This window comes from Mycobacterium interjectum (assembly GCF_900078675.2).
Classification (GTDB): domain Bacteria; phylum Actinomycetota; class Actinomycetes; order Mycobacteriales; family Mycobacteriaceae; genus Mycobacterium; species Mycobacterium interjectum.
Map to the genome: position 1 here is coordinate 66,803 of NZ_LT546236.1, position 42,376 is coordinate 109,178.

General features: G+C 68.5%; 39 protein-coding genes, 3 tRNA genes and 8 pseudogenes. 25 read left to right on the top strand and 25 right to left on the bottom strand.

All coding sequences use genetic code 11. The annotated features are described in order from the left end of the window. A pseudogene (locus BN4348_RS10125) lies at positions 1-784 on the bottom strand (FUSC family protein); the annotation flags it as partial. A 133-nt stretch (positions 785-917) separates the two neighbouring features. Here BN4348_RS10125 and galT point away from each other — a divergent pair. Together galT and BN4348_RS11090 are read left to right on the top strand one after the other, a co-directional pair. Beyond that, positions 918-2,009 carry a galactose-1-phosphate uridylyltransferase gene (galT, locus tag BN4348_RS10135; RefSeq protein ID WP_066907113.1) on the top strand — a complete coding sequence of 364 codons (1,092 nt, stop codon included), beginning with the start codon at positions 918-920 and terminating at the stop codon, positions 2,007-2,009. Next, positions 2,009-3,097 carry a galactokinase gene (locus tag BN4348_RS11090; protein ID WP_066907116.1) on the top strand — a complete coding sequence of 363 codons (1,089 nt, stop codon included), beginning with the start codon at positions 2,009-2,011 and terminating at the stop codon, positions 3,095-3,097. Before galT ends, BN4348_RS11090 begins: the two co-directional genes overlap by 1 nt. Before the next feature lie 61 nt (positions 3,098-3,158). On the opposite strand, the gene BN4348_RS11235 is transcribed toward BN4348_RS11090, so the two are convergent. Then, positions 3,159-3,644 (bottom strand): hypothetical protein, encoded by a 486-nt coding sequence (locus BN4348_RS11235; protein WP_066907119.1) that lies wholly within the window; start codon positions 3,642-3,644, stop codon positions 3,159-3,161. A 75-nt stretch (positions 3,645-3,719) separates the two neighbouring features. Beyond that, entirely contained in the window at positions 3,720-4,382 is a 663-nt protein-coding gene (locus tag BN4348_RS11540) for an LpqN/LpqT family lipoprotein (protein ID WP_066907122.1), read from the bottom strand. Between the two features lie 155 nt (positions 4,383-4,537). On the opposite strand from BN4348_RS11540, the gene BN4348_RS11955 reads away from it, so the two are divergent. After that, positions 4,538-7,180: a GH92 family glycosyl hydrolase gene (locus BN4348_RS11955; RefSeq protein WP_066907125.1), complete on the top strand. Its 2,643-nt coding sequence runs from the start codon at positions 4,538-4,540 to the stop codon at positions 7,178-7,180. Positions 7,181-7,186: 6 nt separating this feature from the next. Here BN4348_RS11955 and BN4348_RS11960 read toward each other — a convergent pair whose 3' ends face one another. Beyond that, the gene (locus BN4348_RS11960) at positions 7,187-9,574 is read right to left on the bottom strand and encodes a lysylphosphatidylglycerol synthase transmembrane domain-containing protein (RefSeq protein ID WP_066907128.1); all 2,388 of its coding nucleotides are present in this window, start codon (positions 9,572-9,574) and stop codon (positions 7,187-7,189) included. Between the two features lie 119 nt (positions 9,575-9,693). Here BN4348_RS11960 and BN4348_RS12225 point away from each other — a divergent pair, with 119 nt between their 5' ends. After that, a complete protein-coding gene (locus tag BN4348_RS12225) occupies positions 9,694-10,635 on the top strand; it encodes a class I SAM-dependent methyltransferase (RefSeq protein WP_066907130.1) in 942 nt (313 codons plus the stop codon). A 2-nt stretch (positions 10,636-10,637) separates the two neighbouring features. Continuing rightward, positions 10,638-11,585, top strand: a complete 948-nt coding sequence (locus tag BN4348_RS12235; RefSeq protein ID WP_066907234.1) for a class I SAM-dependent methyltransferase — start codon at positions 10,638-10,640, stop codon at positions 11,583-11,585. 82 nt (positions 11,586-11,667) lie between these two features. Here BN4348_RS12235 and BN4348_RS12645 read toward each other — a convergent pair whose 3' ends face one another. Further along, positions 11,668-12,363, bottom strand: coding sequence for a TVP38/TMEM64 family protein (locus tag BN4348_RS12645; protein ID WP_066907133.1), 696 nt, complete (start codon positions 12,361-12,363; stop codon positions 11,668-11,670). Positions 12,364-12,444: 81 nt separating this feature from the next. Here BN4348_RS12645 and BN4348_RS12760 point away from each other — a divergent pair, with 81 nt between their 5' ends. Together BN4348_RS12760 and BN4348_RS12770 are read left to right on the top strand one after the other, a co-directional pair. Continuing rightward, complete coding sequence (locus BN4348_RS12760; protein WP_066907137.1) at positions 12,445-12,672, top strand: antitoxin; 228 nt, start codon at positions 12,445-12,447, stop codon at positions 12,670-12,672. Next, positions 12,669-13,070: a TA system VapC family ribonuclease toxin gene (locus tag BN4348_RS12770; RefSeq protein ID WP_066907140.1), complete on the top strand. Its 402-nt coding sequence runs from the start codon at positions 12,669-12,671 to the stop codon at positions 13,068-13,070. Before BN4348_RS12760 ends, BN4348_RS12770 begins: the two co-directional genes overlap by 4 nt. A gap of 44 nt (positions 13,071-13,114) precedes the next feature. On the opposite strand, the pseudogene BN4348_RS62610 reads toward BN4348_RS12770, so the two are convergent. The 5 genes and pseudogenes from BN4348_RS62610 to BN4348_RS12895 form a co-directional block, all read right to left on the bottom strand. Further along, positions 13,115-13,945: pseudogene (locus BN4348_RS62610) on the bottom strand (ATP-binding domain-containing protein); the annotation flags it as partial. Further along, positions 13,922-14,398: pseudogene (locus tag BN4348_RS62615) on the bottom strand (exodeoxyribonuclease V subunit beta); the annotation flags it as partial. The pseudogenes BN4348_RS62615 and BN4348_RS62610, both read right to left, overlap by 24 nt. Next, positions 14,370-18,131 (bottom strand): exodeoxyribonuclease V subunit beta, encoded by a 3,762-nt coding sequence (gene recB / locus BN4348_RS12810; RefSeq protein ID WP_096866039.1) that lies wholly within the window; start codon positions 18,129-18,131, stop codon positions 14,370-14,372. The gene recB and the pseudogene BN4348_RS62615, both read right to left, overlap by 29 nt. Next, a pseudogene (locus tag BN4348_RS12815) lies at positions 18,132-18,740 on the bottom strand (exodeoxyribonuclease V subunit gamma); the annotation flags it as partial. Between the two features lie 2 nt (positions 18,741-18,742). Continuing rightward, positions 18,743-18,940, bottom strand: a pseudogene (locus BN4348_RS12895) (TVP38/TMEM64 family protein); the annotation flags it as partial. An 81-nt stretch (positions 18,941-19,021) separates the two neighbouring features. Here BN4348_RS12895 and BN4348_RS12935 point away from each other — a divergent pair. Further along, a complete protein-coding gene (locus tag BN4348_RS12935; protein ID WP_066907137.1) occupies positions 19,022-19,249 on the top strand; it encodes an antitoxin in 228 nt (75 codons plus the stop codon). Next, on the top strand, positions 19,246-19,647 hold the full coding sequence (locus BN4348_RS13035) for a TA system VapC family ribonuclease toxin (protein ID WP_066907140.1): 402 nt from the start codon (positions 19,246-19,248) through the stop codon (positions 19,645-19,647). The genes BN4348_RS12935 and BN4348_RS13035 overlap by 4 nt, the downstream gene beginning before the upstream one ends. 44 nt (positions 19,648-19,691) lie before the next feature. Here the strand turns inward: BN4348_RS13035 and BN4348_RS13160 are convergent. Further along, positions 19,692-20,075: pseudogene (locus tag BN4348_RS13160) on the bottom strand (ATP-binding domain-containing protein); the annotation flags it as partial. Between the two features lie 118 nt (positions 20,076-20,193). Between BN4348_RS13160 and BN4348_RS13365 the strand changes: the two are divergent. Next, positions 20,194-20,709: a nitroreductase family protein gene (locus tag BN4348_RS13365; protein ID WP_066907237.1), complete on the top strand. Its 516-nt coding sequence runs from the start codon at positions 20,194-20,196 to the stop codon at positions 20,707-20,709. 165 nt (positions 20,710-20,874) lie between these two features. Here BN4348_RS13365 and recC read toward each other — a convergent pair. Beyond that, positions 20,875-22,524, bottom strand: a pseudogene (gene recC / locus BN4348_RS13885) (exodeoxyribonuclease V subunit gamma); the annotation flags it as partial. Position 22,525: 1 nt separating this feature from the next. Here recC and BN4348_RS13890 point away from each other — a divergent pair. Both BN4348_RS13890 and BN4348_RS14245 read left to right on the top strand, forming a co-directional pair. Further along, positions 22,526-22,927 (top strand): annotated as a pseudogene (locus BN4348_RS13890) (class I SAM-dependent methyltransferase); the annotation flags it as partial. Between the two features lie 46 nt (positions 22,928-22,973). Further along, positions 22,974-23,291, top strand: a complete 318-nt coding sequence (locus tag BN4348_RS14245; RefSeq protein WP_456238192.1) for a cyanase — start codon at positions 22,974-22,976, stop codon at positions 23,289-23,291. A 90-nt stretch (positions 23,292-23,381) separates the two neighbouring features. Here the strand turns inward: BN4348_RS14245 and BN4348_RS14350 are convergent, their stop codons facing one another. From BN4348_RS14350 to BN4348_RS14695, 3 genes are all read right to left on the bottom strand, one after another. Then, entirely contained in the window at positions 23,382-24,077 is a 696-nt protein-coding gene (locus BN4348_RS14350) for a crotonase/enoyl-CoA hydratase family protein (RefSeq protein WP_066907156.1), read from the bottom strand. Positions 24,078-24,098: 21 nt separating this feature from the next. Beyond that, positions 24,099-24,932: a hypothetical protein gene (locus tag BN4348_RS14575; protein ID WP_066907159.1), complete on the bottom strand. Its 834-nt coding sequence runs from the start codon at positions 24,930-24,932 to the stop codon at positions 24,099-24,101. Between the two features lie 100 nt (positions 24,933-25,032). Continuing rightward, positions 25,033-25,746, bottom strand: coding sequence for an MBL fold metallo-hydrolase (locus tag BN4348_RS14695; RefSeq protein ID WP_066907161.1), 714 nt, complete (start codon positions 25,744-25,746; stop codon positions 25,033-25,035). A 118-nt stretch (positions 25,747-25,864) separates the two neighbouring features. Here BN4348_RS14695 and BN4348_RS14915 point away from each other — a divergent pair, with 118 nt between their 5' ends. The 12 genes from BN4348_RS14915 (at position 25,865) to rplA (ending at position 30,877) form a co-directional block, all read left to right on the top strand. Then, a complete protein-coding gene (locus BN4348_RS14915) occupies positions 25,865-26,068 on the top strand; it encodes a type II toxin-antitoxin system VapB family antitoxin (protein WP_066907165.1) in 204 nt (67 codons plus the stop codon). Between the two features lie 98 nt (positions 26,069-26,166). Beyond that, positions 26,167-26,239: transfer RNA gene (locus BN4348_RS15080), tRNA-Thr, on the top strand. A gap of 52 nt (positions 26,240-26,291) precedes the next feature. Further along, positions 26,292-26,365, top strand: a tRNA-Met gene (locus BN4348_RS15100). 43 nt (positions 26,366-26,408) lie between these two features. Then, positions 26,409-26,576 carry a 50S ribosomal protein L33 gene (gene rpmG, locus BN4348_RS15230; RefSeq protein ID WP_066907182.1) on the top strand — a complete coding sequence of 56 codons (168 nt, stop codon included), beginning with the start codon at positions 26,409-26,411 and terminating at the stop codon, positions 26,574-26,576. A gap of 49 nt (positions 26,577-26,625) precedes the next feature. After that, positions 26,626-27,105, top strand: a complete 480-nt coding sequence (gene hadA / locus BN4348_RS15265) for a (3R)-hydroxyacyl-ACP dehydratase subunit HadA (RefSeq protein WP_066907185.1) — start codon at positions 26,626-26,628, stop codon at positions 27,103-27,105. Next, on the top strand, positions 27,092-27,520 hold the full coding sequence (hadB, locus tag BN4348_RS15270; protein ID WP_066907188.1) for a (3R)-hydroxyacyl-ACP dehydratase subunit HadB: 429 nt from the start codon (positions 27,092-27,094) through the stop codon (positions 27,518-27,520). The genes hadA and hadB overlap by 14 nt, the downstream gene beginning before the upstream one ends. A gap of 3 nt (positions 27,521-27,523) precedes the next feature. Continuing rightward, positions 27,524-28,024: a (3R)-hydroxyacyl-ACP dehydratase subunit HadC gene (gene hadC, locus BN4348_RS15275; protein WP_066907190.1), complete on the top strand. Its 501-nt coding sequence runs from the start codon at positions 27,524-27,526 to the stop codon at positions 28,022-28,024. Between the two features lie 144 nt (positions 28,025-28,168). Then, positions 28,169-28,241 (top strand) — tRNA-Trp (locus BN4348_RS15335). Between the two features lie 112 nt (positions 28,242-28,353). Next, entirely contained in the window at positions 28,354-28,824 is a 471-nt protein-coding gene (secE, locus tag BN4348_RS15560; protein ID WP_066907193.1) for a preprotein translocase subunit SecE, read from the top strand. Positions 28,825-28,855: 31 nt separating this feature from the next. Then, on the top strand, positions 28,856-29,644 hold the full coding sequence (gene nusG / locus BN4348_RS15930) for a transcription termination/antitermination protein NusG (RefSeq protein ID WP_066907196.1): 789 nt from the start codon (positions 28,856-28,858) through the stop codon (positions 29,642-29,644). Positions 29,645-29,668: 24 nt separating this feature from the next. Continuing rightward, the gene (gene rplK / locus BN4348_RS16315; RefSeq protein WP_066907205.1) at positions 29,669-30,097 is read left to right on the top strand and encodes a 50S ribosomal protein L11; all 429 of its coding nucleotides are present in this window, start codon (positions 29,669-29,671) and stop codon (positions 30,095-30,097) included. A gap of 72 nt (positions 30,098-30,169) precedes the next feature. Further along, entirely contained in the window at positions 30,170-30,877 is a 708-nt protein-coding gene (rplA, locus tag BN4348_RS16390) for a 50S ribosomal protein L1 (RefSeq protein WP_066907207.1), read from the top strand. Between the two features lie 101 nt (positions 30,878-30,978). Here rplA and BN4348_RS16395 read toward each other — a convergent pair whose 3' ends face one another. The 10 genes from BN4348_RS16395 to BN4348_RS19490 form a co-directional block, all read right to left on the bottom strand. Continuing rightward, positions 30,979-32,196 (bottom strand): RNA polymerase sigma factor, encoded by a 1,218-nt coding sequence (locus BN4348_RS16395; protein ID WP_066907210.1) that lies wholly within the window; start codon positions 32,194-32,196, stop codon positions 30,979-30,981. 3 nt (positions 32,197-32,199) lie between these two features. Continuing rightward, on the bottom strand, positions 32,200-32,898 hold the full coding sequence (locus BN4348_RS16465; protein ID WP_066907213.1) for a YciI family protein: 699 nt from the start codon (positions 32,896-32,898) through the stop codon (positions 32,200-32,202). Positions 32,899-32,979: 81 nt separating this feature from the next. Then, complete coding sequence (gene mmaA4, locus BN4348_RS17170; RefSeq protein WP_066907216.1) at positions 32,980-33,873, bottom strand: hydroxymycolate synthase MmaA4; 894 nt, start codon at positions 33,871-33,873, stop codon at positions 32,980-32,982. A gap of 87 nt (positions 33,874-33,960) precedes the next feature. Then, positions 33,961-34,842, bottom strand: coding sequence for a cyclopropane mycolic acid synthase family methyltransferase (locus tag BN4348_RS17730; protein ID WP_066907239.1), 882 nt, complete (start codon positions 34,840-34,842; stop codon positions 33,961-33,963). Positions 34,843-34,986: 144 nt separating this feature from the next. After that, entirely contained in the window at positions 34,987-35,850 is an 864-nt protein-coding gene (gene mmaA2 / locus BN4348_RS17735; protein ID WP_066907218.1) for a cyclopropane mycolic acid synthase MmaA2, read from the bottom strand. An 8-nt stretch (positions 35,851-35,858) separates the two neighbouring features. Continuing rightward, a complete protein-coding gene (locus tag BN4348_RS18105; RefSeq protein WP_066907221.1) occupies positions 35,859-36,719 on the bottom strand; it encodes a cyclopropane mycolic acid synthase family methyltransferase in 861 nt (286 codons plus the stop codon). A gap of 91 nt (positions 36,720-36,810) precedes the next feature. Next, positions 36,811-37,728 (bottom strand): alpha/beta fold hydrolase, encoded by a 918-nt coding sequence (locus BN4348_RS18150; RefSeq protein WP_066907223.1) that lies wholly within the window; start codon positions 37,726-37,728, stop codon positions 36,811-36,813. 10 nt (positions 37,729-37,738) lie between these two features. Beyond that, entirely contained in the window at positions 37,739-39,085 is a 1,347-nt protein-coding gene (locus BN4348_RS18325) for an ABC1 kinase family protein (RefSeq protein WP_066907226.1), read from the bottom strand. Between the two features lie 52 nt (positions 39,086-39,137). Further along, positions 39,138-40,085: an alpha/beta fold hydrolase gene (locus BN4348_RS18605; protein WP_066907229.1), complete on the bottom strand. Its 948-nt coding sequence runs from the start codon at positions 40,083-40,085 to the stop codon at positions 39,138-39,140. Further along, positions 40,061-40,651, bottom strand: a complete 591-nt coding sequence (locus tag BN4348_RS19490) for a DinB family protein (RefSeq protein WP_066907232.1) — start codon at positions 40,649-40,651, stop codon at positions 40,061-40,063. The genes BN4348_RS18605 and BN4348_RS19490 overlap by 25 nt, the downstream gene beginning before the upstream one ends. Before the next feature lie 58 nt (positions 40,652-40,709). Here BN4348_RS19490 and BN4348_RS19495 point away from each other — a divergent pair. Then, on the top strand, positions 40,710-42,376 hold a 1,667-nt coding region (locus tag BN4348_RS19495), incomplete at its 3' end, for a glycoside hydrolase family 38 N-terminal domain-containing protein (protein WP_456238193.1).

The following is a 42,376-nucleotide window of genomic DNA, read 5'->3' on the forward strand; positions in this document are numbered from 1 at the left end:
GTTCGGCGCGGGTGGCCGGCGGCAAGTCGGCGGACAGCGCGGCCGCGCGCCGGCCCGCGGTGGCGACCCATTCGATGGCCAGCTCGGCGTCGAACAGCCAGGGGGCCAGCTGTTCGCTGCTGACCCCGGCCCACAGCATGGCGGGGTCGGCCTGGTCCTCGATCTGACCCTGCACCATCAGGGCGGTCTCGTTGAGCCGGACGGTGCGGGCACGCATGCGGCGGCGACGCCGTTCGTCGAGGCGGCCGGTACCCACCGCCTCGGCGGTGGTGTCGACGACGATGGCCATCCGGGCCCGCAGCGCCCGAACGGTGGCCCGCAGCACGCGTTCCGGCCGGTCCGGCAAGACGTAGGTACTCATCACGAACGTGCACAGCGTTCCGACCACCACCGCCCCGATCAACCAGGGCAACTCCGAAATCCGCGCTCGCAGATACAAAGTGAAGAAATAGGACATGAACGCGACCATGCCCAGCGCCCTGCCGCGGGCGCCGAAGCGGCGGACGTACACCGCGGTGAAGACGATGGCGACGAAGGCGACGTCGCTGGCGACGGCGTACGGAGCGAGCAGCGCGGCGGCGGTGATGGACAGCGCGGCGGGCAGCGGCAGCAGCGCCATGGTGATGCGCTGCTGGCGGAGGTCCGGCTCGTTGACCGATCGCGACGCGACCATGGTGATGACGACGCCGAGCAGGGCGACCGTCAGGGGCTGCCCCGCCGCCCTGGTCACCAGGTACATGATCAGCAGCGAACAACCCAGCGCGGCCGTCGTCCGCGTCGCCATCCGGAGCCGCAGCAGGCCGGGATCCGACCCGATCCACCAGTTTCGGGCTCTTTCGTAAAGAACGGTGATCTCCTGACCTCTCGTCTGCGGGACACCCCATGGTTACCCGAACCGCGCCGCACCGGCCAAGCTAGTGTTCGACCTCGTGACAGCGCCGACGCGGGCAAAGCTGGCCGACGGCCGTGACCTCCTGTTTTTCGCGCTGCCGGGCCACCGCCCGGCGCCGGTCGAAGACCGCAGGCCGTTGCCGCAGCGTGACCCGGACCAGTCGCAGTTGCGTTTCGACCGGTCGACGGGGCAGTGGGTGATCGTCGCGGCGCTGCGCCAGGACCGCACCTACAAGCCCCCCGCCGACCAGTGCCCCCTGTGTCCCGGCCCGACCGGCCTGACCAGTGAGGTGCCGGCCCCGGATTACGACGTCGTCGTGTTCGAAAACCGGTTCCCCAGCCTCTCGGACGCCGGTCAGCCGGTGTCCGTGCCCGCCGATGCCGGGTTCGTGTCCGCGCCCGCGCGTGGCCGCTGCGAAGTGATCTGTTTTTCCAGCGACCACGCCGGGTCGTTCGCGGCGTTGCAACCGGCGCATGCCCGGCTGGTCGTCGAGGCCTGGCGGCACCGCACCGCCGAGCTGATGGCCACCCCGGGTGTCGAGCAGGTGTTCTGCTTCGAAAACCGCGGCGAGGAGATCGGGGTGACGCTGACCCATCCGCACGGTCAGATCTACGGCTACCCGTTCCTGACGCCGCGCACGGCGACCCTGCTGGCCCGGGCCCGCGAACACCGAATGCGCCACGGCGGCAACCTGTTTGCCGACCTGCTGGCGCGCGAGGTCGCCGACGGCGCTCGCATCGTCGCGCGCACCGAGCTGTTCACGGCGTTCGTGCCGTTCGCCGCCCGCTGGCCGGTCGAGGTGCACATCTACCCGAACAGGTTCGTGCACAACCTCGTTGAACTCGACGACGACGAGCTGGACGGGTTGGTGCGGGTGTACCTCGACGTGCTCGGGCGGTTCGACCGGATGTATTCGGGCCCGCTGCCATACATTTCGGCGCTGCACCAGTTCACCGATACCGAGGGCCAGGACGACGGCTACTTCCACATCGAGTTGATGTCGATCCGGCGCAGCGCGACCAAGCTCAAGTACCTGGCGGCCTCCGAATCGGCGATGGACGCGTTCATCAGCGACGTCACCCCCGAAGCCGTGGCGCAGCGGTTGCGGGAACTGTGATGACGGTCCGCTACGCCGCGCCCGGGCGGGTCAACCTGATCGGTGAGCACACCGACTACAACCTCGGGTTCGCGCTGCCGATCGCGCTGCCGCAGCGCACCGTGGTGACCTTCACCCCCGACGGCGGCGACACCATCACCGTGGCCAGCCAGCGCGCGGACGGCGCGGTGCGGTTTCCACTGGCCACCGTTCCCGGTCAGGTGACCGACTGGGCCGCCTACGTGGCCGGGGTGGTGTGGGCGCTGCGCCAGGCGGGTCACCCGGTGCCGGGCGGCGCGATGTCGATCACCAGCGACGTGGAGATGGGGTCCGGGCTGTCGTCCTCGGCGGCGCTGGAGTGCGCGGTGCTGGGCGCGATCGCCTCGGCCGCCGGCATCGAGATGGGCCGCATCGAGCAGGCACGGCTGGCCCAGCGAGCCGAGAACGAGTATGTCGGCGCCCCAACGGGTTTGCTTGACCAGCTGGCCTCGCTGTTCGGGGAGCCCTCGACCGCGCTGCTGATCGACTTTCGCGACGTCACCGTCGCGCCGGTGGCCTTCGATCCCGACGCGCACGGTGTGGTGCTGCTGTTGGTCGACTCGCGGGCGCGCCACCGCCACGCCGGCGGCGAGTACGCGGCCCGGCGCGCGTCGTGCGAGCGAGCCGCCGCCGCCCTCGGGGCGTCATCGTTGCGTGATGTCTGGGATCGCGGGCGCGCGGAGTTGGACGCGATCCACAACCCGATCGATGCCCGCCGCGCCCGCCATGTCCTGAACGAGAACGGCAGGGTACTGGATTTCGTTGCGGCAATCGGTGATTCGGACTTCGTTGAAGCCGGCCGGATCCTGACCGCCTCCCACGTCTCCATGCGCGACGACTTCGATATCACCACCGAACATATCGACCTGATCGCCGACACCGCGGTACGGGCGGGAGCTTTCGGCGCCCGGATGACCGGCGGCGGATTCGGCGGCTGTGTCATTGCGCTCGTGCCGGACACCCGGGCGGACGCCGTCGCGCAGACGCTGCGACGGACACTGCTGAGCGCGGGGCATCCGCGGCCGGTCATCACCCGAACCCGCGCCGCCGCCGGCGCCGGCCCCGGCTGAGTCGGCAATTTCCCCGGGTCGCCGGCGCGTTGCTCAGCGCACGCGTGCGCGCGCCGAGGCGCTAGCCACCCGGAGTCAGCCGGACCGCCGCAAGGTGCATCCGGTCGACGGCCTCCGCGAACTCCTCGCGGGTCGGTACGCGCGGGTCGCGAAATTTCAATCCGATCATGCGCTGTGCGCGCTGCACTCCATAGGACTCGGCGCAGCGGTGGTATAGGCCGGAGACGGTTTCGCGGTCGCGGATGAGCTCGCCGCGCATGGCCGTCGTCTTGCCGTCGTAGACCACCTGCGCCGGCGCGCCGTTGCGGAAGTTCTGCTTCCACGAGGCGCCCGTCAGCGCATAAAGCTCGCCGTCGATCAGGTGAGCGCTCAAGGGAATCGTGTACGGCCGCCCCGTCTTGCGGCCGGTGAAGCTCAACACCATCAGCTGCTTGCGTGCGGGCCCGGCAAGCGGGGTGCGCAGCAGGAAACCCAGGACGGGGTTGACGAGACGCAGTAGTGCCGACGGGGGGTGCCCGGCGTCTATCGCATGCGACTGTTCTGCCATGTCAACACCGTAAGGCCAACGGGGCGCCGCGGCGCAGCGATTCACAGCCGCGACGCCCCGCAAGGCGGTCGGTGGTCAGGGGGTGATGGTCGTTTGGTCGTCGATGATGTTGGTGGCGTCCATCAACGGACCCTGGTCGCTTTCGAGCGCGTCGGCGTTGAGCTGCAGCACGTACACCGCACCCTGGCTGGGAATCACCACCGTCTTCTGGGCGACGGCTCGCGTTTTGCCGTCCCGTTGGTAGGTGCCGCCGAGCTGCCAGGCCTGGAATCCGGCGAGCGTGGAAGCCTTGCCGTTCCCGCTGCCCTGGTAGCCGGGGAGGCCGAGCAGCTCGTTGGGGGCGTACTGGATGATCTTCGCCGGGTCGACGTCACCGGTGAGTTTCGAGTAGAGCGCCGAGACGGTGGGTGGATCGGATGGGTTCGCCGGCTGCGACAGGACGATGCCGCCGTAGGACGTGCCGGAGTTCTGGTTGACCTGCCAACCCGCGGGCACCGGCAGATCGACGTTGGGGCCGGGATCGCCGTGGTGGATGGGAGTCTCCGTGATGTGGTTGTCGCGGACGTAGTCGGCGATGGTCGGGCCGCCCTGCGCGCTCGGCGTCGCGGAGGTTTTCGAAGTTGTGGTCGAGGTCGACGTGGACGTCGATGTCGAGGTCGACGCCTTGTTGCTAGAGCCGCATGCCACGAGCGCGACACTCAGTGCCACAGTAAAGGTTGCTGCGGTCAACTGTTTCATCGATCAAATCTCCCGATTTTTGGGCCGGCACCAGCGCCAGCCGCGCGGAATGAGACTAGCCGAAGTCGGGGCTAAAAAGTTGCTGGCAAAAATTGGGACCTTCCGGCACGCCCGAAACGCACCGCAGCGAGGCGGTGATGCAGTAAGAGACACCTATGCGGTCACGTGCCCTCCGTAGGGCCCTCATCGCGCTGCTCGCTGCGACTGCCGTCTTGCTGACCTTCATCGCGGCGGCCCCGCCGATTGCCTACGACGGAGAGCCGCAGCTGGTCACCAACCCCGTCGCCCACGTCGACACCCTCATCGGGACCGGCACGGGCGGCGAGACGGTGGGGGAGATCAACAACTTCCCCGGCGCCACGGTGCCGTTCGGGATGGTGCAGTACTCGCCCGACACCGTCGGCAACTACGCCGGCTACAACTACGACAACCCTCGCTCGACCGGCTTCAGCATGACCCACGCCTCGGTGGGCTGCGCCGCGTTCGGCGACATCTCGATGCTGCCGACCACCACGCCGATCGGAGCGCAGCCATGGAACGCCTGGGAAGAGATCGCGCACGACGACAGCGAGCGGGGCGCGCCGGGCTTCTACACCGTGCGGTTTCCGCACACCGGCGTGACCGCGGAACTCACCGCGACCACCCGCACCGGCGTCGGCCGGTTCCGCTACCCGCACAACGGTCGGCCCGCCGTGCTACACGTCCGTTCCGGCGCTTCGCTGGCCGGAAATTCGCGCGCGAGCATCCAGATCGAGGACACCACCACGATCACCGGATGGGCGACCAGCGGCGGATTCTGCGACAAACCGAACACCTACACGGTGTACTTCGCGATGAAGTTCAGCCGGCCGTTCACGTCCTACGGCTCCTGGGACGGCTATTCGGTGTACCCCGGCGCGCGCGGCGCGGCGTCGCCCTACAGCGGGGGGTACGTGGAGTTCCCGGCCGGCTCGGCGGTCGAGGTCCGGACCGCGATCTCCTACGTCGGCATCGACGGGGCGCGCGCGAACCTGGAGGCCGAGGGCGGGATGAGTTTCGACGCCGTGCGCGCCGCCGCGGCAGCCGAGTGGAACGCCACGTTGTCGTGTATCGCGGTGGCGGGCCGCAACGTCGGCAACGTGGATACCTTCTACACGTCGCTGTACCACTCGCTGCTGCACCCCAACACTTTCAACGACGCCGACGGGCGCTACATCGGATTCGATGGCGTGATCCACAGGGTGGAACAGGGGCGCACCCAGTATGCGAACTTCTCGGACTGGGACACCTACCGGAGCCTGGCCGCCCTGCAGGGACTGCTCTTTCCCAAGCGGGCCGGCGACATGGCGCAGTCGCTGGTGAACGACGCCGAGCAGAGCGGTTCGTTTCCCCGGTGGGCGCTGGCCAATTCGGCGACCGGCGAGATGAGCGGCGACAGCGTCGTGCCGCTCATCGTGAACCTCTACGCTTACGGGGGCAAGGACTTTGACGTCCAGACGGCGCTGCGCTACATGATCGACGGGGCGACCAAGGGCGGGGTCGGCCGGGGCGGCTACGTGGAGCGGCCCGGCATCGCCACCTACCTGGCGCTGGGGTACGCGCCGCACACGCCGGACTTCCGCAGCGGCGACAAGATCGTCGACGCGTCGATCACGCTGGAGTGGTCGGTCGACGACTTCGCGATTTCCCGCTTCGCCGACGCGCTCGGCGACGCCGCGACCGCGGCCAGATTCCAGACTCGGGCGCAGTATTGGCAGAACCTGTTCAATCCCAGCACCGATTTCGTCGCGCCGCGCGGCGCGATGGGCTTCTTCCGCGAGGGACCCGGGTTCTTCTTGTCCCCTTCGCTTTTCGGCCAGGACGGATACGACGAGGGAAACGCCGAGCAATACGTGTGGTGGGTGCCGCATAACGTCGCCGGCCTGGTGACCGCGCTCGGCGGCCGCGCAGCAGTGGCCGACCGGCTCGACCGTTTCACCACAAAGCTCAACGTCGGCCCCGACGCGCCCTACCTCTGGGCCGGCAACGAACCGGGATTCGAGGTGCCCTGGCTGTACAACTACATCGGCCAGCCGTGGAAGACCCAGCTCACCGTCGACCGGGTGCGCGGGCTGTTCGGACCGAAGCCCGACGGCGAGCCGGGCAACGACGACCTCGGGGCGATGTCCAGCTGGTACGTCTGGGCCGCCCTGGGTCTGTACCCCAGCACGCCGGGAACGCCGATCCTGACGGTGTCCGCGCCGCTGTTCGATCGGATCGTCATCGGCCTTCCCGGAGGGAAATCCATTCGGATGTCCGCCCCGGGCGCGTCGGGGCCCCGCCACCTGAAGTACGTCGGCGGTCTGAGCGTCGACGGGCGGGCCACCGATCGCACCTGGCTGCCGCAGTCGATCATCCGCACCGGCGGCGAGGTCGCGTTCTCCCTCGCCGCCTACCCCAACAAGGTCTGGGGCACCGCCGAGTCCTCCGCGCCGCCGTCGTTCGGTGCGGGAAGTTCGGCGGTGACCGTCAATGCGCCGCAACCGATCCTCCGGATTCAACCGGGGCACACCGGAACCGTGAGATTCGACGCGCAACGGATGATCGGCGGCGCCGACGGCTACGGCATCACCGGTAGTTCCTCCGATCCCGGGATCACGGTGGCGCCGGCGTCCGGACAATTCGGCACCGACGGATCGGCCTCGGTCGACGTCGCGATCACGGCGGCGCAGTCGGTGCCCGAGGAGTATTACGCGGTGTTCCTCACCACCACCGTCGGTGAAACCGCAAGAAAGTCGGTCGTTTTCGTCGTCGTCAGGGCCGAGCCCGAGGAACCGTGAGCGCGGTCAGATCATCTCGTTCTCGGTCAACCATCGCATCACCGGCCAGCCGACGAACACGGGTAGCCAGCAGGTGAGCACGCGATACAGCAGCACCGACGGCACGCCGGTGGCCGCGGGTATGCCGAAGGCGGCCAGGCCACCGATCAGCGCCGCCTCCACGGCGCCGACACCGCCCGGCGTCGGGGCCGCCGACGCGAGCGTCCCGCCGACCATCGTCACAACGGTGCACGTGACAAACGTCGCGCCTCCGCCGAAGGCTTCCACGCTGGTCCACAGCGCGAGTGCGGCACCGAGAGTCGTTCCGGCGCAACCAAGTACGATCAGCCCCAATCGTTTCGGTTCCCGGGCAACCTCGACCAGGTCGCGGGTGACCTCCGTCAGCCTCGGGCGCAGATCCGTCGCCAGCCAGCGCCGCAGCCTCGGCACCAGCAGGAAGGTACCGACGATGCCCAGCGCCACGCCCGCGATCAGGTACAGCACCGTGGCGCTGGGAACGTAGTGCGAGAGGTCCATCGACGCACCCGCGACCGTGCTGAACAAGATCAGCAACACGAGGTGCATGATCACCTGCACCGCCTGCTGCAGCGCCACCGCGGTGGTGGCGCGCACCGCGGACAGCCCTCCGCCCTTCTGCAAGTACCGCGTGCTGAGCGCGAGTCCTCCGACGCCGGCCGGCGTCGTGGTTGCGGCAAAGGTGTTGGCCACCTGAGCGATTGACAGCTTCCAGAAGACCACGGACTCGTCGGCGCTCGCCCACAACGCGGCCGCCGCGCCCACATATGTCAGCGCCGATATCGCCAAGCCCAGCAACGCCCACCACCAGTTCGCCTTGCTCACTTGGGAAACGAACGTCGGCACGGTGCTGATGAACGGGTAGGCGACATAGACCAGCGCGACGAGCAGCACCAACTGAATGACCTGCCGTCGGGTGAACCGGGTGATCGTTTCGGTCTTGATCTGGTCCGCACCGGTCTGCCGTTTCACCTCCGCACGGGCGCCGGAGATCACGGTGCCGGCATTGGTGACCGACCGCCGGATGTATTTGGGCACCGCCGATTTGGTGAGCCGGCGCGAAGCACCCAGGACGGTGTCCTCGCCAAATGCGTCGATCGCGGCGGCCACCGCGGACTTCGCGTCGTACAGCGCCGACGTCGTCACCAGCAGTTGCGCGATATCGGATTGGAGCTGGGTCTCGGTGGCCCCGTACTCGGCGTTGCCGAACCCGCCGAAGAGCACGGTACCGCCGTCGACCGTGATCTCTCGGGCGCGCAGGTCTCCGTGGGAGATCTGGTGGTCGTTGAGCTCTCGCAGCGACTTCCACGCCCGGTCAACGGGGGTCGTCTTCGCGCATTGGTCGAGCGGAATCCCGCGAACGGGCCTGTGCGCATACATCATCCAGCCCCGGTCGAGGCTGGCGACGGCGATCGTCGACGTGTTGGCGAGACCCACGTCGCCGACGGCGATGGCCAGCAGCGCGCGGTGCTCGACGGCGCGGCGCATGGACGCCACCAGCGGCGCGGTTTCCCTGGCCCGCAGCCGCAGCTTGCGCCACAGCTGAAGCAAGGCGCCGCCGCTGCGCTGATGCGGGCCGTACAACTCGATCAGGGCCGATTCGGAGTCCGCGCCGGAGTCCCCGCACGTGGCCGACAGGACCAGTGGGCCGGGGCCGGCGGGCTGCACCACTTGCAGTCGCGAGACCACGCATCCCCGCTTGGCCAGCGCACGCACCGTGCCTTCCAGCGGCACCTCGAGGGCGGGAGTGCCGACCACCAGGACCACCAGCGCGCCGACGAACCAGCCGACCGCCAGCCCCAGCAGGGAGCGGGCCGGGACGATCGCGCTGACGAAGAGGTGGATCGGCACGAAGGCCAGCAGCAGCGTCCACCACCAGTGCCGCCAGCGCGCGGGCAGCCAGGGACCCGACACGGTGAGGACCGCGGCGAGCATCGCGATCCAGCGTGGGTCGTCGAGGATCTGGGCCAGCGCGGTCTGCGGCCGGTCCGTCAGGTCGAAATGCCAGCGCGGCGCCGAGATGCCGTTGCCGCCGATGGAGAGCGAAAGGACCGCGATGAGCCCGGCGGCCGCGTAGGCGCCGAGCAGCTTCCATTGCCGCCCGGCGACCAGACCGATGAGGATGGCGAACGGCAGCGCCAGGATCGCGATGCCGTAGACCAGGTACACGAGATCCGACTGGGTGGGGGTCAGTACCCCGACGATCTCCGATATCGACCGCTCCAGCGCGAGCCACTGGGGCCGGGTGATGAGCGAACCCGCGATCACGATCGCGAAGAAGGCCACCGACGCGGCGAGTCGCAGGATGTCGTTGGTCCGCCGGGTCAGCGGTTGCAGCAAGTTGCCCGAAACGCTGATGTCGCGCCCGTCAACTCGCATGTCGAGACCTTAACCGGATACTTCCGGGCCAGGGTGGATGAACTCGGCGGACAGCTCGCTCACATCCGGCGCGCGTACGGTCGGGTAGGTAGTCGTGCTAGCGAATTGGAGGACATGAGGTGGCCAGAACCGACAACGACACCTGGGAGATCACCGAGAGCGTGGGCGCCACGGCACTGGGCGTCGCGGCGGCCCGCGCTGCGGAGACCGAGAGCGAAAATCCGCTGATCAGCGATCCTTTCGCGCGGGTCTTCCTGGACGCCGCGGGTGAGGGCATGTGGAACTGGTTCGCGGCGCCGGACCTGCCCGCCGAGATCGCCGAGGCCGAACCCGACCTCAAGCCGCGGATGCAGGGAATGGTCGACTACATGGCCGCCCGGACGTCGTTTTTCGATCGGTTCTTTCTCGACGCGACGCGCGCGGGCGCGGCGCAGGTGGTGATCCTCGCGGCCGGCCTGGACTCGCGGGCGTGGCGGCTGCCCTGGCCCGACGGCACGACGGTGTACGAACTCGACCAGCCTCGGGTGCTGGAATTCAAGTCATCGACGCTGCGGGACAACGGCGCGCTGCCGACGTGCAACCTGGTGCACGTCCCGATCGACCTGCGCCACGACTGGCCGGCCGCGTTGCGCGAGGCCGGTTTTGACGCCTCGCTGCCGAGTGCCTGGTCGGCCGAGGGTCTGCTGCCGTTTCTGCCGGCGGCCGCCCAGGAGTTGCTGTTCGAGCGCGTCGATGCGCTCGGTGCCGCGGGCAGCCGGATCGCGGTGGAGGCCCCCGGCCCCGACTTCCTCGACGAGGCCGCCATCGAAAAGCGGCGTGCGGACATGCAGCGGGTGCGCGACCTGATGGCCAAACTCCAGCCGGATCGCGACATCCCCGACGTCCACGACCTGTGGTACTTCGAGGAGCGCGAGGACGTCGGGGATTGGTTGCGCCGGCACGGGTGGGACGTCGCGGTGACGCCGGCCGAGGAGTTGATGGCCAGTTACGACCGCAGGCCCCCGCAGGGCGTCGAGGACGCCGCCCCCAAGACGCTTTTCGTGGCCGCCGAGAAGGAGTGACCGTGGCCCGAACCGACAACGACACGTGGGAGATCACCGAAAGCGTGGGCGCGACGGCGTTGGGCGTCGCCTCGGCGCGGGCGGCCGAAACCCGCGGCGAGAATCCGTTGATCTCCGACCCGTTCGCCCAGGTCTTCCTCGACGCGGTCGGCGACGGGGTGTGGAACTGGCACTCCGCTCCCGCGCTGCCTCCCGAGCTCATCGAGGCCGAACCCGCGCTGCCGCTGCAGATGCAGGCGATGGTCGGCTACATGGCTTCGCGGACGGCGTTTTTCGACCAGTTCTTCCTCGACGCGGCAAAGGCCGGCATCCGCCAGGCGGTGATTCTGGCCGCGGGGCTGGACGCGCGATCCTGGCGGCTGCCCTGGCCCGACGGCACCACGGTCTACGAACTCGACCAGCCCAGGGTGCTTCAGTTCAAGCTGTCGACGCTGACCGAGCACGGCGCCCAGCCCGCCTGCGACCGGGTCGCCGTCGCGGTCGATCTGCGGCAGGACTGGCCGGAGGCGTTGCGGCGGGCCGGATTTGACCCGGCGGCGCCCAGCGTCTGGTCGGCGGAGGGGCTGATGCCCTACCTGCCCGCCGTGGCCCAGGAGTTGCTGTTCGAACGCGTCCAGCAGCTCACCGCCCCCGGCAGCCGGGTCGCCGTGGAGGCGCTGGGTCCGAAGTTCCTCGACCCCGGGTTTCGCGCCAGGCGGCGCGAGCGGATGGAGCGGATTCGTGCACTGATGGCCAACGTGGACCCCGGCCGCGAGATCCCCCGCACCGACGAGCTGTGGTACTTCGAGGAGCGCGAGGACGTCGGCGCCTGGTTTCGCCGCCACGGCTGGGACGTGACGGTGACGCCGTCCGACGAGCTGATGGCCGGCTACGGCCGCAGGGCGCCGAAAGAAGTCGAGGACCAGGTCCCGGGGAACCTGTTCGTGGCCGCGCAGCGCAGCGGGAGCTAGCCGCGTCTGCACCGAGCGTGCGGCTGCCTGGAGAAACGGCTTGAAAACTCGCAACCGCTAGGCATACGACCGGGCTGAACACTCAGCGCCTGCCGCGGGCGTGCCCGCGCCAATGTCGGTATCCGCGCCGCGCCGCGAACGCGCCGACGATGGCGCTCACGCACCACACCGCGATCGCGGCATACGCCAGCGGCGACGACAGATGCCCGATCGAGGCGCCGAGCGCCGTGTAGGCGAACGCCCGCGGCGCCGAACCGATGAGGGAGCCAATGGCCATCTGCCACAACGGGACTCCGAATGCCCCAAACGTATAGGAGGCCAGCGCATCGGAGATGCCGGGGACGAACCGCTGCCCCACGACCGCCCACAGTCCGCGCTGTTGGACCAGCCCGTCGATGCGGTCGGCGCGTTGCGTCCCCAGCAGGGCCCGCGCGCTGTCCCGGCCGGCCCGGCGCCCGACGCGGCTGGCAACCATCGCGGTGCCGACCGTCGCACCCAGCGTCACGAACACGCCCAGCAGGGGACCGAACAGCATTCCGCTGCCGGCGGCCAGGATCGAGCCGGGCACGAACAGGGCGCCCAGGACGGCCGACACCACGACGTAGGTCAGCGGCGCCGCCGGCCCGGTCGCTGCGACCGCGCGCCGCACAACGTCGATGTCGATGACCCGTGCGACGGCCACCAGGTAGAACATCGCGGCCAGGAAGGCGGCGAACACCGCGAGCCGCGCGATGTGGCGCCGCCGGGAGGTCGGTGCAGAGCCGTCGCCGTCGGTCATGGTGACCGCGATTCTTCCGTACCCGTCGTGGCCGCCACCGGCGCATCAACGCATCATGATGCACCGATGATAGGATGGGGTGTGCGCACCACCATCGATCTCCCCGACGACCTGCATAAACAGGCGTCCGCGATCGCACGGGACACCCACCGGACGCTGAGCGAGACGGTAGCCGACCTCATGCGACGCGGTCTTGGCGCGGGTAGCACCGCCCCGGTCTCCCGAGACCGCAGGACCGGGTTGCCGCTGGTGCGTGTCGGGACGGTCGTCACATCGGAGGACGTCCGATCGTTGGAGGATGAGGAGTGACGGCGCTGCTCGACGCGAACATGCTCATCGCACTGGTCGTCGCCGAGCATGTGCACCATGACTCCGCGGTGGGGTGGCTGTCGACATCGGAGGCCAAATTTGCGACGTGCCCGATCACCCAGGGAAGCCTTGTCCGATTTCTGGTGCGGATGGGGCAATCCGCGGCCTTGGCCCGGGCGGTGGTCAGCGCCGTCGCGGAGGCCGATCGCCACGAGTTTTGGCCCGATAGTGTCTCTTTCGCCGGTGTGGACCTTAATGGCGTGGTCGGTCACCGACAGGTGACGGATGCCTACCTTGCCCAGCTCGCGCGAGGCCACAACGGGCAGTTGGCCACGTTCGACGGCGGCTTGGCGCACCTACACCGCGATGTCGCCATCCTCGTTCCCACGAGAACCTGACGTCCGGTGGCCGCATTGGCCGGTGTGGGATCGGCGTTGCGCACTCACGTTGCGGCCGCTGCGGACTGCAACCGCTGCCGCAGCCCGCTCGCCCGCACCGCCCGCCGCTCGATCGCGGCGCGCACCGACGCCTCCGCGCCGACCACCCGCACCTTCACCTTGGCCCGGGTCACCGCGGTGTAGAACAGCTCGCGGGTCAGCAACCGCGAATCCTCCGGCGGCATAAGGACCGTCACCTCGGCCGCCTGGCTGCCCTGGCTCTTGTGGATCGTCATCGCGTGCATCGTCTCGATATCGCTGAGGCGGCTCGTCGCGAAATCCAGGGTTTCCGTGGCGCCGGCGATCACCGCCCGCAAGGCGTCTTGTGATCCGTCCAGGCCGGCGACGACGACCCCGGTGTCACCGTTGTAGACCTTGAGCCCGTAGTCGTTGGCCGTCACCAGCAGCGGCCGACCGACATACCAATCCGAGAACACCGGCTGACCCGTCTCCTCGGAGAGCCAGCGCTCCACCTGCCGGTTCCACTGCGACACCCCGTACGGCCCCCGCCGGTGCGCGCACAGCAGGCGGTGCTCGTCGAGCGTCGCCAAGGCCACCTCGGCGGCGCCGAGCACCGCGGCCTCCCGCACCCGCAACGCGTGCCCGGTCAACACCCCACGCAGCCGGTCGGTGGGTCCGTCGGAGTCCACCCACTCGATATGCTCACCGCCGGCGCCCAGCAGGGCCAGCACGCGGTCCGCGTCGCCGATGCGGATCGCTTCGGCCAGTGCGCCAATCGATTCGCCGAACCGGTGCGGCGTGCGCAGGGCGGCGACCCGCACGTCGTGACGAGCGGTCAACNCCCTCGGGTCATCGAGCAGGTCCGACAACGCGGCAACCAGCGACGCGGGCGGCCGCCAGCTGAACACCCCCGACGGGTGCCCGTCGATCACCGGTGTACCGGCGCCGCACATCCCGCGCACGAACAGGTAGAGGACACCGCCGAGATGCCGGGCGGGGTCGTAGCCGGGGACCCGCCACCGCAAAAACCGATGCAGCACAACGCTGTACAGCAGCGCCTGCAGCGGATAATCCGAATGCAGCATCGCCTCGGCCAGCCGCGCCCGGTCGTAGTCGGCGGACGTCAGGGGCCGCTCGGGGTCGCCGAGCCAGTTGGTCTTGTAGTCCACCACCAGATAGCGGTGCCCCGCACCGTCGGGGACGCGCAGGACGGCATCGACCGAGCCGGTCAGGTATCCGCGCAACGGCTGCCCCCCGAGCGCGCGGCCCGCCAGCCGATCGGCATACGACGCCAGCGCGTCATCGGCCGGCAGGTGCCGGCGCACCAGCGCNGGCGCCCAGCAGGGCCAGCACGCGGTCCGCGTCGCCGATGCGGATCGCTTCGGCCAGTGCGCCAATCGATTCGCCGAACCGGTGCGGCGTGCGCAGGGCGGCGACCCGCACGTCGTGACGAGCGGTCAACCCTTCCACCAAATCCGCCAGCACGGCGCCGGCTTCCACCGAGGCCAGCTGGTCCGGGTCGCCCACCAGGATCAGCCGGGTGTCCGGCCGCACCGCCTCCAGCAGCCGCGCCATCATCGTCAGCGACACCATCGACGTCTCGTCGACGACGATGACGTCGTGCGGCAGCCGATTGCCGCGATTGTGTCTGAACCGCACGGAGGTATCCGGCCTGGAGCCCAGCAGCCGGTGCAGCGTCGTCGCGTGCAGGCCGGCCAGCCGCTCCCGGTCCACCGCGTCCAGGTTCCCGACCTCGGCGGCGACGGCCTCGGCCAGCCGCGCCGCGGCCTTGCCGGTCGGTGCGGCCAGGGCGATCCGNATCACCGGTGTACCGGCGCCGCACATCCCGCGCACGAACAGGTAGAGGACACCGCCGAGATGCCGGGCGGGGTCGTAGCCGGGGACCCGCCACCGCAAAAACCGATGCAGCACAACGCTGTACAGCAGCGCCTGCAGCGGATAATCCGAATGCAGCATCGCCTCGGCCAGCCGCGCCCGGTCGTAGTCGGCGGACGTCAGGGGCCGCTCGGGGTCGCCGAGCCAGTTGGTCTTGTAGTCCACCACCAGATAGCGGTGCCCCGCACCGTCGGGGACGCGCAGGACGGCATCGACCGAGCCGGTCAGGTATCCGCGCAACGGCTGCCCCCCGAGCGCGCGGCCCGCCAGCCGATCGGCATACGACGCCAGCGCGTCATCGGCCGGCAGGTGCCGGCGCACCAGCGCCCCCACGTCCGCCAGGCCCAGCTCGCGCGCGGCTGAGCGAAGATCGCCGCCGGCCAGGGGGAACTCAAAGTCGAGCTCCCGCAACCGATCCGGCAGCCCGATCCGTCGCAGCGTCAAACCGCCGGCCAGCGGGCCCAGCGGGGTGTCGTGCATCGGCACCATCGCCTCCGCCAGCACCTCCGGCGCCACGGCGACCGGCCACCACGCCGAGTGCTTCCGGATCTGCGCCGCGAGCTCGGCGGCCAGGTCGGACGCCAACGGGTCGGCGGTCTCCAGCACGGCGTGCACCAGCGTGCCGAATTTCGCGCCCATGGGCAGGTCCGCCATCGGTGATGGTAGGTCCGGCCCGGATGGGGCGTGGCTCAACGCGATATCGGCGGCCTCGTCGTCCAGCTCGGTGACCTCGGGCTCGCTGCTCACCCCGGCGGCCGCAGAGGTCTGCGCCGCCCTGATGAGACCGGAATAGGAGGTGCGCCGCCACCCGGTGTCGATGCCGCGGTGAAAATGGCGGCTGTCGATGTCCGTCGGCGCCGGCGCCGGCCTCAGCGGCGGGGCCGCGACCACCACCGACTCCTCGATCACCGGGCCGCCCAAGGCCTCCCACTCGCGGAACCGGTCCATCGCGTCCTCGTCGGAGATCCTGGCGGGTTCACATTCGTCGGGCACCAGGGACTCGCCGGGCCGGCGGCCGCGCAGCAGCCGGGACAGGCCGCCATTGGGTTCGTAGTACGCCGGCGACCACCACGCCACCACCTGCGTCTGCGCCCTCGTCAGCGCGACATACGTCAACCGGCTGGCGTCGCCCGCATCCTCCTTGCGGCCGAGCGCTTCAACACCGGCGAAGTCGGGGCTGTCCTTGCCGCCGACATGCAGGCAGCGCGCCTGGCCGTCATGGAACAGCACGATGTCGCGTTTCTGGACGCTGCGGTTGAATGCGAACGGCAGGTACACGATCGGGTACTGCAGGCCCTTGCTCACATAGACCGTCATGATCTGCACGGCGGCCGCGTCGCTGTCCAGCCGCCGGTTGCGTTCGGGCGCGCCGCCGCGCTCGTCGCGCTGCCTGCGCAGCCAGTCGCGAAGTGCCGGCAGACCGTAGCGGTCGCGGTGCGCGACGTCCTGCAGCAACTGTGTGACGTGCGCCAGGTCGGTCATGTGCCGCTCGCCGCCCTGGGTGGAGAGCAGGCGGTCACCCATGCCCCGCAATTGCGCGGCCTCGAAGATGGCGGCGACGCCCCGTTCCCGCGCGTGGCCCGCCCACTCCCGCAACGTTTCCGCCACCCGATCGGTCAGCGCATCGCCGCCGGCGGCCAGCGATGCCGCGGTCTCACCGAAGAACATGGTCGCCGCCGCTGCGCGCACCATGCCCGGACGGTGCGGTTGGTCGAACGCCTCCAGCAGGCAAAGCCAATCCGCGGCGGCGTCCGAGGCGAACACGTCGGTGTTGCCGGTGTAGACCGCCGGAACGCCGGCGTCGCAGAGCGCCCTGAAGCAGGCGGCGGCGTCCTCGTGCCTTTCCACGATGACGGCGATGTCGCGGGCCCGCAGCGGCTCGCCGCCGAACGTCGCGTCGCTCGCCAGCAGTGCGCGGATGTCGGCAGCGAGGTCGGCGCCGATGTGCTCGCGCAACTCGTCGATCGGCATGTTCGCCAGACCCCTGCGGCCCAAGGCCTTTCGCGGCACCACACGCAACCGGAAGGGGTCGTTTCGCGGCGCCCCGGCCAGCCGATGACCCCGGTGGTAGGCGTCGACGTCGTTGACCACGATGGTGGGGTCGCCGAGTTGGGCGCCGCGCAAAACCACCTGCAGCCGCTGCACGAGCGCGGAATCGCTGCGCCAGTTGATGCCCAGCGTCTTCTTTTCGCCCGCGGTCTGCGCCGCTTGCAGGTAGGTGACGATGTCGCCGCCGCGGAATGCGTAGATCGCCTGCTTCGGATCGCCGATCAGGACGACGGTGGAGCGCCCGCTGAAGGCCCGGTCGATGACCTTCCATTGCACCGGGTCGGTGTCCTGGAACTCGTCGACCAGCACGATGGGCCAGCGCCGGTGCATGCGGACCCGGGCGGGGGATGCGTCGGCGACCAGCGCGTCGGCGAGTCGGATCAGCAGGTCGTCGTAGCCCAGGACGCCCAGCCGGCGCTTGCGCGTATTCAGCTCGGCCAGAACCTCTTCCGCGAAGCCGACGCAGACGGCGGCCCGCGAGCCGGGTTCGGGATCGCGGGGGCGCAGCTGCGTAGACGGGTTGTTGGCCACCTCGCGCGCCAGCCGCAGCGCATCGCGGTACTGCAACACAGGGTCGTCGCGCTCCTGCCCGAAGTGGGCGAGGTACAGATCATCGACGATCTCGACGACCAGCTCATCGAGGCTCTCCAGCAGCGTGACACCGCCCGCCGTGTCGCCGGCCACCCCAAGCGAGCGCAACACCAGTTGACAGAACTGGTGGGTGGTGGCGATCGTCGCCGCGTCGAAGCCGGCCAGCGCATCGCGGAGTCGCTGCCTGCGCAGGGCGCGCTCCTGCGCGCCGGCGTCCAGCAGGTAGGCCACCAGCTCGTTGTCGCCGACCGTCGAGGGGTCCGAGGAATCCGAGAAACCATCGAAAGCGGCTACCGCCTCGACGATTTGGCAGCGGACACGCTCCCGAAGCTCCTGGCTGGCGGCCCGGCCGAAGGTGATGAGCAGCATCTGGTTCAGCGTCCCCGCGCCCTCGGCCAGGTAGCGGGTCACCAGGCCCGCCAGCGCGAACGTCTTGCCGGTGCCGGCGCTGGCCTCCAGCACGGTGGTGGAACCCCGGGCGGGCAGCGCGCCCAGCAGGTCGAAGCGCTCCGTCAGCTGGCTCATCTAAGGCTTCCGCTCCGCGCGCAGCATCGGCAGCCACAGCCGGGCGGCGTAGGCGCCGAGCCGGTTGTCCTCGCCGTCGCATTCCTCGCCCGGGCGCAGCGGCCGCATGAGGTCGGCCAGTCGCGCCTTCTTGCCCCAGGCCCGCACGTGCGCCGGCTCTTCGTCCTCCCACTTCCACCGGTATTCGGCCTCGCGCTCCGGGTCGTCGCCGCAGTGGCGTGCGGCCGCCCAGGCGTAGGACGTCTTGATGGGCAACGGGATCGGCTCCCGGCGCCCCGCGTCGTAGATCGCCACCAGATCGCGAAGTATCGCGGCGGCGTCATCGTGTGGGCGCCCCAGCCCCTCCACCCGCGGGCCGGTGCCCTTCTTGCGGCGGCCGATGCACACCGCCGACCAGTCGCGGGCCGGGTCATGAGCGATCAACGCCAGCAACGGAATCCACGACTCGAGCAGGTGCTTGCCGTCAAGCTTGGAATAAGTCACCGACACCAGCCGCTCCCCGTACACCGGCGACACCGTACCCGTGAGCCGTCGCCCCGAGCCGAGATCGATGTCGACGTCATACGCCCGGGCGTCCGCCCGCCGGTGCTGCCGGGCCGCGGCCGCCAGCNCAGGACGGCCGACACCACGACGTAGGTCAGCGGCGCCGCCGGCCCGGTCGCTGCGACCGCGCGCCGCACAACGTCGATGTCGATGACCCGTGCGACGGCCACCAGGTAGAACATCGCGGCCAGGAAGGCGGCGAACACCGCGAGCCGCGCGATGTGGCGCCGCCGGGAGGTCGGTGCAGAGCCGTCGCCGTCGGTCATGGTGACCGCGATTCTTCCGTACCCGTCGTGGCCGCCACCGGCGCATCAACGCATCATGATGCACCGATGATAGGATGGGGTGTGCGCACCACCATCGATCTCCCCGACGACCTGCATAAACAGGCGTCCGCGATCGCACGGGACACCCACCGGACGCTGAGCGAGACGGTAGCCGACCTCATGCGACGCGGTCTTGGCGCGGGTAGCACCGCCCCGGTCTCCCGAGACCGCAGGACCGGGTTGCCGCTGGTGCGTGTCGGGACGGTCGTCACATCGGAGGACGTCCGATCGTTGGAGGATGAGGAGTGACGGCGCTGCTCGACGCGAACATGCTCATCGCACTGGTCGTCGCCGAGCATGTGCACCATGACTCCGCGGTGGGGTGGCTGTCGACATCGGAGGCCAAATTTGCGACGTGCCCGATCACCCAGGGAAGCCTTGTCCGATTTCTGGTGCGGATGGGGCAATCCGCGGCCTTGGCCCGGGCGGTGGTCAGCGCCGTCGCGGAGGCCGATCGCCACGAGTTTTGGCCCGATAGTGTCTCTTTCGCCGGTGTGGACCTTAATGGCGTGGTCGGTCACCGACAGGTGACGGATGCCTACCTTGCCCAGCTCGCGCGAGGCCACAACGGGCAGTTGGCCACGTTCGACGGCGGCTTGGCGCACCTACACCGCGATGTCGCCATCCTCGTTCCCACGAGAACCTGACGTCCGGTGGCCGCATTGGCCGGTGTGGGATCGGCGTTGCGCACTCACGTTGCGGCCGCTGCGGACTGCAACCGCTGCCGCAGCCCGCTCGCCCGCACCGCCCGCCGCTCGATCGCGGCGCGCACCGACGCCTCCGCGCCGACCACCCGCACCTTCACCTTGGCCCGGGTCACCGCGGTGTAGAACAGCTCGCGGGTCAGCAACCGCGAATCCTCCGGCGGCATAAGGACCGTCACCTCGGCCGCCTGGCTGCCCTGGCTCTTGTGGATCGTCATCGCGTGCATCGTCTCGATATCGCTGAGGCGGCTCGTCGCGAAATCCAGGGTTTCCGTGGCGCCGGCGATCACCGCCCGCAAGGCGTCTTGTGATCCGTCCAGGCCGGCGACGACGACCCCGGTGTCACCGTTGTAGACCTTGAGCCCGTANTGGAGATGGAGGGCCATTGCGCTGCCACCATAGAACGCCGCGCCGACGGGCGGGATGATTCCGCGCCGACGGGCCGTTCGTCGGTGGTGGCAGCATGGGGCAGAAATGGGAGGTAACGAGATGGAAGCGTGGGACGCGATCTGTGCGCGGCGCAATGTGCGGCAATACAGGCCGGAGCCGGTGCCGGAGGCCGACCTGGACCGCATCGCCGAGGCCGGCTGGCGGGCGCCGTCGGCGAAAAACCGGCAGCCGTGGGACTTCGTGATCGTCACCGATCCGGCCCAGCTGCAGGAGTTGTCCACGGTCTGGCGGGGCGCCGGCCACATCGCCGCCGCCGCGGCCGCGATCGCGATCGTCGTGCCGGTGCCACCGGACGAGCGCAGGCTGGTCACCGACAACTACGACGTCGGGCAGGCCACGATGGCGATGATGATCGCGGCCACCGACCTGGGCATCGGCACGGGCCACTCGTCGGTGGGGGACCAGGACAAGGCGCGCGCCATCCTCGGGGTGCCCGAGGATCATCAGGTGGCGTTCCTGCTGGGCATCGGCTATCCCGCCGACCGTCCGCTCGCCCCGATCCGCAAGCCCGATCGCCGGCCGCTTTCCGAGGTCGTGCATCACGGGCGGTGGTGAGCGGCGTGCATGACCACCGCGGCGACTACGGCATCGACGGCTCCTTCAAGACCATCTCGGCGCGCGGGCAGGCGATCGGCGTCGCCGCCCAGTCCGCCGGCCTGGCGGTGTGGGCGGGGATCGGCTGGGCGCGCGGCCGCCNCGGCCCGGCTTTTCGCCCGGCACGGTCATGTCAAGGGTGTCCAGCAGTTCGGCCAGCGGCACCGCGGGCGGGCGCGGCTGGCCGGAATACTCGTTGGCGCCGGTGTAGGTGATCACCAGGTGTTCGGTGGCCGCGCCGATGGCGTCCAGCAGCAATTGCCGGTCCTCGGAACGGATATCGCGTTCCCCGGTCATCGGGTCGCGGGCCAGCACGTCGTCACCGTCGACGACGCCTTGGCGCGGAAACACGCCGTCGTCGAGCCCGACGAGGCACACCACCCGGTGCGGCACCGAGCGCATCGGCACCATGGTGCACACGGTCAGGGTGCCGGTGCGGAAGTTGGCCCGCGTCGGGCGCCCGGCGAGGTGGCGGTCGAGCAGCGCCCGGATGTCGGGCAGCTGCAGCGTGGTGTCGGCCCGCGGGCCGGCGTCGGTCAATACCCGCGCGAATTCACGGTGCAACTGGCCCGTTTGCCACAGGTCCGAATCCTCGACGTGCGCCAGCAGGGCGATGCCGTCGGTCAGGGCCGCCAGCCACTGCCGCAGCGGCCGGGCCCCGCTGAGCGAGTCGACCGCGCGCTGCAGCCGGTCGACGAATTCGGCGAACTGGCCCGCCAATTGGGCGCGGTTGCTGCTGACGTCGTCGAGGGGCAGGGTGGAATCGATCCAGGCGTGTGAATCGTCGGACATCGCGACGCCGGCCAGCACGCGGTCGATGCCGAAACGCCAAGTGTTGTGCACGAAGTCGACGTGGTAGGGCCGCCGATGCTCCCGGTCGAAACCCCACCGGATGTTCGCCTGCCGGACCCAGCGGGTGATGGCCTCCAGGTCGTCATCGGTGAAGCCGAAGCGGGCGCGCACCGGCGCGGCCTGCGCGAGGTTGAGCACCTCGCTGGCCCTCACCCTGCCGCCGGCCAGCGCCAGCAACTGCGCGGCGAGGCCGAGCAGGGGATTGGTCTGGATCGGCGATCGGTCGGCGAGCCGCACCCTCAAGCGGTGAGCGGGATGCGCGCCGTGCACCACGTCGCCGAGCCCGAAGTCCGCGACGATCAGCGGCGCGTAGGTCTCGATGTCCGGACACATCACCAGGATGTCGCGCGGCTCCAGGGTCCGGTCGTCCTGCAGGAGCCCGAGCAGCACCTCGCGCAGCACATCGACCTGCCGGGCCGGGCCGTGGCAGCTGTGAATCTGGACGGAGCGGTCGTCCACGGCGAGCTTGCGCCCTTGTGGCCGAACGGCATTGGCGGCGATGTCGGACTGCAGCCAACCGAGCAGCGTGTCGGGGCGGGTCGGGCCGGGAAGATGCTCGTCGGTTCGCGGGGCCGTGGGGAGGCCGCGCTGGAGCTCGCGAAGGTCCCGCCCGAGCGTCGCCAGCAACGGGTGGAAGACGTCCCGGTGGCTGACGTCGTCGCGGCGGGGGATGGCGCCGTGGGCGCCGGCCAGCGCTCGCCAGAGCTCGTCACTGGGGTGCGGCAGCCACAGGTGCAGATCGTGGTGGGCCGCCAGCGCGTCGAGCAGCTGCACGTCGGAACAGGCCAGCCGGGTGTGTCCGAATAGCGACAGCCGCGCCGGCAGGTCGGCGGGCCCCTCCCGCAACCGCGCGAGCGTCTTGTGGTGGCGGACCTGCGGGGGATCGGCGTCGACGCGCTCGACCAGCGCCCGCCACAGCTCCGGNACGGGCGTCGACCTGTGGCACCCGGACCAGACCGACAATTCGCGGGACGCCACGTTGGCCAATGCGGCCCTGGAGGGCGTCGCCGAGCGCGTCGAGGTGCGCACCGCCGACATGACGGCCCTGCCGCTGCCCGACGAAAGCGTGGACGTCATCGTCAGTAACCTGGCGATCCACAACATCCCGAACCGCGCGGGCCGGCGCCAGGCGCTGGACGAAGCGGTTCGCGTGTTGCGCCCGGGCGGTCGGCTCGCCATCGCCGATCTCTGGGAGACCCGCCAGCATGCCGCCCGTCTGCGCGAGTTGGGATGGCGAAACGTGAAGCGCCGCAACCTCGGATGGCGCATGTGGTACGGCGGTCCGTGGATTTCGACGCGCTTGGTCACCGCGACGAAACCGGGGTGACGCCCACGCCCGGCGGCCACGGTTCGGCGGTGCGATGCTGAGTCGCATGACGAGAAACGAACTCACCGAACAGATCGTCGTCGCGCGGCTGGCGAAGGGGCTGACCTGGCAGGAGCTGGCCGACGCGATCGGCAGGCCGGTGCTGTGGACCACGTCGGCCCTGCTCGGCCAGCACCCGATACCCGCCGAGCTCGGCAAGGTCCTCGCGGCGATGCTCGGCCTCGACGAGTCGGCGGCTGTCTCTTATCCACCTCTTNACTTCAGCGTCGGCCTGCAGAAGAAGCCGCACCCGTCGGGGGACCGGGTCGTGGTGACGTTCGACGGGAAGTTCCTGCCCTACCAGTGGGTCTCGGCGGACGGGTGAAGTGACGGCGCACCGCCTACGTGTCACACTTGCCGCGAGGAGGCGAGCAACGCGGTGGCCAGGTGTTTCCCGGTCACCGCGTTCGCGCTTTCAGAGCCCGAGCTCGGCCTCCAGCCCGTCGATTCCGGCGCGGATGGCCTTCAGGGCGTCGGCCCGGGCGCGCAACTTGGTTGCGGCGTGGGCGTGCTGGTGCAGGCCGGCGAATTCAAGCGCTGCCTCTTCGGCGCGGGTGACCACCATCTCGGGCAGCACGATCTCGTCGACAAAGCCGGCGGCCAGCGCGGTTTCACCGAAGAACGTCTTGGCCAGCCCGACGGCCTGCTGGTAGGCCGACTGCGTCAGGCGCAGCTTCATGATCTCCAGGGCCGCGTGGGGAATGACCATGCCGATCGCCACCTCGTTGGCCTGAACGTTGTAGGCGTGGGCGGCCACCCGGTGGTCGCCTGACGACAACAGGAACGCGCCCATCGCGATGGCGTGGCCGGTGCAGGCCATCACCACCGGCTTGGGATAGGACAACAGCCGATACGCCAGCTCGAAGCCGCCCCTGAGCATGTCGATGGCCGGCTGTGTCTCGCCGGAGGTCAGGATCTTCAGGTCGAACCCGCCGCTGAACACCCGCTCGTTGCCGGTGATCACCAGCGCCCCGGCGTTGTCGCTGTCGGCCCGGTCGATCGCCTCGCCCAGGGCCTGCTGCATCGCCGGGCCCAACGCGTTGACCTTGCCGTCGTCCATCCTGATGACCGCGATGGAATCCTTCCGGTTGTACTGCACCGGGCCGCTCATGGGTTGCTCCTTGGTCCTGGGTCAGACGTGCTGGCTGCGGTGTTTGGCCAGATCGGCTTCCGCATTGCCCCAGCGCAGGCTGACGTCGGTGGGCTGGTCGAGCAGTCGGGTGCGCCAGCGGTCCTGGGTCTCCTGCACGGCGCCGTTGATGCGTTCGATCTCGCTGCGGAACACGTCGGGACGCGTTTCCTTGCTCGCGTAGTGGAAGTACGTCAGCAGCCCTCGCAGCAGCTCCAGCTTCTGCTTTTCCCGCTTCGCCAGGTCGTGGGTGGTCATCAACTCGATGCGCTGAACCGGCGGCAGCGCGTCCCAGTCCAGCACGACGCTGGTCTGCAGCATGGGCCGCTCGGCTTCCCAGAACCGCCAGCCGCGCGGCTTGTCGGGGCGGTCGTAATAGATCACCGAACCGGCGAAGCGCGACTCGATGCCCATTCCGATCTCGGCGCGGTCGAGCGCCGAATCCCACACCATGCGCCATTCCTGGCCGGGCGCGAGCACCGGCAATTCGCGCGGCAGCTGCAGCTCGACGACGTCGGCGTAGCCGTCGGCGGCGTTTTCGTATTCGGCCACAGTCAGTGGGTTCGGGAAGGCGAACCGGATGTCATACGCGGCGGTCTGGCCGAAATTCCGGACGACGAGTTCGATCACGTGCCAGTCGGCGGGATGGGGTTCCATGAACATCGCGACCTGGGGCCGCGTCCGCTCCGCGGCCAACCGGCGGTTGAGTTTGAGCTGCCGGCTGATCAACACCAGCGCGACGACACCCAGCAAAATCGCCGCCCACGCCGCCCACGCCAACCAGGTGCCGGACCCCACCTGGGTGACCCCCTGCCAGGCTCTCTGGATCCACCCCATTCGCCCCACCCTTTCTTTCGCTGGACCGATAGTAAAGGCGTCCGGCGCGCGCTGCCGATCCGGGAACTATTCGGGGTGCACTCAACCCCGAATGGCTCGCTCAGCCGCCCATCAGCATTCGCCACTGTTCGAGATTGGCCGCGCGGTACACATAGTTCGAGCGCTTGACCTCCGACAAAGACGCGCTGGGCTCGGCCGAATACCAATGCCCGGGAAATACCGTCGGGTCACCCGGCAGGGTGGCGAGCCGCTGCAGGCTGCGATACATCTCGTCGGAGTCGCCACCGGGAAAGTCGGTGCGTCCGCAGCCGTCGAGAAACAGCGTGTCACCGGCGACCAGGCGGTCCCCGAGCAGGAAGCACTGGCTGCCGGGCGTGTGCCCGGGGGTGTGCAGCAGCTCGATCTCGATGTCCCCGACACCGACCTTGTCGTGGCCCTCGTGGGTGGTGAGGTCACCGAGGCCGATCCCGGTGACCCGCGAAACCCAAAGGGCCTCATGTGTGTTCACATGCACGGGAACGGGCGCCCGCTCCAGCAGCTCGGCCAGGCCCTTCAGCTGAAAGCCCATCATCGAGCCCCCCACGTGGTCGGGGTGGTGATGGGTCACCAGCACCCCGGACAGGTGCATGCCGTCGGTCTCGAGCGCGTCGAGCAGATCGCCGGCGGCGTAGGCGGGGTCGACCACCAGGCAGTCCCCGGTCTGCCGGTCCCCGATCAGGTAGGCGAAGTTGCGCATTTGCGTCGCGAACATGTCGCCCGCGGCGAAATCGCGACCCGATAGGAGTTGACGGAAGTAGAGCCGGTCCTCTGACACCCGACCAGACTAGGGCTTGCCGGAGGCTCGCCGCTCGGGGCTGCCGATCGAGGACACTTTGCCGGCACACCCTCGTCGGCCAGCGATTAGGCCCCTGCGTAATGGGTATTGTTGGCGCATGAAGAAGAGGGTCGAGATCGAAATCGACGACGATCTGGTCCAAGAGGCGATTCGTCGGTTCCATCTGGCTGACACGCGCGAGGCGGTCCATCTCGCGTTGCGGACGTTGCTCGGTGAGTCGGACCCGGGTAGTGAGCAAGACGACGAGTACGACCAGTTCAGCGATCTGGCCGCGTGGCAACTGCGCCGCGACGGAAGCTAGTCGAGGAGCTACCCCGCGCCGGTCCGTGGTTTGGTGACGTTGCGCGCCAGGCTGTAACCTCTTTTAGGCCCGCGGCACGACCGCCGCTTGGGTGAAAGGCCCCCTTAGCTCAGTCGGTAGAGCGTTTCCATGGTAAGGAAAAGGTCAACGGTTCGATTCCGTTAGGGGGCTCGGCGGACGCCGAGCTGGCAGCGGCGCAATACCCTAAACGGGGTGGCCCAGAGGCGATGTAGCTCAGTCGGTTAGAGCGAACGACTCATAATCGTTAGGTCGCCGGTTCGAGTCCGGCCATCGCTACAACAGAACAATGTGACTTTTCTAGAGAGCAGAGAGAACGGACATGGCTTCCAGTACCGACGTGCGGCCGAAGATCACCTTGGCATGTGAGGTGTGCAAGCACCGCAACTACATCACCAAGAAGAACCGCCGCAACGACCCCGACCGGATGGAGCTGAAGAAGTTCTGCCCCAACTGCGGCAAGCACCAGCCTCACCGCGAGACACGGTAGGCGCGATCCGCCAGCGTTTATTGAGAGTGACTAGGTAGGTTCTACAGCCGTGTCGTTGAGCGCGAATATCGTCGGGATGCACTACCGATATCCCGATCATTACGAGGTGGAGCGGGAGAAGATCCGCGAATACGCGGTCGCCGTGCAAAACGACGACACCTGGTTTTTCGCGGAGGACGCCGCGGCCGAGCTGGGCTACAAGGGCTTGCCGGCCCCGCTGACGTTCATCTGCGTGTTCGGCTACCAGGCCCAGTCGGCGTTCTTCAAACACGCCAACATCGCCGTGGAGGACGCGAAGATCGTCCAGGTCGACCAGGTGCTGAAGTTTGCGAAGCCGATCGTCGCGGGCGACAAGCTGTACTGCGACGTGTGGGTGGACTCCGTGCGCGAGTCGCATGCCACCCAGATCATCGTGACCAAGAACATCATCACCGACGAATCCGGTGACGTTGTGCAGGAGACCTACACGACCCTGGCGGGCCGTGCCGGTGAGGATGGAGAAAAGGGATTTTCTGATGCCACTGCGTGAGTTCAGTTCGGTCAAGGTGGGCGACAAGCTGCCAGAGAAGGTCTACCCGCTGACCCGCCAGGATCTGGTGAACTACGCGGGGGTGTCCGGGGACCTGAACCCGATCCACTGGGACGACGAGATCGCCAAGATCGTCGGGCTGGACACCGCGATCGCCCACGGCATGCTGACGATGGGGCTGGGCGGCGGCTACGTCACCTCGTGGGTCGGCGACCCGGGCGCTGTGACCGAGTACAACGTGCGTTTCACCGCAGTGGTGCCGGTGCCCAATGACGGCAAGGGCGCCGAGCTGGTGTTCAGCGGCCGGGTGAAGTCGGTCGACCCGGAGAGCAAGTCGGTGACGATCGCCCTCACGGCGACGACCGGCGGCAAGAAGATCTTCGGGCGCGCCGTCGCCTCGGCCAAGCTGGCGTAGCTTATGGCGCTAAAAACCGACGTCCGCGGTATGAGCTGGAAGTATCCGGACTACTTCGAGGTTGGCCGCGAGCAAGTTCGCGCATTCGCGCGGGCGGTCAAGTGCGACGATCCGGCCTGCTTCGACGAGGTGGCCGCCGCCGAATTGGGCTACGACACCCTCGTTGCGCCGCTGACTTTCGTGTCGATCTTCGCGAAGATCATCCAGGACGATTTCTTCCGAAATGTCGACGTGGGCATGGAAACCATGCAGATCGTCCAGGTCGACCAGCAGTTTAACTACATCAAACCGGTGCTGGTCGGCGACAAGCTCTTTGGCCGTATGGACATCGAATCCGTGAACGAGCGTTTTGGCGCCGACATCGTCGTCACCAAGAACACCTGCACCAACGAGCGTGGCGAGGTCTTATTGGAGGCCTACACCACCCTGATGGGCCACGAGGGTGACGACTCCATCCAGCTCAGATGGGACAAAGAAACCGGACAGGTCGTCAGAACCGCGTAATTAGTATCTGGCTCCCGCGCCGATGTACACTCGGACCTCGGGGTTTTCCCAGCATCAGCGCGCTTTCCGGGATTCGGGCATTCGGGGAGCGCGCGTGTCATGTAAGCCCCGGCAGGTAAGCGCAGGTTGGCCTGCCAACCGCGAAGGGGCGTAGCTCAACTGGCAGAGCAGCGGTCTCCAAAACCGCAGGTTGCAGGTTCAAGTCCTGTCGCCCCTGCTGACGGACATGACGGCCGTCCGACGGCGAAGCCGTGCGATGGTGGACACTGGAAGAAGGTGCCTCATCACGTGGGACGGCCTGCGGGATATAGCAAACAAAGGAGCATGCGGTGAGCGACGAGGGCGACGCTGCCAACGACGCCGCACGCGACGGCGGCGACACCGAGGACAGCCGCGACAGCGGAGGCCGGACGGCCTTGGTGACCAAGGCTGCGACGCGGCCGCAACGACCGACCGGCAAGCGGTCGCGGCAGCGCGTGGCCGATGCCGACGACGTCGACGTGTCGGCGGACGAGGTGGAGGACTCCCAGGAGGACAAGGCCAAGAAGGGCCGGCCAGCCAAGAAGGCCAAGGCCTCCAAGAAGCCGAAGAAGCCCGGCGACCGTTCGGCCAATCCGTTCGTGTTCGTCTACAACTACCTCAAGCAGGTCGTTGCAGAGATGCGGAAGGTGATCTGGCCGAACCGCAAGCAAATGCTCACCTACACCTCGGTGGTGTTGGCGTTTCTCGCCTTCATGGTGGCGCTGGTCGGCCTGGCCGATTTCGGCCTGGCCAAGCTCGTGCTCCTGGTGTTCGGCTGAGCCGTGAGAAAGACAGAGAGGACACAAAACCGTGACTACCTTCGACGGTGACACGTCTGCGGGTGAAGCGGTCGACGTGCAAGAGGTCACCGAGACCCCAGAAACCACCGAGGCCACTGAAGCGACCGAAGCGACCGAAGCCTCCGCCGCCGAGACCCCCGAGGCCGGCGAGACCACTGAGCAGACAGCCGAGGAGGCCGACCCCGCCGCCGCGCTCAAGGCGGAGCTGCGCAGCAAGCCCGGGGACTGGTACGTCATCCACTCGTACGCGGGATACGAGAACAAGGTGAAAGCCAACCTGGAGACGCGCGTGCAGAACCTGGACGTCGGCGACTACATCTTCCAGGTCGAGGTGCCGACCGAAGAAGTCACCGAGATCAAGAACGGCCAGCGCAAGCAGGTCAACCGCAAGGTGCTGCCCGGCTACATCCTGGTGCGCATGGACCTGACCGACGACTCGTGGGCCGCGGTGCGCAACACCCCGGGGGTTACCGGGTTCGTCGGCGCGACCTCACGCCCGTCGGCCCTGGCGCTCGACGACGTGGTGAAGTTCCTGCTGCCGCGGGGGGCGGCGAAGAAGGCTGCCAAGGGCGCGGCCAGCACCGCCGCCGTCGCCGAGGCGGGCGGCCTGGAACGTCCCGTCGTCGAGGTCGACTACGAGGTCGGCGAATCGGTCACCGTCATGGACGGGCCGTTCGCGACGTTGCCGGCCACGATCAACGAGGTCAACGCCGAACAGCAGAAGCTCAAGGTGCTGGTGTCGATCTTCGGCCGCGAAACGCCCGTCGAACTGACGTTTAGCCAAGTCTCCAAGATTTAGCAAGGAAGGAACGAACAACATCTCATGGCCCCGAAGAAGAAAGTCGTTGGGCTGATCAAGCTCCAGATCCAGGCCGGGCAGGCCAACCCCGCCCCGCCGGTCGGGCCCGCGCTCGGCCAGCACGGCGTCAACATCATGGAGTTCTGCAAGGCGTACAACGCCGCCACGGAGAACCAGCGCGGCAACGTCATCCCGGTGGAGATCACGGTCTACGAGGACCGCAGCTTCACCTTCGCGCTCAAGACGCCCCCCGCCGCCAAGCTGCTGCTCAAGGCGGCCGGCGTCGGCAAGGGCTCCGCGGAGCCGCACAAGACCAAGGTCGCCAAGGTCAGCTGGGATCAGGTCAAGGAGATCGCCGAGACCAAGAAGGCCGATCTCAACGCCAACGACATCGACGCCGCCGCCAAGATCATCGCCGGTACCGCCCGGTCGATGGGCATCACCGTCGAGTAGCAAGTCAAGCCGTGGGAGGGCCAGCTTCGGCCCGCTCGATCACCACGACCCAACATCGGATTGGATGAATCAATGAGCAAGAACAGCAAGGTATACCGCGCCGCCGCCGAGAAGGTGGACCGCAGCAACCTGTACACCCCGCTGCAGGCGGCCAAGCTCGCCAAGGAGACGTCGTCGTCCAAGCAGGACGCGACCGTCGAGGTGGCGATCCGGCTCGGCGTCGACCCGCGCAAGGCCGACCAGATGGTCCGCGGCACCGTCAACCTGCCGCACGGCACCGGCAAGACGGCCCGGGTCGCGGTGTTCGCCGTGGGCGACAAGGCGGAGCAGGCGCAGGCCGCCGGCGCCGACATCGTCGGCAGCGACGACCTGATCGAGAAGATCCAGGGCGGGTTCCTGGACTTCGATGCGGCGATCGCCACCCCCGACCAGATGGCCAAGGTCGGTCGCATCGCCCGCATCCTGGGCCCGCGCGGCCTGATGCCGAACCCGAAGACCGGCACCGTCACCCCCGACGTCGCCAAGGCCGTGTCCGACATCAAGGGCGGCAAGATCAACTTCCGCGTGGACAAGCAGGCCAACCTGCACTTTGTCATCGGCAAGGCGTCGTTCGACGAGAAGAGCCTGGCGGAGAATTACGGCGCCGCGATCGACGAGGTGCTGCGGCTCAAGCCGTCGTCGTCGAAGGGCCGGTACCTGAAGAAGATCACCGTGTCGACGACGACGGGCCCCGGCATTCCGGTGGACCCGGCCGTCACCCGCAACTTCGCCGAGGCCTAGCTTTCCCCCGCGACCAGACGCAGAATCGCACGAATATCGCGTCGGCGATGCGATTCTGCGTCTGGTGGCCGGAGCGGGGCCCGGCGAACACCGCTGGCAGATCACCTCCCGCACTCGGCGATGCGCCGGCGCAGGAACTCCCGGCTCGGCTCGGAGCCATTGCCCTCCAGCGCCGCTCGGTACCAGCGCGCGGCTTCCGCGTACCGCCCGGCGCGCCGGAGCAGATCGGCGCGCACCGTCACGACCAGGTTCGACCGGCCCAGCCGGGGATCGTGCGCGATCGTGTCGAGGGCGGCCAGACCGGCGTCGGGCCCGTCGCGGAAACCGACCGCCAGCGCGCGGTTGGCGCGCACCACCGGCGAGTCCGTGATCTGCAGCAGCCGGTCGTAGGCCGCGCAGATGGCGACCCAGTCCGTCTGCTCCCAGGACTGCGCCGTCGCGTGCAGTGCGGCGATCACCGCCTGCGGCAGGTAGGGGCCCGTCGATCCCTGGGCCTGCCGCAATCGGTCCAGCCCGCGGGCAATGCGGCCGCGGTCCCACCGGCGACGGTCCTGCTCGTCGAGGGGCACCAGCGCGCCGGCGGCGTCGACCCGGGTCGCTCGTCGCGAATCGTGCAGCAGCACCAGCGCGGCCAACGCGTGCGCCTCCTGCTCGTGCGGCATCAGCGCGCACAACTCCCCGGCCAGCCGGACACCCTCGTCGCACAGTTCGTCCCGGATCGCCGACGGGCCGGCCGTCGACCAATACCCCTCGGTGAACACCGAGTAGATGCACCCGAGCACATGCGGCGTGCGCTGCGGGAGCAGCTCCGCGGGCGGCACCCGCAGCGGGATGTTCGCGTGCCGAACCTTGTTCTTGGCGCGGGTGATTCGCTGACCGATCGCCGCCTCGCTCTGCAGCAGCGCGCGGGCGATCTCGCCGACGGTCAGCCCGGACACCAGCCGCAGCGTGAGCGCCAGTTGCGACTGCCGGTCCAGCGCCGGGTGCGCACAGGTGAACATCATCCGCAGCTCGTCGTCGCGGACCGGATGCGGGTCGGTGCCGTCGGTGCGCGCCACAATGTCGTCCACCACCGCCGCCAATTCCTTCCCGGGACGCACCGATTCGCGGCGCAGCCGATCGCGGGCGCGGTTGCGCGCCACGGTCACCAGCCAGCCGCCGGGGCTGTCCGGCAGCCCGTCGCGCGGCCAGGCGCGCAGCGCCTCGGCGCAGGCTTCCTGGACGGCGTCCTCCGCGATCGTGAGGTCGCCCGACCATCGCGCGAGCGCGGCGACGGCGGGTCCCCATTCCCTACGGAAGACGCCGTCCAGGTTGGTCATGCTCTACAGGGCCGAGACCCCTGCCAGTTGCCGCACCTGCACCGTCGAGGCGGGGATCATCGATGCGATCTTGACGGCCTCGTCGCGGTCGGCGGCGCCGAGCAGGTAGATCCCCGTGGCGATTTCGGCGCCCTCGACGTATGGCCCGTCGGTGATCAGAACCTCGCCGTCGCGCACCCGCACCGTCGTCGCCGTGGACCTGTCGTGCAACGCCGCACCGCCGATGATGTGGTCGCCCGCGGCCGCGTGGAGATCGGCGTGCTTGGCCGCCACCGCTTCCCACTCCGGGGTGCCGGGTGTGTGCGCGGATTCGGCCGGTTCCAGCAGCAGCGCGAGCCAGTCGTTACCGGTGAGCTTGCGGGACAGCTCGATCGAGTGGACGGCGGGCCACACCTCCACGGCCCCGAACGCGGCGAGCGGGATGTCGCGGGCCAGTGCCAGCGCCTCGTCGAGGTTTTCCGCCTCGAACACGTAGAAGCCGCAGGCCACCTCGGCGGACTCGGCGAACGGCCCGTCGGTGACCATCGGCGCGTCCGGGCCGCCGGTGATGACCATCGCGGCGGCGGCGGGAGCCAGCGCATCCCCGGATTTGATCGCGGCGCGGGCCTTGGCGTGGAAGCTCTCCCATGCCGCCATCGCGGCGGCGGCGTCGTCGGGTGTGCGGTCTTGCTCTTGACTGATCAACAGCGCGAAGTACTGCATGTTCGTCACCTCCGGTTGTGAGCGAAACCCTGTGTTCCACTCTCTACCTAGTCGACGAAGGGCGCAGCCCCGATCCGACAGTTAGGCGGCGCCCGGCTTGAGGTAGGTCACCAGGCTGCAGTCGAGCATCTCGTCGGCGAAGTAGTGCTCGCAGCCCCGCAGGTATTTCATGTACCGCTCGTAGACCTCCTCGGAGGTGACCTCGATGGCCTTCTCCTTGTTGGACTGCAGGGTGTCGCCCCAGATGTGCAGCGTCTTGATGTAGTGCGGCCGCAGCGAAAGCGGTTCGGGCACGACAAAACCCGCCTTCTCGCCGTGTTCGATCATCATCTCGGTGGACGGCAGACGACCCCCGGGGAAGATTTCGGTGATGATGAACTTGATGAAGCGCACCGTCTCGAAGGTCAGTTTCTTGCCGCGGGCGGCCATGTTGTAGGGGTGATAGCTGACGCTGCTCTGAATTGTCATCCGGCCGTCGTCGGGCATGATGTCGAAACACCGCTTGAAGAAGTCGTCGTAGTTCTCGTGGCCGAAGTGCTCGAAGGCCTCGATCGACACGATCCGGTCGACGGGCTCGTTGAAATCCTCCCAGCCCTGCAGGCGCACCTCACGGGAGCGGTCGGTGGCGAGCTCGCCGAGCACCTGCTCGCAGCGGGCGTACTGGTTCTTGGACAGGGTCAAACCGATGACGTTGACGTCGTAGCGCTCGACGGCGCGCTTCATGGTGGAGCCCCAGCCGCAGCCGATGTCCAGCAGCGTCATGCCAGGCTTGAGATCGAGTTTGTCGAGGTTCAGGTCGACCTTGGCGATCTGGGCTTCCTCGAGCGTGAGGTCCGGCGGCTCGAAGTAGGCGCAGCTGTAGATCCGAGTCGGGTCCTGGAACAGGGCGAAGAAGTCGTCCGAGACGTCGTAGTGGGCCTGGATGTCTTCGGAGCGGGTCCGCGTCTTGGTCGGGCCGGTCGGTTGCTCAGCCATTCTTGCCTTGTTCTCCTGGAATGAAGTTCACCGCCGGCAACGCAGGTGTGCGTCGTGGCGTCATCTGACGCGCAACGATACCGAAGCTCACTTCTCCAGCGTGAATTGGTTGCAGTCGACGTAACCCGTGCGGAACACCTTGGCGCACCCGGTCAGGTACCTCATGTACATCTCGTAGATCTCTTCGGACTGGATGGCGATGGCCTGGTCCCTGCGCGCCTCGAGGGCCTCGACCCAGAAGTCCAGGGTCGTCGCGAAGTCCTGTTGCAGCGACTGGCGGCGGGTCACCGTGAAACCGACCTTCGCGGAGTGCTCCTCGACGGTCTCGATCGTCGGCAGCCGGCCGCCCGGGAAAATGTCGGTGACGATGAACCTCATGAACTTCGCCATCTCCATCGTCATGGGGAGGCCCCGCTCCAGCACCTGCTTGACGTGCAGCCCGGTGATCGAGTGCAGCATCATGACGCCGTCGTCGGGCAGGGCGTTGTAGGTGAACTTGAAGAAGTCGTCGTAGCGGTGAAAACCGAAGTGCTCCAGAGCCTCGATGACGATGATGCGGTCCACCGGCTCGCTGAACTCGGCCCAGTCGCGCAGCAGCACCCGTCGCGACCGGTCGCTGTCGATCCCGTCGAGCACCTGCTGGCAGTAGGCGTGCTGATTCTTCGACAGGGTCAGCCCGACGACGTTCACGTCGTAGCGCTCGACGGCGCGCTTCATCATCGAGCCCCACCCGCAGCCCACATCGAGCAAGGTCATCCCCGGCCGCAGCCCCAGCTTGTCCAGCGACAGGTCGAGCTTGGCGAGCTGCGCCTCGTGCAAACTCATTCCCTCGCGCGGGAAGTACGCGCAGCTGTAGGTGCGCGTCGGGTCCACGAACAACGCGAAGAATTCGTTCGACAGGTCGTAGTGCGCTTGGACATTGTCGAGGTTGGACCGCTTGAGCGTGGCCCCCACCCGGTTCTCGAGCATCATGTCCTCCCCGCTGGGACAGCACCTTGGCTCGATGCCGTTGCCCGGCACCCTACACGGCGCCGGCCCCATCCCCCGCGTTTGAAGTCGCGCGCCCCGGGGTTTCTCCGTCGGTTCGTTTCCCCAGTGTGACGCGCACCACGGTCATTTTTCCAGGGTGAACTGATTGACGTCGATATAGCCGGTCCGGAACGCGTTCGCGCAGCCGGTCAGGTACTTCATGTACCGCTCGTAGACCTCGTGGGATTGAATCGCGATGGCCTCGTCCTGGTGCGCCTGCAGGGCCTCCGCCCACAGGTCAAGGGTCCGGGCGTAGTGCGGCTGCAGCGACTGCCGGCGGCTCAGCCTGAAACCCGCCTTCGCCGAACGTTCCTGCACCATCTCGATCGACGGCAACCGGCCGCCCGGGAAGATCTCGGTGACGATGAACTTGATGAAGCGGGCCATCTCGAATGTCAGCGGGATGCCCCGCTCGATGCACTGCGGTCCCGTCAGCCCGGTAATCGTGTGCAGCAGCATGACGCCGTCAGCGGGAAGGATTCTGTGGGCCAGCGCGAAGAAGTCGTCATAGCGATCGTGGCCGAAGTGCTCGAATGCGCCGATCGACACGATGCGGTCGACGGGCTCGTCGAATTCCTCCCAGCCGGCCAGCAGCACCCGCTTGCTGCGCGGGCTTTCCATGTCGTCGAACGACTTCTGCACGTGGGCGGCCTGGTTCTTCGACAGCGTCAGGCCGACGACGTTGACGTCGTAGGTTTCAATCGCCCGCCGCATGGTCGCGCCCCAGCCGCAGCCGACGTCGAGCAGCGTCATGCCGGCCCGCAAACCCAACTTGCCCAGCGCCAGGTCGATCTTGGCGACCTGCGCCTCTTCCAGCGTCATGTCGTCGCGCTCGAAGTACGCGCAGCTGTAGGTCTGGGTGGGGTCCAGGAACAGGCGGAAGAAGTCGTCGGACAGGTCGTAGTGCGCTTGCACGTCGTCGAAGTGCGGCGTCAGATCCTTGGCCATGGATCACCTCACTTTGTGAGGGTGTACTGCGCGACGTTGGAGATGCCCTTCCGGAAGAGGTTCGCGCAGCCCGTCAGATAACGCATGTAGCGGTCGTAGACCTCTTCGGACTGGATGGCGATGGCGCGGTCCCGATTGGCCTGCAGGTTCGCCGCCCACATGTCCAGGGTCCGGACGTAATGCTGCTGCAGGTATTGGACCTTCTCGAGCGAGAACCCGGCTGCCGTCGAATTGTCGACGATATCGGCTTCGCCGCACATCGAGCCGCCGGGGAAGATTTCCGTTCCGAGAAAGCGAAAGAACCGCAGATCACTCATCGTCACCGTGATGCCGTGGTCCCGCCAGTACGTCTGCGGATAGGTGAATATGCTGTGCAAGAGCATCCGGCCGTCGGCGGGCAGGATGTCGTAGGCGCGTTCGAAGAACAGGGGCCAGCGCTCCTTTTTGAAGGCGTCGAACGCCTCGAAGGTGACGATGCGATCCACCTTCTGGTCGAATTCTTCCCAGCCCTGCAGCCGAGCCTCGGCTTGCCGAGTGGTCGGGATCGCGGCCAGCCTGGCCTTGCTGCGCTCATAGTGGTTGCGGCTCAGGGTGATTCCGATGACGTTGACGTCGTACTTCTCGACGGCGCGCACCAGCGCCCCGCCCCATCCGCAGCCGACGTCGAGCACCGTCATCCCCGGTTCGAGGTTCAGCTTGTCCAGCGCCAGATCCACCTTGGCGAGTTGTGCCTCTTCCAGGGTCATGTCGTCGCGCTCGAAGTAGGCGCACGTGTAGACCATGTTGGGGTCCAGGAACAAGCCGAAGAAGTCGTCGGAGATGTCGTATGTCGACTGCGACTCTTCGTAATACGGTTTCAGCTCCGCCATTGCTCGAGATCCTCCCAACGCCAACCGTACAACGCAGTAATAGTGTCCGTGAAATTCACTGGGCAGTGGCGAAAGCCATCCGACCCTGGCCTCAGCCGGCCTCGGTGAAGTTGCTAGTGAGCACGCTGATCAGCCGATCCCACAATTGCTGAGGCAGATCATGGCCCATGCCGTCAAACAAGAATAGTCGAGCGCCGTCGATGGCGCGTGCGACCGCGCGTCCGCCCGATGGACGCATCAGTTTATCGGCCCGGCCGTGCAGCACCACAGTCGGTGCGACCGTCCGCCGGTTGTAGCCGAGCAGGCTGCCGCTGGCCATGATCGCGCTGAAGTGCCGCGCGACGCCCCACGGATAGTAGCTGCGTTCGTAACCCTCGATCGCCTCGGCCCGGACCTGTTCCTCGGGCGCCTGGTAGCGCGGGCTGCCGGTGATCTTGGTGACGCGCACGACGTTGTCGACGATCACCTCGCGGGGGGAACCGGGCGGCGGGCCTTTGAGGACCGCCAGCAGGGCGCGCGGGGCCGGGGGCGGCAGGAACGGGCGATTGTTGCTGGAAAAGATGACCGCCAGGCTCTTGGTTCGCTCGGCGAATCGGGCGGCGAAGACCTGCGCGATCATGCCGCCCATCGATGCCCCGACGATGTGGGCGCGCTCGATGCCCAGCTGATCGAGCACGGCCGCGGCGTCGTCGGCCAGGTCTTCCAGCGCGTAGGCCGCCTCGCCGCGCAGCCCGAACCAGAACCGCAGCAGCCGCGGGATCAGGGATTGGCCGGCGCCCGCCCGCGGCGTCTTGCTGGACAGGCCGACGTCGCGATTGTCGTAGCGGATGACGCGCAGGCCCTGGGCGACGAGCTTTTCGCAGAACGCCGTCCGCCACAGCAGCAGCTGGGCGCCGAGCCCCATGATCAGCAGGACGGGCGGGTGCTCCACGTCGCCCATGTCCTCGTAATACAGCTTCACCTCGCCCGAGCTGGCTCTCGAATTGGCAAAGCCGGTGCGGATGTCCATCGGGTCGCCCCTAGACCTCCACGTCGCTTTGATGCTCGCGGCTGACCTCGACCATGAAGTTGGCGAAGTATCCCGTCAGCTGCGGGTCGGACATCATCTGCCACTTCGGCGCCAGCAGCTTCATGTACCGCTCGACGTAGAGGAACTGCTTGCCGATCAGCACCAGCTCGCGGGGCAGCTTGACGTCGTAGGCGTCGGCGAGCGCCGACAGCTGGCGCCCGATGTCCGCGTAGGACATGTCGCCGAGTGACTGCATGGTCAGCGGGGTGGCGAACTTTTCCAGGTCCTTGGCGGCCTGCGCCTCGGGCTTCATGGTGCCGACGGCGCCCATCAGCACCACGATCTTGCCGGCCGAGGCGTGGTCCTTCTTGACCAGCAGCGCGTACACCAGCTCGCGCAGCAGCCAGCGGGTGCGCGGGTCGATGCGGCCCATGATGCCGAAGTCGAAGAACACGATGCGGCCCGCCTCGTCGACGTACAGGTTGCCGGCGTGCAGGTCGCCGTGGAACAGTCCGTGCCGCAGCCCGCCCTCGAACAGCGAGAACAGCAGCGCCTTGACCAGCTCGGTGCCGTCGAAGCCGGCCTGGCGGATGGCCTTGACGTCATCGATGCGGATGCCGTGCACCCGCTCCATGGTCAGGACCCGCTCGGAGGTGAAGTCCCAGTGCACCTGCGGCACCCGGATGTTCTTGCCCAGCGGGGACGCGTGCAGGTGCGAGACCCACGCGTCCATCGACTGCGCCTCGAGGCGGAAGTCCAGCTCCTCGGCCAGGTTGTCGGAGAAGTCGGCGACCACGTCCTGCGCGGACAGGCGGCGGCCCAGCTTGGCCAGCTCGACGGCCTGGGCGAACCGCTTCAGGATCTGCAGGTCGGCGGCGACCCGGCGCCGGATGCCCGGGCGCTGGATCTTGACCACGACCTCCTCGCCGCTGTGCAGCGTCGCGTAGTGCACCTGCGCGATGGACGCCGACGCGAAGGGCGTCTCGTCCCACTTGGCGAACAGGTCGGCGGGGTCGCCGCCGAGGTCCTCGACGAGGAGCTTGTGCACCTCTTTGGGGTCGGCGGGCGGCACCCGGTCGAGCAGCCCGCGGAATTCGCGGGACAGCGATTCGCCGAACGCGCCGGGGCTGGACGCGATGATCTGCCCGAACTTCACGTAGGTCGGCCCCAGGTCGGCGAACGTGTTCGGGAGCTCCTTGATCGCCTTCTGCTGCCACGGCCCCCTGCCGGGCAGCTTGCTGATGATGCGGGCGGCGGCGCGGGTGACCTGCCAGCCGGTGGCTGCTACCCGGGCCGCTTCGACCGGCAGCGGCACCCGGTCGAGCTTGGCCACCTCGCGGTGCTTGGTAGTAGTCATTCCAGCAGTCTGCCAAATCGTGGCTGTCAAGTCCCAATTGCCGTGAGCGCGCTCACCGGGCCCCGGCGAGCGCGAAGTGCTCGGTCAGGGTCTCGATGATCGGCCGCCAGACCGGTTCCGGAAGATCGTGGCCCATCCCGTCCACCACGACGAACCGCGCGCCGGGTATGGCCGCGGCGACGGCGCGCCCGTTGCGCGGGCGGACCATCGGGTCGGCCGAACCGTGCAGCACCACGGTCGGGGCGGTGATCGCCTTGGCGTACCCGAGCAGGCTGCCGGTGCCCAGCACCGCGTCGAACTGGCGCAGCATGCCCGGCGGGTAGCTGCAGCGGTCGGCGAGCCGGCGCACCCGCGCGCGCAGCTCGGCGTCGGGCGGCAGGAAGTTCGGGCCGTTGAACACCGCGACGTTGCGCACCTCGAAGGCCAGCTTCTCCTCGGCGGAGGCGTTCTTGGCCGGCGGATCGAACGCCAGCCTGATGACGCGCCAGGCCGGCAACGCGGAGAAGGGCTTGCCGGTGGTGGACATGATGACGCCCAGCGAGGCCACCCGGTGCGGCGCGGTGCCGGCCAGGATCTGCGCGATCATGCCGCCCAGCGACGCCCCCACCACGTGGGCCCGGTCGATGCCCAGCCGGTCGAGCAACGCCAGCACGTCCTCGGTCATGTCGACCAGGGTGTAGGGCACGCGACTGGGCCTGCCCAGCAGGTAGCGCCCGACCCGCCGGTACACCGGGCCCCGGGCCCGCAGCCCGTGCATCTTGGCCGACAGCCCGGTGTCGCGGTGGTCGAAGCGGATGACGCGGTACCCGGCGCCGACGAGGCGCGCGCAGAACCCGTCGGGCCACATGGGCAGCTGGGCGCCCAGGCCCATGATGAGCAGCACGGGCGGAGCGGCCGGGTCGCCGAGGTCCTCGTAGTAGAGCTCGACGGGGCCGTGCGGCGTCTCGCGGCGCGCGATCCCGCTGCGGATGTGCGCTATTTCTTCCAGGGCCGGACCCATCCTTCGATCTGCCAGTTCTCCAGCGCGGCGATCAACTCGTACATGGTGGCGCCGTCGATGGTTTCCCGGACGATGTCGGCGTGCCCGGCGTGGCGGGCCAGCTCGTTGATGACGTGCAGGATGACCCAGCGCACCGACCAGGCCTTCTGGTTCTTGGGGAACCAGGGGATGTCCCGCGGAACGGGCACCGCCGCGTCGAGGTCGGCGGTTTCGACCAGGCGCAGCGATTCGGCGTTCTGCGCCTCGAAGGCCTTCAGCAGCCCGGCCAGCGTCTCGTCGGCCCGCATCACGTGTTGGTCGCCGAACTCCTTGGCGATCTCGTCGAAGGGCCGGGGGTCCTTCGGGGGCAGGTCCGGCGCCGCGGCGACGCGCGCCATCCAGTTGCGTTGCATGGCGGTGGCGTGCTTGATCAGCCCACCGACCGACAGCGCGCTGACCGACGGCGTCGAGCGGGCCTGTTCGTCGGTGAGGCCGTAAGCGACGGCGAAATACGCGCTTTGGTGGAAGGCCAGGAATTCACGCAGGGCGTGGCGCTCGTCGGTGACGGGCGGGGCGAGGGCGGGCATCACCAGATCCTAGGTCCAGATGCCTCCACCGCGGCGCCTCGCGCCGTAAGGTGCGGGGATGCAGGTGATTTCGGCGGACTCGACCGAGCTTTTCGTCGGGCCGCCGGACGCGCCGCTGCAGCTGGCGCGCATCGGCCTCGCGGGCTGCGTCGCGCCGAGCGCGATCCGCGTCGAAGGCGACGGCCTGAGCGGTGCGGCGATGGCCGAGCCCGGAGCCGGGGCCGTCGAGGTGCCGGTCACGGTCGCCGGTCCGGCCGTCGGTCAGCGCAGGGCGGCGCGGGTGCACGCAGGTGGCGCCACGACGGAATTCGAGTTCACCGTCGCCGAGCCCGGGTGGACCATGTTCATGGTCAGTCACTTCCACTACGACCCGGTCTGGTGGAACACCCAGGGCGCCTATACCAGCGAGTGGGCCGAAGACCCGCCGGGGCGCCAGACCAACGCCTTCGAACTGGTCCATGCCCACCTGGAGCTGGCCCGCCGCGAGCCCGAATACAAGTTCGTGCTGGCGGAGGTGGACTACCTCAAGCCGTACTGGGACACCCACCCCGAGGACCGCGCCGACCTGCGCCGGTTCCTCGCCGAGGGCCGCGTCGAGGTGATGGGCGGCACCTACAACGAACCGAACACCAACCTCATCGGACCGGAAACAACCATCCGAAACATGGTGCACGGAAACGGTTTTCAGCGTCACGTGCTGGGCGCCGACCCCGCCACCGCGTGGCAGCTCGACGTGTTCGGCCACGATCCCCAATTTCCGGGGTTTGCCGCCGACGCGGGCCTGACGTCGAGCTCGTGGGCCCGCGGCCCGCACCACCAATGGGGCCCGGGCGGCGACGTGGACCGCATGCAGTTCTGCAGCGAGTTCGAGTGGATCGCGCCGTCGGGTCGCGGCCTGCTCACCCACTACATGCCCGCGCACTACGGGGCGGGCTGGGGGATGGACTCGTCCACCTCGCTGACGGAGGCCGAGGGGGCCACCTATGCGCTGTTCCGACGGCTCAAGAAGGTCGCCCTGACGCGCAACGTGCTGCTGCCCGTCGGGACCGACTACACGCCGCCGAACCAGTGGGTGACCGCGATCCACCGCGACTGGGCCGCGCGGTACACCTGGCCGCGCTTGGTGTGCGCGCTGCCGCGGGAGTTTTTCGCGGCGGTGCGCGCGGAACTGGCGCAGCGCGGTCGTGAGCCGTCGCCGCAGACCCGCGACATGAACCCGATCTACACCGGCAAGGACGTGTCCTACATCGACACCAAGCAGGCCAACCGGGCCGCCGAGAACGCCGTGCTGGCCGCCGAGCGCTTCGCCGTGTTCGCCGCGCTGCTGACCGGCGCCGAGTACCCTCAGGCCGCCCTCGCCAAGGCGTGGGTACAGCTGGCCTACGGCGCACACCACGACGCCATCACCGGCTCGGAGTCCGACCAGGTCTACCTGGACCTGCTGACCGGCTGGCGCGACGCGTGGGAGCTGGGGCGCGCGGCCCGGGACAACTCGCTGGCGCTGCTGTCCGGCGCGATCGGGGGCGACGTGGTCGTCTGGAACCCGTTGGCGCACCGGCGCACCGATCTCGTGACCGCCCGCCTCGACGCGCCGCCGGGCGCCGGGGTCCGCGTTCTCGATCCCGACGGCACCGAGCTGCCCGCGCACGTCGAGCACGACGGGCGCTCGGTCACCTGGCTGGCGCCCGACGTGCCCTCGCTGGGCTGGCGGGCCTACCGGCTGGT

Excerpts from the sequence above, each read along its gene's own strand:
- BN4348_RS11090 (WP_066907116.1), top strand. The coding sequence starts at position 2,009 with ATGACGGTCCGCTACGCCGCGCCCGGGCGGGTCAACCTGATCGGTGAG.
- BN4348_RS11235 (WP_066907119.1), bottom strand. The coding sequence starts at position 3,644 with ATGGCAGAACAGTCGCATGCGATAGACGCCGGGCACCCCCCGTCGGCA.
- BN4348_RS11540 (WP_066907122.1), bottom strand. The coding sequence starts at position 4,382 with ATGAAACAGTTGACCGCAGCAACCTTTACTGTGGCACTGAGTGTCGCG.
- BN4348_RS11955 (WP_066907125.1), top strand. The coding sequence starts at position 4,538 with ATGCGGTCACGTGCCCTCCGTAGGGCCCTCATCGCGCTGCTCGCTGCG.
- BN4348_RS11960 (WP_066907128.1), bottom strand. The coding sequence starts at position 9,574 with ATGCGAGTTGACGGGCGCGACATCAGCGTTTCGGGCAACTTGCTGCAA.
- BN4348_RS12645 (WP_066907133.1), bottom strand. The coding sequence starts at position 12,363 with ATGACCGACGGCGACGGCTCTGCACCGACCTCCCGGCGGCGCCACATC.
- BN4348_RS13365 (WP_066907237.1), top strand. The coding sequence starts at position 20,194 with ATGGAAGCGTGGGACGCGATCTGTGCGCGGCGCAATGTGCGGCAATAC.
- BN4348_RS14350 (WP_066907156.1), bottom strand. The coding sequence starts at position 24,077 with ATGAGCGGCCCGGTGCAGTACAACCGGAAGGATTCCATCGCGGTCATC.
- BN4348_RS14575 (WP_066907159.1), bottom strand. The coding sequence starts at position 24,932 with ATGGGGTGGATCCAGAGAGCCTGGCAGGGGGTCACCCAGGTGGGGTCC.
- BN4348_RS14915 (WP_066907165.1), top strand. The coding sequence starts at position 25,865 with ATGAAGAAGAGGGTCGAGATCGAAATCGACGACGATCTGGTCCAAGAG.
- rpmG (WP_066907182.1), top strand. The coding sequence starts at position 26,409 with ATGGCTTCCAGTACCGACGTGCGGCCGAAGATCACCTTGGCATGTGAG.
- hadB (WP_066907188.1), top strand. The coding sequence starts at position 27,092 with ATGCCACTGCGTGAGTTCAGTTCGGTCAAGGTGGGCGACAAGCTGCCA.
- hadC (WP_066907190.1), top strand. The coding sequence starts at position 27,524 with ATGGCGCTAAAAACCGACGTCCGCGGTATGAGCTGGAAGTATCCGGAC.
- rplK (WP_066907205.1), top strand. The coding sequence starts at position 29,669 with ATGGCCCCGAAGAAGAAAGTCGTTGGGCTGATCAAGCTCCAGATCCAG.
- rplA (WP_066907207.1), top strand. The coding sequence starts at position 30,170 with ATGAGCAAGAACAGCAAGGTATACCGCGCCGCCGCCGAGAAGGTGGAC.
- BN4348_RS16395 (WP_066907210.1), bottom strand. The coding sequence starts at position 32,196 with ATGACCAACCTGGACGGCGTCTTCCGTAGGGAATGGGGACCCGCCGTC.
- BN4348_RS16465 (WP_066907213.1), bottom strand. The coding sequence starts at position 32,898 with ATGCAGTACTTCGCGCTGTTGATCAGTCAAGAGCAAGACCGCACACCC.
- mmaA4 (WP_066907216.1), bottom strand. The coding sequence starts at position 33,873 with ATGGCTGAGCAACCGACCGGCCCGACCAAGACGCGGACCCGCTCCGAA.
- BN4348_RS17730 (WP_066907239.1), bottom strand. The coding sequence starts at position 34,842 with ATGCTCGAGAACCGGGTGGGGGCCACGCTCAAGCGGTCCAACCTCGAC.
- mmaA2 (WP_066907218.1), bottom strand. The coding sequence starts at position 35,850 with ATGGCCAAGGATCTGACGCCGCACTTCGACGACGTGCAAGCGCACTAC.
- BN4348_RS18105 (WP_066907221.1), bottom strand. The coding sequence starts at position 36,719 with ATGGCGGAGCTGAAACCGTATTACGAAGAGTCGCAGTCGACATACGAC.
- BN4348_RS18150 (WP_066907223.1), bottom strand. The coding sequence starts at position 37,728 with ATGGACATCCGCACCGGCTTTGCCAATTCGAGAGCCAGCTCGGGCGAG.
- BN4348_RS18325 (WP_066907226.1), bottom strand. The coding sequence starts at position 39,085 with ATGACTACTACCAAGCACCGCGAGGTGGCCAAGCTCGACCGGGTGCCG.
- BN4348_RS18605 (WP_066907229.1), bottom strand. The coding sequence starts at position 40,085 with ATGGGTCCGGCCCTGGAAGAAATAGCGCACATCCGCAGCGGGATCGCG.
- BN4348_RS19490 (WP_066907232.1), bottom strand. The coding sequence starts at position 40,651 with ATGCCCGCCCTCGCCCCGCCCGTCACCGACGAGCGCCACGCCCTGCGT.